At 41.2% G+C, this 44,775-nt stretch carries 37 protein-coding genes, 3 tRNA genes and 1 rRNA gene; 24 read left to right on the top strand and 17 right to left on the bottom strand.

Annotated features, from left to right (window positions below):
- Positions 1-225: 225 nt before the first annotated feature.
- A 5S ribosomal RNA gene (gene rrf, locus H5162_RS18400) occupies positions 226-340 on the top strand.
- Between the two features lie 343 nt (positions 341-683).
- Here the strand turns inward: rrf and H5162_RS18395 are convergent.
- From H5162_RS18395 to uvrD, 4 genes are all read right to left on the bottom strand, one after another.
- On the bottom strand, positions 684-1,532 hold the full coding sequence (locus H5162_RS18395; RefSeq protein WP_182779258.1) for a chemotaxis protein: 849 nt from the start codon (positions 1,530-1,532) through the stop codon (positions 684-686).
- A 66-nt stretch (positions 1,533-1,598) separates the two neighbouring features.
- The gene (locus H5162_RS18390; protein WP_259398276.1) at positions 1,599-2,603 is read right to left on the bottom strand and encodes an ABC transporter substrate-binding protein; all 1,005 of its coding nucleotides are present in this window, start codon (positions 2,601-2,603) and stop codon (positions 1,599-1,601) included.
- 73 nt (positions 2,604-2,676) lie between these two features.
- Entirely contained in the window at positions 2,677-4,770 is a 2,094-nt protein-coding gene (locus H5162_RS18385; protein ID WP_182760398.1) for a GNAT family N-acetyltransferase, read from the bottom strand.
- Positions 4,748-6,913 (bottom strand): DNA helicase II, encoded by a 2,166-nt coding sequence (gene uvrD, locus H5162_RS18380; protein ID WP_145242582.1) that lies wholly within the window; start codon positions 6,911-6,913, stop codon positions 4,748-4,750. The genes H5162_RS18385 and uvrD overlap by 23 nt, the downstream gene beginning before the upstream one ends.
- A 327-nt stretch (positions 6,914-7,240) precedes the next feature.
- On the opposite strand from uvrD, the gene H5162_RS18375 reads away from it, so the two are divergent.
- From H5162_RS18375 to H5162_RS18365, 3 genes are all read left to right on the top strand, one after another.
- The gene (locus tag H5162_RS18375) at positions 7,241-7,465 is read left to right on the top strand and encodes a hypothetical protein (RefSeq protein ID WP_145242571.1); all 225 of its coding nucleotides are present in this window, start codon (positions 7,241-7,243) and stop codon (positions 7,463-7,465) included.
- 111 nt (positions 7,466-7,576) lie between these two features.
- The gene (locus H5162_RS18370; RefSeq protein WP_145242569.1) at positions 7,577-7,945 is read left to right on the top strand and encodes a YacL family protein; all 369 of its coding nucleotides are present in this window, start codon (positions 7,577-7,579) and stop codon (positions 7,943-7,945) included.
- A 184-nt stretch (positions 7,946-8,129) separates the two neighbouring features.
- The gene (locus H5162_RS18365) at positions 8,130-8,753 is read left to right on the top strand and encodes a dUTP diphosphatase (RefSeq protein WP_182732324.1); all 624 of its coding nucleotides are present in this window, start codon (positions 8,130-8,132) and stop codon (positions 8,751-8,753) included.
- On the opposite strand, the gene yrfG is transcribed toward H5162_RS18365, so the two are convergent.
- Positions 8,750-9,400 carry a GMP/IMP nucleotidase gene (gene yrfG, locus H5162_RS18360; RefSeq protein WP_182779256.1) on the bottom strand — a complete coding sequence of 217 codons (651 nt, stop codon included), beginning with the start codon at positions 9,398-9,400 and terminating at the stop codon, positions 8,750-8,752. The two genes, H5162_RS18365 and yrfG, sit on opposite strands and share 4 nt — an antisense overlap.
- Positions 9,401-9,461: 61 nt before the next feature.
- On the opposite strand from yrfG, the gene nudE reads away from it, so the two are divergent.
- From nudE to H5162_RS18335, 5 genes are all read left to right on the top strand, one after another.
- On the top strand, positions 9,462-10,034 hold the full coding sequence (gene nudE, locus H5162_RS18355) for an ADP compounds hydrolase NudE (RefSeq protein WP_182779254.1): 573 nt from the start codon (positions 9,462-9,464) through the stop codon (positions 10,032-10,034).
- Positions 10,027-10,824, top strand: a complete 798-nt coding sequence (gene cysQ, locus H5162_RS18350) for a 3'(2'),5'-bisphosphate nucleotidase CysQ (protein ID WP_145242561.1) — start codon at positions 10,027-10,029, stop codon at positions 10,822-10,824. The genes nudE and cysQ overlap by 8 nt, the downstream gene beginning before the upstream one ends.
- Before the next feature lie 142 nt (positions 10,825-10,966).
- Positions 10,967-11,043: transfer RNA gene (locus H5162_RS18345), tRNA-Met, on the top strand.
- Positions 11,044-11,121: 78 nt separating this feature from the next.
- Positions 11,122-11,198: transfer RNA gene (locus H5162_RS18340), tRNA-Met, on the top strand.
- Positions 11,199-11,258: 60 nt separating this feature from the next.
- Positions 11,259-11,335 (top strand) — tRNA-Met (locus H5162_RS18335).
- Between the two features lie 1,045 nt (positions 11,336-12,380).
- Here the strand turns inward: H5162_RS18335 and H5162_RS18330 are convergent.
- Positions 12,381-12,653, bottom strand: a complete 273-nt coding sequence (locus H5162_RS18330) for a hypothetical protein (protein ID WP_145242551.1) — start codon at positions 12,651-12,653, stop codon at positions 12,381-12,383.
- A 12-nt stretch (positions 12,654-12,665) separates the two neighbouring features.
- Entirely contained in the window at positions 12,666-13,241 is a 576-nt protein-coding gene (gene nfuA / locus H5162_RS18325; protein WP_145242549.1) for a Fe-S biogenesis protein NfuA, read from the bottom strand.
- Positions 13,242-13,386: 145 nt separating this feature from the next.
- On the opposite strand from nfuA, the gene H5162_RS18320 reads away from it, so the two are divergent.
- Entirely contained in the window at positions 13,387-15,939 is a 2,553-nt protein-coding gene (locus H5162_RS18320; RefSeq protein WP_182779252.1) for a M14 metallopeptidase family protein, read from the top strand.
- Positions 15,940-15,955: 16 nt separating this feature from the next.
- On the opposite strand, the gene H5162_RS18315 is transcribed toward H5162_RS18320, so the two are convergent.
- Positions 15,956-16,657 carry a ComF family protein gene (locus tag H5162_RS18315; RefSeq protein WP_182735700.1) on the bottom strand — a complete coding sequence of 234 codons (702 nt, stop codon included), beginning with the start codon at positions 16,655-16,657 and terminating at the stop codon, positions 15,956-15,958.
- Between the two features lie 58 nt (positions 16,658-16,715).
- Here H5162_RS18315 and bioH point away from each other — a divergent pair, with 58 nt between their 5' ends.
- From bioH to H5162_RS18295, 4 genes are all read left to right on the top strand, one after another.
- Positions 16,716-17,453, top strand: coding sequence for a pimeloyl-ACP methyl ester esterase BioH (gene bioH, locus H5162_RS18310; RefSeq protein WP_145242543.1), 738 nt, complete (start codon positions 16,716-16,718; stop codon positions 17,451-17,453).
- A gap of 100 nt (positions 17,454-17,553) precedes the next feature.
- The gene (locus tag H5162_RS18305; RefSeq protein ID WP_145242541.1) at positions 17,554-17,862 is read left to right on the top strand and encodes a hypothetical protein; all 309 of its coding nucleotides are present in this window, start codon (positions 17,554-17,556) and stop codon (positions 17,860-17,862) included.
- Between the two features lie 6 nt (positions 17,863-17,868).
- The gene (locus H5162_RS18300; protein ID WP_182779250.1) at positions 17,869-18,747 is read left to right on the top strand and encodes a putative metalloprotease CJM1_0395 family protein; all 879 of its coding nucleotides are present in this window, start codon (positions 17,869-17,871) and stop codon (positions 18,745-18,747) included.
- Between the two features lie 160 nt (positions 18,748-18,907).
- Positions 18,908-19,636, top strand: a complete 729-nt coding sequence (locus H5162_RS18295; protein WP_182779248.1) for a hypothetical protein — start codon at positions 18,908-18,910, stop codon at positions 19,634-19,636.
- 64 nt (positions 19,637-19,700) lie between these two features.
- On the opposite strand, the gene H5162_RS18290 is transcribed toward H5162_RS18295, so the two are convergent.
- From H5162_RS18290 to greB, 4 genes are all read right to left on the bottom strand, one after another.
- Positions 19,701-22,034 carry a Tex family protein gene (locus tag H5162_RS18290; protein WP_182779246.1) on the bottom strand — a complete coding sequence of 778 codons (2,334 nt, stop codon included), beginning with the start codon at positions 22,032-22,034 and terminating at the stop codon, positions 19,701-19,703.
- Positions 22,035-22,197: 163 nt separating this feature from the next.
- The gene (locus H5162_RS18285) at positions 22,198-22,779 is read right to left on the bottom strand and encodes a CBS domain-containing protein (RefSeq protein ID WP_145242533.1); all 582 of its coding nucleotides are present in this window, start codon (positions 22,777-22,779) and stop codon (positions 22,198-22,200) included.
- A 50-nt stretch (positions 22,780-22,829) separates the two neighbouring features.
- Positions 22,830-23,138, bottom strand: a complete 309-nt coding sequence (locus tag H5162_RS18280; protein ID WP_145242531.1) for a hypothetical protein — start codon at positions 23,136-23,138, stop codon at positions 22,830-22,832.
- A 144-nt stretch (positions 23,139-23,282) separates the two neighbouring features.
- A complete protein-coding gene (gene greB, locus H5162_RS18275; protein ID WP_149983060.1) occupies positions 23,283-23,762 on the bottom strand; it encodes a transcription elongation factor GreB in 480 nt (159 codons plus the stop codon).
- Positions 23,763-23,958: 196 nt separating this feature from the next.
- Here greB and ompR point away from each other — a divergent pair, with 196 nt between their 5' ends.
- Together ompR and envZ are read left to right on the top strand one after the other, a co-directional pair.
- Positions 23,959-24,678 (top strand): two-component system response regulator OmpR, encoded by a 720-nt coding sequence (ompR, locus tag H5162_RS18270; protein ID WP_145242004.1) that lies wholly within the window; start codon positions 23,959-23,961, stop codon positions 24,676-24,678.
- A 5-nt stretch (positions 24,679-24,683) separates the two neighbouring features.
- Positions 24,684-25,988, top strand: a complete 1,305-nt coding sequence (gene envZ / locus H5162_RS18265; protein WP_145242002.1) for a two-component system sensor histidine kinase EnvZ — start codon at positions 24,684-24,686, stop codon at positions 25,986-25,988.
- Here envZ and H5162_RS18260 read toward each other — a convergent pair.
- From H5162_RS18260 to H5162_RS18250, 3 genes are all read right to left on the bottom strand, one after another.
- Positions 25,985-27,160 (bottom strand): tryptophan 7-halogenase, encoded by a 1,176-nt coding sequence (locus H5162_RS18260; RefSeq protein WP_182768063.1) that lies wholly within the window; start codon positions 27,158-27,160, stop codon positions 25,985-25,987. The two genes, envZ and H5162_RS18260, sit on opposite strands and share 4 nt — an antisense overlap.
- A gap of 4 nt (positions 27,161-27,164) precedes the next feature.
- Entirely contained in the window at positions 27,165-30,173 is a 3,009-nt protein-coding gene (locus H5162_RS18255; RefSeq protein WP_182779244.1) for a LodA/GoxA family CTQ-dependent oxidase, read from the bottom strand.
- Positions 30,174-30,678: 505 nt separating this feature from the next.
- Positions 30,679-32,721 carry a glycoside hydrolase family 97 protein gene (locus tag H5162_RS18250; protein WP_182779236.1) on the bottom strand — a complete coding sequence of 681 codons (2,043 nt, stop codon included), beginning with the start codon at positions 32,719-32,721 and terminating at the stop codon, positions 30,679-30,681.
- Positions 32,722-32,931: 210 nt separating this feature from the next.
- Between H5162_RS18250 and H5162_RS18245 the strand changes: the two genes are divergently transcribed.
- The 3 genes from H5162_RS18245 to H5162_RS18235 all read left to right on the top strand — a co-directional run bounded on the left by H5162_RS18245 (position 32,932) and on the right by H5162_RS18235 (position 36,446).
- A complete protein-coding gene (locus tag H5162_RS18245) occupies positions 32,932-33,561 on the top strand; it encodes a methylamine utilization protein (RefSeq protein ID WP_145241994.1) in 630 nt (209 codons plus the stop codon).
- Positions 33,554-34,777: a hypothetical protein gene (locus H5162_RS18240; protein ID WP_182779260.1), complete on the top strand. Its 1,224-nt coding sequence runs from the start codon at positions 33,554-33,556 to the stop codon at positions 34,775-34,777. Before H5162_RS18245 ends, H5162_RS18240 begins: the two co-directional genes overlap by 8 nt.
- A 67-nt stretch (positions 34,778-34,844) precedes the next feature.
- Positions 34,845-36,446, top strand: coding sequence for a methyl-accepting chemotaxis protein (locus tag H5162_RS18235; RefSeq protein ID WP_182732332.1), 1,602 nt, complete (start codon positions 34,845-34,847; stop codon positions 36,444-36,446).
- A gap of 229 nt (positions 36,447-36,675) precedes the next feature.
- Here the strand turns inward: H5162_RS18235 and speE are convergent, their stop codons facing one another.
- Complete coding sequence (gene speE / locus H5162_RS18230) at positions 36,676-37,539, bottom strand: polyamine aminopropyltransferase (RefSeq protein WP_145241990.1); 864 nt, start codon at positions 37,537-37,539, stop codon at positions 36,676-36,678.
- A gap of 203 nt (positions 37,540-37,742) precedes the next feature.
- Here speE and speA point away from each other — a divergent pair, with 203 nt between their 5' ends.
- The 3 genes from speA to H5162_RS18215 all read left to right on the top strand — a co-directional run bounded on the left by speA (position 37,743) and on the right by H5162_RS18215 (position 41,966).
- Positions 37,743-39,620, top strand: coding sequence for a biosynthetic arginine decarboxylase (speA, locus tag H5162_RS18225; protein WP_182719102.1), 1,878 nt, complete (start codon positions 37,743-37,745; stop codon positions 39,618-39,620).
- Positions 39,621-39,684: 64 nt separating this feature from the next.
- Positions 39,685-40,566, top strand: a complete 882-nt coding sequence (locus tag H5162_RS18220) for an acyltransferase (RefSeq protein ID WP_182779234.1) — start codon at positions 39,685-39,687, stop codon at positions 40,564-40,566.
- Positions 40,567-40,706: 140 nt separating this feature from the next.
- Positions 40,707-41,966 (top strand): mechanosensitive ion channel family protein, encoded by a 1,260-nt coding sequence (locus H5162_RS18215; protein ID WP_145241985.1) that lies wholly within the window; start codon positions 40,707-40,709, stop codon positions 41,964-41,966.
- Here the strand turns inward: H5162_RS18215 and chrA are convergent.
- Complete coding sequence (chrA, locus tag H5162_RS18210; protein ID WP_149983071.1) at positions 41,929-43,077, bottom strand: chromate efflux transporter; 1,149 nt, start codon at positions 43,075-43,077, stop codon at positions 41,929-41,931. The genes H5162_RS18215 and chrA overlap by 38 nt on opposite strands.
- Before the next feature lie 122 nt (positions 43,078-43,199).
- Between chrA and H5162_RS18205 the strand changes: the two genes are divergently transcribed.
- Together H5162_RS18205 and H5162_RS18200 are read left to right on the top strand one after the other, a co-directional pair.
- On the top strand, positions 43,200-43,994 hold the full coding sequence (locus H5162_RS18205) for an ABC transporter substrate-binding protein (protein ID WP_149983072.1): 795 nt from the start codon (positions 43,200-43,202) through the stop codon (positions 43,992-43,994).
- 77 nt (positions 43,995-44,071) lie between these two features.
- Positions 44,072-44,704 carry an OmpA family protein gene (locus H5162_RS18200; RefSeq protein ID WP_149983073.1) on the top strand — a complete coding sequence of 211 codons (633 nt, stop codon included), beginning with the start codon at positions 44,072-44,074 and terminating at the stop codon, positions 44,702-44,704.
- Positions 44,705-44,775 lie beyond the last annotated feature (71 nt).

Below are 44,775 nucleotides of genomic sequence, written 5' to 3'. Positions count from 1 at the left end.
GTACTAATTACCCGTGAGGCTTAACCATACAACGCCAAACGCGTTTTATGTGATAGTTGATAGCGCAAGAAGTTAATAGACTAAAGTAGATTTACTGAAAACTTTATTATCAGAATTCCAAATTTATAAGGTGACTCTTAGCGCGTAGCGTTAAAGTTGAGGCACCTTGCGCAAAGGAAATGTAAGCACTACGTGCTTTGTCATTACTCCTTTGCACCCTATTTGCTTGGTGACAATAGCGTTTTGGACCCACCTGACCCCATGCCGAACTCAGTAGTGAAACGAAACAGCGCCGATGATAGTGTAGCATTTGCTATGTGAAAGTAGGACATTGCCAGGCTCCAAATTGAGAAAGCCCGACTAGCAATAGTCGGGCTTTTTTACGTCTGGAATAAAGTAAAAAGAAGGTTCGAGGTTAAAGGCAATAGGTTTTAGGTAAAAAAGAATAAGAGCCTAAAGCCTACTCTATACATTTGCTATGTGACTTTTTATCGCTGTAGGCACCACGACATTGCTAGGCTCCAAATTGAGAAAGCCGCTTCAGAAATGAAGCGGCTTTTTTACGTCTGTAGGAAAGCTAATGGCTTCGAGCCGTCAGTGTTAACCTTTGACATGTGTGCGCCATTTTTAATCTTGAGAAACTAGCGCCCTTTAAAAGGAACTGCTATCTAGAAAATGCACTTCTAAAACAACCCATATTCTGCTGTTTCTTCAGCATGTTGATGCATTAAGTGATCAGGTCTAAAGATTGCACTTGGGTCTATGAGTACGCTATGTTTATGCTCAAGTTTTATTAATCCTCGCATCATATTTTTGGTCTGCGGGTCAATGTCAAAACCTACATCTGTTAGCTTATCTAAAGGCTTGATATCTTCTTTTTTATAACTGATATTATCCTCGACTTTATCAACAAGTAGTCCTATATGTGGGTTTCTACCATCTTTAGTTGTGAAAATGATGATTGGTTTATAATCTAAAATAATTTGTTCTTTGGCTGATTCGAACAGTCTAATTAATTGCATAAAATTGCTGTTTCGCTCAATATTTAGGTCAATAAGAGCTTGCTTTGGATTGCCTTTTTTTACTAGTTCAATTAGCTTATTAGCACGACTATACAAGCGTGCATGAGGGATCTTAAATCGTTCTATAATTGCTTTAAGATCTTCATTTTCGGTTTTAAAGCTGCTGTACCATTTTGCAAAGTTAGATTGCTGAATGTCAGTGTTGTGGTTAAAAGGTTGATTTTGGTTAATGCTATTTTCAAGTGCGAAAAACCATTCGTGTTGTTTTTGTTCCCACTCACTAAATAAATTCACTAATGATAAGTTGGTAGCTTGTGTTGATTGTTTGTTGAGAATAATACCTAGATCAAATATTGGAGTGGGGGTTTCCATATAGTCTTTAACACCAATAAAACTTTTATTGTCGTTAGGTAATGAGGTTAAATTATCTTCAAAGCGTTCAGTTAAAAGTATGTCGAGAATTTTTAATGAAATTGTTTTCTGGCCTACTCTAAAATTAATTAAGTCCATAGTGTCCTCACCTCCTAAATATATAGCTTAATAATAGAACATTATTTAGAAAGCGCAGCTATTTTGTTAAAACACAGAGCGATAGACAGTATGCTTATTCTTATCAGTTTTATTGACGAATAACGCGTTTATTTGTTTATCTTCACTAAAAATAATATTTAGGCGCTGCATTAAACAATTATGTTGCAGTGGTTGCGGGCAGCGTTGTGCTGCGGCGCTAAACACCATTGCATTGAGATAGCCTTCAAAGTGCAGACGACTAGGTGTGCTAACTTGCGCTGCAGCCATATCTTTGAAGAATTCAGTGCACCAATAAGCGTTACATTTATTAGGGTTAGGAATTACTTCGGTCGCCATAAGTTTACTGGGGTATTTTAGGCGAGCAAATAAGTCATTGCTTGAGGCAAAAGATATACTGGTGTAGTCAGGCATAAACTGTTGTTCATATGCGCTATTTATAAATTCAGATAATGGTTTGTATGTGCCGACTAAGCAAATGGCAGTAGCACCGCTGGCTTTTAGTGCTTTGAGAGCACCCTTAATATCATTACTATTTCGTTGATAGCGAGCGACTTTAACTGGCTTTAGATTGTGTTTGGCGAGCGATTCTCGCAATCCAGATTCTACTACAAGACCAAATTCATCTGCTTGAATTAAAAACCCAATACGTGTGTGATTGTTTTCTTCGACTAGGTATTTTATTTGCTCGTCAGCTTCATCATCGTAGCTAGCTCTTATGTTGAATACATTAATTGTTGGCTGATAATGCAAAAATTTAGCGCCGCTGTAAGGCATTAAATATGGAATTTGCAGTTGTTCAAGGATTGGTAAAACAGCAAAGCTTGTTGGAGTTCCCATTGCACCGAATAGCGCATCTACTTTGTCTTGATAAATAAAGCGACGAGTATTACTTACTGCGCGTTTTGGTTCATAACCATCGTCGGCGACTATTAATTCTACGTGTGCTCCGTTGATACCTCCGTTTTTATTTAGCTTGTTAAAATAGATATTACTACCTAGGTAAAGTTGTTCACCAATTTGTTTGGCAGGTCCTGTTAACGCGGTAGACATGCCTAATTTTATCGCTGGCTTGTTCTCGGCATAGGCGAAATTGCTATGTGAAAATGAAAAGAAGAAAAGAACGCTAAGGTAATTTTTTAAGTAAGTATTGTTCATACCAATTAGTAACAGCCTGTTTGAATAGTTTATCGAGTGATTTTTTACCACGGATCTGTAAAACTATTTGTGCCTTTTGTGATGACCAGTTTTGTAATATTAGTCTAATAAAAAGACATTTGGTATTTTCATCGCAATTAGATAAGCTGCTTGGTGTGCACCAAAGTGTCCGCCACAATAAAGGTTTGATGGTAAAAATTTGGTAATCTGTTGTTAGTAATGCAGCTAGACGTGTATCTTGGATGTTATCAGCGTTATGTTGAGCACAGTCACGCAGTACTTGTTCGACTAATTGTTGATCTAACTGATTGAAATGATCAAGTAGTTGCAATGCAAAGTCTGATTGAAAATCAGTTTTCAGATTTTTAATTAGCGAGCTGCGATCAGTTAAACTTTTAGCCACAAGAGCTGCATGTTCTGCAGTCGCTTTATCTTGCATAAAGCCTAGTTTAACTAAACTAAACCCCGCCATTTGCCAAAACTTGAGTAGGCTCGCATTAGCGCCAAAACTGGCTCCAAACCAGTCACAGCTTGATGCTAGTTGCTGTTCACAATGAGCAATAAGTTGTGAACCAATACATTTACTATGCTGTGATGGAGCTACAGCAATGCGCACAACACGAGCACACAACCTTGTTAGTACGTCAGCATTAGCACTTAACTGTGCTAATGTTTGCGCCATCAAATGCCCCTGTGGGCGACGTTGACCACTAACAACCTGTTGACTCAAGTCTGCGGTTAAACCGCCTTCAATCGCAATTAGGCATACTGCAATAATAACGCCTTGTTGCTGACATACAAAGATGCGTTGCTCTGTCGCGTCGAGTAAGTGGCGCAAGTCATTCACGCTAGTTTGATAATGCGCTAATGCTAATAGCCCAATGACTTGACGCAGTAGTGCTTCATTTTCAGCAAGGTGTTGGGGAGTCAGTTCAGAATAGAGCAGAGCGCTGGTGTCTAGCGTAATATCTTGATAATCGGCGTCAAGTGCTAACAAATTACAAATATGCTGTTCTAGCGGATCATTCGCTGCGAAGCGAATTGGTTGCTCTAGAGTAACACTATGCATATTTTTATAATGTTGCTCTAGGTAACGTTTGAATTTTAAAGTATACCCGCGGCCATTCCCTTCATAACCTACCATAGTGCTGGCAAATATAATGCGGGGATAATGCGTGAGCATTTTAATTAATAATGGTACTGGGATCGCAGCAGCTTCATCAACCAACAATACATCACAGTCAGGTAGTTCATTTAGTAATTGATCGGGTGCAATATAATGCAAGTTGGCGAGTTGTTTATCCCGAGTTTGATAGCTTAATCCTCGTGCTGCGGCAAAGTGTTTAAAACAGCTGTGTAGGGCGTTAAACTGCTGTGCACAAATGAGTATTTTTTTATCGTTAAGTGTTGCAGCAGCAAGCCCTAAAGCCGCCGATTTTCCGCGGCCACGATCTGCGCTGATCAATAAAGGGCGATTGGCTCTACCGTTGGCAGTTCTAATGATTTGCTCGATGCAAAATTGCTGTTCAGTTAGGTTTATTTTACCTGCTAGCTGGCTTGTTTCTGGTAACGTTTGCCAGCCTGATTGTTGGCTGAGGTGCAGATACAAATTACTCTGGAGTAAGCGTGCAAAGCGTTGGTTAAAATAACTCTGCTGTTGTTGTTGAGCAAATGATTGAAAGGCGGTCAGTGCTGGGTCACACCAATAGTGTAAATCATCAAGTTCTGGCAACAATACAATAAATAAACCGCCAGCCTGAACAGTGCCACTAAGAGCAGCAAATTTGTCTGGCACTAAGCCACTAAAACCGTCATAAATAACATGCTGAAATTCTTGGCCAAGAATTTGATGAGTATGTTCAGGCCAGCTACTGTCAGTGAGTTCGCCACTAGTTGATAATACCTTAACAAGCGGATGGCAAAGTTGCTTGAGTAACTCATTAGCCTGTTGATAACACCAGTTTTGTTCGCCAGTAATGAGTAGCAATTGCCTATGTTTAGCATAGGCAATTTGCGGTAGGATATTACTTATTAACGAGTTAAATGGCTTGTAGTCGTGCATAAACAGTTACTAACCACTTACTACCAAAGTCATCAAAATTCACTTGTACGCGAGATTGAGCGCCACTGCCTTCGTAATTAATAACCGTTCCCATACCAAATTTTGCATGTAATACGTGTTGTCCTAAGCTAAAGCCACTTTCTTCAAATACGGCATGACTAACTGATGAGCTAAATCGTCCTGCTGCGGGTGGTCGCGATACTTGAGTTTTAATACGAATTTCTTCAATACAATCTTCAGGCATTTCACGTAAAAAGCGTGATGGACTGTGGTACTTTTCTTGACCATAAAGACGGCGGCTCTCGGCATGGCTAATATAGAGTTTTTCCATCGCACGAGTCATCCCGACATAACAAAGACGACGCTCTTCTTCTAACCGACCTGATTCTTCATTACTTTGTTGAGATGGGAACATGCCTTCTTCAACACCAACCATAAATACGAGTGGAAACTCTAAGCCTTTCGCTGAGTGCAACGTCATCATTTGCACTGCATCTTCATGTTCTTCAGCTTGACCATCACCGGATTCCAGTGAGGTATAAGCCAAGAATCCTTGCAGTGGTGAGCTAAACTCTTCATCTTCCGGGAGTTCGTATTGGCCACAGGCGCTGATCAGCTCTTCTAAGTTTTCTACCCGGGCGCGGCCCTTTTCGCCTTTTTCTGCTTGATACATCGCCATTAAACCAGATGTTTGAATAGCGTATTTCGCTTGCTCTTCTAAAGTGAGATCACCAATTTTATCTTCAATATGTTCTACCAGTTCAACAAACTTAGTAACAACCGTCGCCGCACGTCCTGATAAATGTTGTTGTTCTACGATGGCTTTGGCGGCGTACCATAATGGCAATGATTCGCTACGCGCACAATCGCGAATATGGCTTAAGGTTTTATCGCCAATGCCACGAGCAGGAGTGTTAATCACTCGCTCAAATGCAGCATCATCCTGACGATTACCTACGAGCCGTAAATATGCCAGCGCATCTTTAATTTCCTGACGTTCAAAGAAGCGCATACCGCCGTAAATGCGGTACTTCAAGCCTTCTTGTAACATGGCTTCTTCAAGTACCCGCGATTGCGCGTTACTACGATATAAAATCGCCGCATCTTGTAGGGCATTACCAGCGTTTAACCAGCTGCGTAATTTGCTGCTTACAAAGCGCGCTTCGTCTAATTCGTTAAAAGCGGCATAAACAGAAATAGGTTCACCATCATTGCCATCAGTCCAGAGGCTTTTACCCATTCGGTCTGAGTTATTTTGAATAAGTGCATTAGACGCTTTTAGAATAGTGGCAGTAGAGCGATAGTTTTGTTCAAGGCGAATAGTTTCGGCTTTAAAATCGGTCAAAAAGCGCTTAATGTTTTCAATTTTAGCACCACGCCAACCGTAAATACTTTGGTCATCATCACCTACGATCATGATGCTGTTGGTATCGCCGGCTAATAATTTAAGCCATGCATATTGAATGGTGTTGGTATCTTGAAACTCGTCTACTAGCATATGGGCAAAACGTTGCTGGTAGTGACGTAGTAAGGTTGGATTATTTTTTAGTACTTCAAAACTACGTAATAAGATTTCGGCAAAATCAACTAATCCTGCTCGATCACATGCTTCTTGATAAGCGGTGTAAACTTTAAGCATCATTTGTTCGTTGATGTCGTAAGCTTGGATATCTTTGGGGCGCAGACCTTCATCTTTCTTGGCGCTGATATACCAGCCAAACTGTTTTGCAGGCCATTTTTTGTCATCAATATTCATGGCTTTTAATAAGCGTTTGATCATTCTAAGTTGATCATCAGAGTCTAAAATTTGAAACGCTTCTGGTAAGTTTGCTTCGCGATGGTGGGCGCGCAATATACGGTGTGATAAGCCATGGAAAGTACCAATCCACATACCACCTACTGGTGCTTGAAGGGCTTGTTCAACGCGCGTGCGCATTTCTTTAGCTGCTTTATTGGTAAAGGTTACTGCAAAAATACTATAAGCGGAGGCTTGCTCAACCTGCATTAACCATGCGATACGATGAACGAGTACTCGAGTTTTCCCAGAGCCTGCGCCAGCAAGCACCAGCATATTTTGGAGTGGGGCTGCAACTGCATCCCGTTGTTTATCATTTAAACCGTCGAGTAATTCTGAAACGTCCATCATCACGCCTTTTCAATCAATATTAAAAGCAGTATAACAGGTGTTTTTGTTAGGCTAAATAAAATACTGTTTTTATAACCAGTTAATTTAATACATAGTCTAAAGGCTTTAAAAACTTAATGATTCATTTATAGTCATTTTTTAGCTAAGCTAGATCAATGGTGTGAAGTGATATCGCCAATTTGACTTATATTTAGTAAAAATCACGATTTTAGCTAGTTCTTCGTATTACCGTTGATTTTAACATATTGATTTTTAATAACTAAATAATTGGCATGAAGAATGTAAGTAGATAAGAATAAAATTAAATTAATAATTGAGGTTAACATGGCAGAGCAAGGTTCAGGCGGTAATGTTATCGCAGCGATTTGTAATATATTTTTCCCAGGTTTAGGGCAGTTAGTTCAAGGCCGGATCATGGCGGCAATTGGTTTCTTCCTAGCGTGGGTTATTAGTGGCGCGCTTATTTATGTTGCGATTGGTTTTATATTACTGCCGATCGTCTATATTTGGGCAATCATTGATGCCGCGCGGTTTAGATCTTATCGGTAGCTGTATCACTTCAAAGAATAGCGCTTTTTAGCGCTATTTTTGTCACTGGCTTTATTTATTCAGCACTGACTAGGGTATAATCCCGATCATTAGTTGTATTTAGGTAAAGTTATGGAATACCAATTTATACGCGATCCAATAAGTGGCCTGCGGATTAAAATTAGCAGTGAACATGCGGTTATTGGCCGTTGGTTAAATGAAGAGATCGGCAAAGACAAAATTGCTATGGTACAAGCTTTAATAGCCTCAGTATCAAGTAGTTTTGAGCCGTTAACGCTACAGGGCCAAGAAATTGATTTGATCTTAAATAAAGATGAAGCCATTTTTGAAGCCCATGCCTTGCACCAAGACTCTGAAGATTTATTTGCTTATCAAGATGATGAGCTTATGCTCGAGGAAAATGGTTTAAGTAGTGGCTGTGGTTTTGAAGATTTTGTTGATCTGATTAATTCATGGCAAGAATTTACTACAGGTAGGTAGCCGTCAGTTTTCAGTTAGCAAAATATCCTCGGGTGCCGCGTAATGAAATGCCCTTAGCTATATTGGCAATATTTGTGTTAGCGACCTCTGCGTATTAACCACAATCAGCACGTAGAATCGATTTCATCGAAGAGTATTTATCTGTATTATTAACTACAATTAAAAAATAGTAACCGGAAGAGATATGTCTGCCAATTTAAATAAACTAGTGGTGATGCTAGAAATGCAAAATGCCATGAACACCAAAGTTCATGATCAATGGTTTAGCCAAGGCTTTGAATGGTATCGCGCTATTTGGGTTGAATGCGCTGAAATGCTTGATCATTACGGTTGGAAATGGTGGAAAAAGCAAACTCCAGATACCGAGCAAGTTATTTTAGAATTGGTTGATATTTTTCACTTCGGTTTATCGTTACGCATTGATGGTGAGACCAGTTATTTAGATCTTGCTAAGCAGTTGGAACAACAGTTAAGTGCACCGCAACAAGCTGATGATTTCAAACAAACGTTAGAAATTCTCGCCGCGTCAGCCGTCGCTGAGAAAACCTTTAACGCCGCAGCCTTCGCTGGATGTATGGCGCAAATAGGTATGGATATTGATGATTTATATCGAGGCTATGTAGGTAAAAATACGCTTAATTTTTTCCGCCAAGATCATGGTTATAAAGATGGTAGCTACATTAAAGAATGGCATGGCAAAGAAGATAACGAGCATTTAGTTGAGGTCGTTAAAAGCCTGAATACGGAACATGCTGATTTTGCAAAGCTTGTATATCAAGGCTTAGAGGCTCGCTACCCTAAAAATTAAGGCAGCATGTCACGAAAATCAGTGACGCTCAAATAGTCACTGATTTCATTGTACGGTTGTTTACTATCTGGGTTTGCAACCGCCAATAAATGGCCAATACCATATTCTTTTGCGGCGTTTAGTACCGCTAAACTGTCGTCAACGAACAGCGTACGCTGCTTATCAAAACCTAAATCGAGTTGTACTTGCTGCCATAAGCTTTGCTGCTCTTTACTCACACCATATTGATGAGTCGACACCACACCATCTAAATAGTTATCAATATTGGTTTTTTCAAACTTGAGCATGACACTTTCCGGGTGTGCGTTGGTAAGTAAAATCAACTCTTTACCCGCTTTTCGCAACGATGTTAAAAATGCAGGTACATCCTCACGCATTTTAATGAGGTGCTGATGCTGATATTTTAGCTCCATAATAGGTAAATTAAGTTGTTGTTCCCAGTAATCTAAGCAATACCATTGGATTTGACCGCTAACGGCTTGATAGCGTTTTAATATATCCGCTTGGGCTTGTGCCAAACTAATATTCTTTGCGATAGCGAGTTGCTCAGGGATCACTGTCAGCCAAAAGTGATTATCAAAATGGAGATCGAGCAAAGTGCCATCCATATCTAGCAGCACAGTATCGATTTTTGACCAATTTAACATAGGAATTTCATCTTATAGGGTTTATTATTGAACTAACTGCCATGATAGCAAATTAATGCCAATGACACAGAAAAAGCACCCAACACCACCACAAATTCTTCGCATCGAAGTTGTTGCTAAAAGCCGATTATTTACGGTGGAATCACTTGAATTAAAATTTTCAAATGACGAACAGCGTCAATACGAACGGATCCGCGGCGGTGGCCGAGGGGCTGTAATGATAGTGCCATTAACAGCTGATAATGAATTACTGTTAGTACGAGAATATTGTGCTGGCACTAATGATTATCAACTAGGCTTCCCAAAAGGCTTAATTGATCCTGGTGAAACACCAGAACAAGCAGCAAACCGAGAATTAAAAGAAGAAGTTGGCTTTGGTGCTGAGCAACTTCAGCCACTTAAAGTGGTTTCAATGGCACCCAGTTACTTTAATGCGACTATGCACATATTGTTTGCGCAACAACTTTATCCGCAAACTTTAGTTGGGGACGAGCCAGAACCATTAGTGGTTGTTAAGTGGCCATTAACCGATTGGCAGTCATTATTACAACAATCAGACTTCACCGAAGCACGAAGCGTTGCAGCTTTGCTATTATTAACTAAGCATTTAGAATCAGGAGCTGCGAATGATTGAATTACTTGAGCCATGTATTGAGCTTGCGCAAAGCGCTGGTGCTGCGATTATGGCTATTTACAAGAAAGATGATATTGGCCAGCAAGAAAAGTCAGATCACACACCTGTCACTAAAGCCGATTTAGCCGCTAACGATGTGTTAGTTGCTGGATTAAAAGCACTAGCGCCAGATATTCCTATTATGTCAGAAGAAACACCAATCCCTGCTTTAGCGGATAGGCAAGATTGGCAGCGCTATTGGTTACTCGATCCAATGGACGGTACCGGTGAGTTTATTTTAGAAAGCGGCGACTTTGCGGTAAATATCGCTTTGATTGAAAACAATCGCCCAGTGCTTGGGGTGATTTATTGGCCAGCGAAAGAGACAACTTACTTTGCCAGTTATCAAAATGGTGCATTTAAGCGTGTCGATGGCGTAGAGCAGCAGATCAATGTTGCCACTCCAGATAACTTAACTTTGGCTGTTAGTCGTCGTCAAAAAATTGAAGCTGTTAGTCAATACTTGAACGCGCAGTTTACAACAGTTGCTGTAGGTTCATGCTCTTTAAAAGCATGTATTGTTGCTGAGGGTAAAGCTGACTGTTTTTTACGGATAGGGCCAACAGGTGAGTGGGATACGGGAGCATCGCAAATAATTGTTGAAGAAGCAGGTGGCTGTATTACTGATGCTGAATTTAATCCATTAACCTACAATCAGCGTGAGAGTACAGAGAACCCTGACTTTATAGTGATGGGTCACCCTGATTGGGAGTGGCAAAAAATGATCAGTCCACACCAAAGAGCGCTTTAATTACTCTGTTTGTTTGCTTTTTGTTCGGTTGAACAGCTTTAAGCAGTTTAACTGTTGCATTATAATATGATTCCTATACTATAGCGCTCTCTTCGAAACAGGCTCGCAAATAACGCGAAACCGTTGAAAAAGAAATTACAGGCGCGGGATGGAGCAGCCTGGTAGCTCGTCGGGCTCATAACCCGAAGGTCGTCGGTTCAAATCCGGCTCCCGCAACCAATTCTTTTTAAGAAGCGGTTACTGTAAACTCTAGGTGAGAGTTAAAAATCACTAGTCGATAGACTTAAAATATACAGGCGCGGGATGGAGCAGCCTGGTAGCTCGTCGGGCTCATAACCCGAAGGTCGTCGGTTCAAATCCGGCTCCCGCAACCAATTTTTATTGGAAGCCAAGTTGTCATGTATAGCAACTATAAATAAATCTGCAATTTCAGGCGCGGGATGGAGCAGCCTGGTAGCTCGTCGGGCTCATAACCCGAAGGTCGTCGGTTCAAATCCGGCTCCCGCAACCACTGAAATCAAGTAATAATGAATCGACACTCTATATGAGTGTTTTTTTATGTCTAAAATTCAGTGAAGATCTTGATGTTGCTATATAACCCGAAAGTCGTCGGTTCGCTCTCCATAAACTCAGGCTCCCGCAACCATTGAAATAACAAATTCTATTAAATCGACACGCCTAAAGCGTGTTTTTTTATGTCTAAAATTCAGTGAGTGCAAAGATTGGGCTACTCATAACCCGAAGGTCGTCGGTTCGTTCTTCATAAATTCTGGCTCCCGCAACCACTGAAATCAAGTAATAATGAATCGACACTCTTAATGAGTGTTTTTTTATGTCTAAAATTCAGTGAGTGCAAAGATTGGGCTACTCATAACCCGAAGGTTGTCGATTCGTTCTTCATAAATTCTGGCTCCCGCAACCATTGAAATCAAGTAATAATGAATCGACACTCTTAATGAGTGTTTTTTTATGTCTAAAATTCAGTGAAATAAATAGCTCGTCGGTCTCAGCTCTACATTAGCCAGCAAAGGCCATCTATTTAAATCCGGCTCCCGCAACCACTGAAATCAAGTAATAATGAATCGACACTCTTAATGAGTGTTTTTTATGTCTAAAATTCAGTGAGTGCAAAGATTGGGCTACTCATAACCCGAAGGTCGTCGATTCGTTCTTCATAAATTCTGGCTCCCGCAACCATTGAAATAAAGTAATAATGAATCGACACTCTTAATGAGTGTTTTTTTTGTCTGAAATTTAGTAACACGCATAAGTTGGGTTACTCATAACCCGAAGGTCATCGATTCGTTCTTCATAAATACTGGCTCCCGCAACCATTGAAATAACAAGTTCTATTAAATCGAAACGCCTAAAGCGTGTTTTTTATGTCTAAAATTCAGTGAGTGCAAAGATTGGGCTACTCATAACCCGAAGGTCGTCGGTTCGCTCTCCATAAACTCAGGCTCCCGCAACAACTGAAATAAAGTAAGACAAATTAAATAGGTATTGTTGATGAGTGCTTTTTCATGGCAGTATTTTCAGAGAACCTAGAGCTTTGACTATTTCCAAAGATCAGGATCTTCTTCTGGACGGGAATCTTTTCTGTCTAATACCTGCGAAAAGCGATTAGCAAAGATACCTAAGTAGCCCCAAGCGGCGAAGAATAGTGCGATGGCTAAAATTACTAAGCCGATGATTTGTAAGCTGTAGTGGCTATAATAGCCGAGGGTGATTAATATCACGGCTAGCACAAACAGTGCTAAGCCGCGTAAAAAGCGCTTTAAACTGAGCTTAGGCTCTGAACCTAAGCGATATATCAGCGGCTTTAGCATGACTGCCTACTATTAATAGTAAGAATGATCGCCAGCTTTGTGATCAGTAATATCAGCAACACCGGTGATTTCATCGAACTTAGCAATCATTTCTTTTTCAATGCCTTCTTTTAGTGTGACATCGATCATAGAACAACCATTACAGCCACCGCCAAATTGAAGAACAGCAATACCTTCAGCAGTTACTTCTACAAGGCTTACTTGGCCGCCATGGTTAGCAAGCTGAGGGTTAACCTCTGTTTCTAACATGTGTTGAATACGTTCGTTAAGTCCTGCGTCATCACCGATTTTACGGGCTTTAGCATTGGGGGCTTTAAGTGTTAACTGAGTGCCCATTTTGTCGGTAACGAAGTCAATTTCAGCTTCTTCTAAAAATGGCGCGCTTTCTGTGTCAACTACAGCATCAAAGCCGTTAAAAGGAAGACGAATATCGGTGGCTTCTACTGCATCTTCAGGGCAGTAAGATACACCACATTCCGCTTGTGATGTGCCAGGGTTAACAACAAATACGCGAATATTTGTTTTTTCAGCTTGGTCAGCTAATAATTTTGCAAAATGCGATTGTGCGGTTTCGGAAATAGAAATCATAAAACAACTATACTTGACTAAATTACTCGGATACTGGTTATCATACTCCGCTCATCGCGTTGTCGCCAGTGTTGAGCGTAAAAATTTGGCATCTATTTTAAGCAATGGTAGCGTGCAAACATTGATCATTTACTGAGTGTTTTCTATGCGTTTGATAATAACAATCTTTACACTATTGCTAAGCTTTTCTTGTTTAGCACAACCGCTTTCATATTATTTCAATGATGATGTGAAATTTGATCCAACTATTCCCACTCCAGAGCAGGTTTTAGGCTATGAAGTCGGGCAGTGGCACGTACGTCATGATCAACTCGTTCGTTATATGGAAATATTGGCACAAAAAAGTGACCGTATTAATTTTGAAGTCATTGGTCGTACCCATGAGCAGCGCCCGCTCGTTATGCTAACTATCACCGCAGCTGATAAGTTGGCGAATGTGGAGCAAACACGTAAGGCGCACTTGGCGCGTTTAGCCGATCCAGAAAAAGCCAAAGAAACCGATCAGCCAGCGGTCGTTTGGATGGGTTATAGCGTTCATGGCAATGAATCTTCTGGTAGTAATTCAGCCTTGCTAGTGGCTTATTATTTAGCTGCGGCGCAAGGTAAAGAAATTGATACGCTATTAAATAACACGGTTATTTTACTCGATCCTTCATTAAACCCCGATGGTTTAGCACGCTTTGCGAATTGGGCGAATAGTAATCGCGGTATGAACTTATCGTCTGATCCACAAACTCGGGAGCATATTGAAAGCTGGCCAAGTAGCCGTACTAACCATTACTGGTTTGATTTAAATCGTGATTGGTTGCTGCTACAACACCCTGAATCTCGTGCTCGTATTGCTAAGTTTCATTACTGGAAACCCAATATTCTTACTGATTTCCATGAAATGGGTCCCAATAGCACTTTTTTCTTTCAGCCAGGTATTCCATCACGTAAGCACCCGATCACCCCTGATGAAAATGTCAGTCTCACGAAGGCAATAGGTAACTATCATGCTAAAACATTGGATGAACACAACGCGTTATATTTTACCGAAGAAAGCTTTGATGATTTTTACTATGGCAAAGGTTCAACTTATCCAGATGTAAATGGTGGTGTGGGTATTTTATTTGAGCAAGCAAGTTCTCGTGGTCATCTGCAAGAAACCATAAATGGACCGCTGAGTTTTGCATTTACGATTAAAAACCAGCTGCTTACGAGCCTATCTACATTTCAGGCTGCGATAGATAATCGCCAAGCATTACTCGATTACCAAGCTAGTTTTTACAATAATGCTATAGAGCTTGCTAATGATGAAGATTATAAAGGTTATGTAGTGCAAGGCGGTGCAGATACAACACGTAGCGCACTTTTTTTAGATTTATTGAAACAGCATCAGATCAAAGCTTATCCACTTAATAAAGCAGTAAAAGCGGATGGTAAGAATTTTTCTGCGAAAAGTTATTTTGTGCCATTAGCCCAGCCGCAATATCGCTTAGTTAAAGCCATTTTTAGTGAGCAAAAGCGTTTTGTTGATAACACTTTTTATGATGTATCCGGCTGGACGTTAGCCCATGCTTTTAACTTGGAGTTTGCAGCAATTAAAAGTGGCTGGGGCTTAGACGTTAGTAAAAATGCATGGCAACAGCCTGAAAAACCACAATTTGCTGCGTTAGATGCACAGTATGCGTTTGGCTTTAAATGGGATAATTATTTAGCTCCGAAAATGCTTAATAAATTATTACAGCAAGGTGTGCAAGCTCGTGTGGCGCTCAGCCCGTTATCAGCTAAATCGCTTGCAAGTACACAGGAATTTGCTGCGGGTAGTATTATTATTCCTGCTGGGATTCAAAAAAATCCGCAATGGGTGTCGTTATTAAATAGTGCACAAAATGAGTTTGGTATTGCAATTACGCCTATTACTTCTGGCTTAACGGCAAAGGGTGTCGATTTAGGCTCGCGGACGTTAGCGGTAGTTAAAGCGCCTAAAGTATTACTCGTTGGTGGCCAAGGGACTAGTCAATATGAAGTAGGTGAAGTGTGGTATTACTTAGATCGCTTTGTTGGTGTGGCACCTACCATTGTGGAAATGGAACGTTTTGGTGATCTTGAACTTAGTGATTACAGCCACATTGTTTTGGCTCATGGAAATTACAATAAGCTTTCAGATGCTGACAAAATAGCAATTAAAACTTGGGTACGTAAAGGTGGAGTTATTTGGGGCCACAAAGGTGGGGCTAAGTTTTTAGTCGATCAACAACTATTAAAAACCAGTTATTTATCACGCCGAGATGTTGCCAGCGCCTTCAAAACGGATGGCTTAAACTATGGTGATAAAGATCATTTAGCTGGGCGTCAACGTATTGCTGGAGCGATATTTAATACTAAAGCCGATTTAACGCACCCACTTACTTTTTCATTACAGCGTGACACCTTACCAGTATTTAAAAATAGTACTTGGTTACTTGAAATGTCAGCTGCACCATTTGTAAATGTGTTGCAGTATACGCAAAAGCCATTACTAGCGGGCTTTACCGATGATGTGAATGTTGAGCAAGTAGCGGGAGCGGCTGGTTTAGTGGCACATTCGTATGGTCGTGGCAGTGTGATTGGTATGACAGATGATCCGGTATTTAGGGGCTATTGGTACGGTACCAGTCGTTTATTGAGCAATGCATTGTTTTTTGGTCACACATTTAGAGCGAATGCCGATTAATTAATTAGCTTAAGTATTAATGTCCTAATGGTGTTAAGCAGGTTACAAATGCCCAAACTTGCTTAGCACCAGCCTTTTTAAGGGCGATGGTAGCTGCATTAAGAGTTGCTCCTGTTGTCATCACATCATCAATTATAGCAACTGTTTTTCCGCTCATATCGGTATTACATATAAATGCGCCATGTAAGTTTTTTACTCGTTTAGCTTTGCTAAGTGATGACTGTGCTTGGGTTTTCTTTGTACGCTGTAAACTCTGAGAATCAATATTTTCATTTACTAAACATGGCAACCAGCATTGTGATACTTGGTTAAAGCCTCGCTTTAAAAAACGCTGCTGATGTAGAGGTAAAATAATAAATAAATCTGGCCATATTTCGCTATTTTTTTTACTAACAGTCAGTTGTTGGCTAATAATTAACGACAATGCGTTTTTATAATGAATCTGGTTACTAAATTTAAGTTGCGTGAGCCAACCATCAAAAGGGGGACGATACCACGCGCAAGCGAACAGGTAATCGAATTGGCAATCAGGAAATAACTCAACCACATCTGGGCGATACAGTAAATTAGCATGTGTGGTTATATCTAATAGCGGCAAATCAGCTAAACAATGTTCGCATAAACTATGTTTGGTACGGATAATACTTTGGCATTGCACACAAAAAGAAGGAAAAAACCAATCGCCCAGCTGTTGAAAACATTGATGAAAAGCAGTCATTGCATTCATTCCCTCAAACGCTATTATGAGCGCTAAGTTTGGAGCAAGGTTATAAAAAATGCAAAATGAGCTGGTGTTATTACATGGTTGGGGGATGAATCAAGGCGTATGGCAGTTGATCTTGCCGGAGCTTCAATTTATGCATAACGATACAGTACGCAGTGTTGATTTACCCGGTTACGGTAATAATCAAACATCGCCAAAGCCGTATACTTTGCATGCCGCTGCATTACAATTAAGCAATCAATTACAGCCAAACACTACCTTAATGGGCTGGTCTTTAGGTGGTTTATTTGCTCTTTATATTGCAAAGCACTGGCCTGAAAAAGTCGCGAAAGTGATATTAGTTGCTGCAACTCCATTATTTGCTGAAGGCGATGATTGGCCAGGAATAAAAGCAAATGTATTAGCTGCATTTAAAGAGCAGTTAGTCACTCATCGCGAGAAAACCATCGATCGCTTTTTGGCAATACAGGCGATGGGCAGTGAAAATGCCCGAGATGATATTAAACAACTTAAACAGTTACTCAATGAATTTCCGGCTCCACAAGAGTGCGCATTAACTGCTGGTTTGGATATTTTACAGCAAGATGATTTACGCGATGCTTTTGCCTGTTGTCCAGTGCCAATCCGTGCTGTATTTGGCCGTTTAGATGCATTGGTACCGTATCGCGCAGTAACCAAAATGAAAGTTTTAAAACACGATTTTGAGTATGAAGTGATCGATAAGGCGTCACACGCACCTTTTATATCCCATAAAAAAGAGTTTTTATCTGCCGTCAAATCAATGCTTTGAAAAGTAACTTTACGGTGGTTTGAAAAACTCTGCAGTAAAGCTTTATTTTGACTGTTTTATGAGCGATAATTAACCAATATATCATTGGTGGAGGTGTTGTATGCCAATCGGATCTGTGTTTAATAACGGTGTTGAAGGTTTTAATCGTGCCAGTCAGGGTATAGAGAAAGCCAGCGCAGAAATAAATCGCGCCAGCATTGAGCAACAAGACGACGCTCAGCTTGCCCAACAGCGCCAGCTGCAAGCTGCTCGTCCGGAAGAAGCGGTAACCGCTCCTGTGTCACAACCACCACGTATTGATGAAGCCTTGGTCAATTTAAAGGTCGAAGAGTTTAATGCCAAAGCCAATACGCAATCAATTCAAACCGCGGACGAAGTACTGGGGACTTTGATTGATATTCGTGTTTAATTTGCCATGAACATTGTCACGCCATTTCCAAATATTAATATAAACACCGCAAATGTTTATACGGAAACCGCTCGGCGTGACAACCAACTTCGGGAAGTTATCCCGCCACCTGCAGCTACAAAACCGACTAATGCTGAAAACAAAGCGCTCGGTGATAATGAAAAAACTAAACAACCCGGTACAACTGATACCGGCACTTATGATGCCAAGGGTAAACTTGCCGACGAAAAAGTAATTCAAGAGCGTCAGCAGGGAGATGCAGAGCAAAATCCAGAGCAAAATGAACAGCAACAACAAGATAAAGAGAAAGAGGCAAAGCAAAAAGAGCAAGTAGCTCAGCAAGAGCAACAAGACGCTGAGCAAATTAAAGAGTTAAAAGCGCGTGATACTGAAGTACGTATTCATGAGCAAGCTCATTCATCAGTTGGTGGTCAACACGCAGGTTCGCCAAGTTATGAGTACCAACGTGGACCTGATGGTACCAATTACGCTGTTGGCGGCGAAGTACAAATTGACGTTGCTGAAATAGCAGGTGACCCGCGAGCTACAATAGAGAAAATGCAAACGGTACGTGCTGCAGCTTTAGCGCCGGCAGAGCCTTCTGGTGCTGATCGTTCGATTGCTGCTGATGCCACTCAAAAGCTCGCTGCAGCGCAAGCAGAGCTTAGTAATATAGACAGTGATGATGAAAGCAGTACGCAATCAGCATCGTTCAAAGTAGATAACGAATTAACAAAGGATGAGAAAGCTGCAACTACTGCTGAATCAGAAACCGCAACGGCTAAGCGCGATATTGAAGTTGAGCAGCGTGCAGGTCGCATTGCGCAGTTTTATCAAGCCGCCACCTCGCCTTATGGACAGTCTGGCTTTTCTGCAACCATATAGTTGCTCCCTCGTAATATGTGTTTCCTCAATTTAAATCCAAATAAATCATTTTTTAAGTGTGGTTATTCACATTTATTTACCTAAAGATGTATGCAATTAATTGTGAAATATTACTGTAACTGCTATTTTCCCTACGATTTTTATTATGGAAGACAATTAAATGAAATATGCAGTAATCGCAGGTGCTTTATCACTTTTTTCAATAACAGCGGTGGCGAATGAAACGGCTGGCTTAAGTTATGACTATGTCGAAGTTGGCTATGCAAAAATGGACGTAGATGACTTGGATGAACTTAGCTTTGATGGTTATGCAGTTAAGCTTAGCAAGCAAGTAAGTAGTAATTGGTATCTAACCGGTTTATATGCAAGCACATCAGATGATCTGTCAAATAGTGTCTCTGAGGATTATCGTGATATCTTTCAAAACGGTGAGTATGTAGGAACGTCACAGTTATACACTGAAGGAAAGCTAGACGCTGAATTTACTAGATTAGAGCTCAGTGCGGGTTATATTCAACGTTTATCTGCAGTTACCAATTTAGATTACAGTATCAGTCTAGGTAGACTGAAGTACAGCACTGACTTCATAAACCTAGTCGAAGAAAGGTTTAATGGCCAAGTATTCTCATCGTCAGAATCAGCTTACTCGGACTCAGATAGTGCTGATATCCTCTCTGCTAATGTGCAAGTTAGGCATTTAGTCACGGATAAATTCGAAGTAAATGCAGGCTTAGGCTACGAGCGTTTACATGATGAAGAAAGTGACAATAACGTTGTTTTAAAAGCGGGTTTTAATTACACCTTGACTGAAAAAGCAATTTTAGGTGCTTCATACCGTTACGTTGATGAGTATGCTGATATTGCAGCGACCTTACGTTATTACTTTTAAATCAGATTTAAATAGCAGAATTGCAAACGCCACAAACTGAGTTTGTGGCGTTTTTGCTTAAGCGTTATTTTTTCACTTTTGCATTTGCGAAGGCATCTGCAAATGCATTACCCATTATCGCATTACCGGTATCGCGTGTTGGTTTTGCAGCGCGAGGTTGCTGAGCATTGTTACGATTATTAGCTTGCGGCTTTTGACTGACTGATGGAGCAGGTTTATTGCTGGTATCAATGTCATCGTCTAAACGCATGGTAAAACTAATACGTTTACGGGCAGCGTCAACTTCCACTACTTTTACTTTTACAATATCACCTGCTTTAACTACTTCACGCGGATCAGAGATAAACTTATTAGTAATCGCTGAAATATGTACTAAACCATCTTGGTGCACACCCACATCAACAAAAGCACCAAAGTTAGCTACGTTTGAAACCACGCCTTCTAAAATCATCCCTGGCTTTAAGTCACTGATTTTTTCAACACCTGCTTTAAACTCTGCTGTTTTAAAATCAGGACGAGGGTCGCGTCCAGGTTTATCAAGTTCACTGATGATGTCGGTAACCGTTGGTAAGCCAAATTTATCATCAATGTAGTCATTGGCAACTAACTTATTCAGCAGCTCTGAGTTACCAATTAGGTTATTTACATCGAGACTATTTTGTTCACAAATGCGTTTAACGATAGGGTAAGCTTCCGGGTGAACTGATGATTTATCAAGTGGGTCGCTGCCATTACTAATTTTTAAGAAACCGGCGGCTTGTTCAAATGCTTTTGGCCCTAAACGCTCTACTTTCTTTAGCTCTGAGCGTTTAGTGAATGAACCGTTAGCATCGCGATAATTAACAATATTTTGCGCTAAGGTTTTATTTAACCCTGAAACACGCGCAAGCAATGGCACTGAGGCCATATTTAAATCTACACCTACCGAGTTCACACAATCTTCAACAACAGAAGTCAGAGTTTGCCCTAGTTGGCTTTGTGATACATCGTGCTGATATTGACCTACACCAATTGACTTAGGCTCCACTTTCACAAGTTCAGCAAGTGGATCTTGTAAGCGACGCGCAATTGAAACCGCACCACGTAACGACACATCTAAATCAGGAAACTCATTAGCAGCAAATTCTGATGCTGAATACACCGATGCGCCAGCTTCACTGACCATAATTTTATTGAGTTTTAGCTCGCTATTTGCTTTGATTAATTCAGCAACCAGTTTGTCTGATTCGCGTGAAGCGGTGCCGTTACCAATAGCGATTAGTTCGACTTTATGTTGGCGGCATAACTGCTCTAGCGTTCGTACTGATTTATCCCAATGATTTTGTGGTGCATGTGGGAAGATAGTTTGTGTGGCTAATAACTTACCAGTGCTATCAACAACGGCAATTTTACAGCCAGTGCGCAGACCAGGATCTAGGCCCAATGTTATGCGAGGCCCAGCAGGGGCAGCCATAAGTAAGTCTTTTAAGTTTTTAGCGAACACATCGATAGCGCCTGTTTCGGCTTTTTCACGCATGGCTGCTAAAAATTCGTTTTCTAAATGTAAGCCTAGCTTAATTTTCCAGGCCCACTGCACGACAGTGAGTAACCAAGGGCTGGCTACTTGGTTGTTAATATCAAGGCGGTAATGATCGGCAATCATCACGGCACACATATGGGCCGGGTTTTCTGAACTTGGCTCAGGGTTGATTGTTAACTGTAGAATACCCTCGTTGCGCGCGCGCAACATAGCTAAAGCGCGGTGCGAAGGCACTTTTTTAAGCGCTTCTTGATGCTCAAAATAATCGCGGTATTTAGCGCCAGCTTGTTCTTGGCCTTTGATTAAGCTTGCTTCGATTTGACCGTGCTGACTGATGTGACTACGAAATTTGGCGAGCAGCTTGGCATCTTCAGCAAAGCGTTCCATTAAAATAAATTTAGCGCCATCCAGAACTGCTTTTTCATCAGCAAAGCCGGCTTCTGCATTTAGGTAGCCAGCGGCTTGTTGCTCAGGATCTAAAGAAGCATCATTAAATAAAGCATTCGCTAACGGCTCAAGACCAGCTTCAATAGCAATTTGTCCCTTAGTGCGGCGCTTAGCTTTGTAAGGTAAATATAAATCTTCAAGTTCAGTCTTGCTGTCCGCATTATTAATATCGGCAGCTAAGCTGGTGGTGAGTTTATCTTGCGCTTTAATCGTCGAAAGAATGAAGGCTCTACGTTCTTCCAGCTCTCTTAAATACGATAAACGCTGCTCTAACAATCGTAATTGGGTATCGTCTAAACCACCCGTTACTTCTTTACGATAGCGGGCAATAAAAGGCACTGTTGAACCTTCATCGAGTAATTTTGTAGCAGCTATAACTTGTTGCTCTTGAGCATTCAGCTCAGTGGCTAAACGTGCAGAGATATTGCTCATGCAAAAACCTTATTAAACAATTTGAAGACCAGAACGATAGTTTTGGCGTAATTAATTGCTTGAATAATATCACAGCAGGGCTTAATAAAAAGGCCTTAAAGTATGCTATTTATATACTTTAAGGCCTTTTAAATAGTTGGTTCAATTAAACATGTATCAGTGCTTAATGAGGGTGTTCAATATGTTGCATTACTTCACTAAAACTGTGCGCGATAGGTGTGATATGTAACGGAATTTGTAATGTTTTAGCAATTTCTCGAGCTGAAATTAAACCACAAATTTCATTATGTGCGGTAGTAACCAGTAAAAACATAATACCGTTTTGTTCCATTGTTTGTAGTGCATCACCAATACAAGCATAGCTTAAGCTTTGCATACTTACGCCAGTTAAGTGGCTAAGTGGTGTCATTACATGAAGTAAGTTAACTTCGTTGCGAGGTACATTTAAGCGCTGTGCTAAAATCATAATTTTTGAGCTTTGTAGATCCGCACTAGATGCTATACCAAGTAATTTTTCTTTGTCATCTACTACTAAAATAAAGTCTGTATGTTGGCTAGTGATCTGTTTTAATGCATCAACAATGCTGGTTTCAAAATGAGCACGTAGCGGGTCTTTTTGAGTAAAATTATTGACCATTTTCAAAGCCGGAGACGTTAAATCAATTAACGGCTGAGTGTCACGGTAAGTGTGAGATAAAACGCCTTTAGAAATGTCTTGAGTACGAAGTTCTTTAAAGTTAGCCATAGTAATCACCAATTATGTTATTAAATTTAATCAAGTTTTTAAGCGATAAATTAAATAAAATAAGCCGGTGGTCCACGCTGATACGCATAGCTAAAAGGTTGTACGAAAGTGGTACTCACATAAAGTGATAAAATGTTTTCAGGGAGTGGTTGAAGCACCCTGATAGAGATCCCGTCAACGTGTGTGTCTAAGTCAACGTCAAGATTAGCTTGGTCAGGAATGTCACAAGCAACATAGTTTGCGGTTGGGGATAAATGGTCGTGGTCGTCAAAACCTTGAGCAATTACAGTCAAACTCACACTCATTAAAAGTGTAAATAACACGGCATTACTTACTATGCGATGTATTACGTTTGACATAACTACTACCTTCTAATATTCAACTCAAGCGCGAAATGCTTTACTTGAGTACTTATATTTATAGTCTACAAATTCACTTTAGACAATCAATAATTAACCTTATCTGAATAATGAGAAGCGAGGATCTATCGTTTTACTGAGGATTTATGAAGCCCCAGGGTAACTGATACTGTTAACGTACCACTCTTTTTTGCCCTGCGGAGTTGTAACATAAAACTCATCATCCACTTGTTTTTTCAATAATGCGCGCGCCATCGGCGAATCAATCGAGATATAATCTTTGCGGTCATAAATCTCATCAGGGCCAACAATGCGAAACTTCAGCACTTCACCTTGTTCATTTTCTATTTCGACCCATGCACCAAAAAACACTTTACCAGCTTGCTGCGGCGAGTAATCAATTATTTTTAGATCTGGCATGCGTTTGCGTAAATACCGCACGCGACGATCTATTTGTCTTAACAAACGTTTATTGTACTGGTAATCAGCATTTTCTGAACGGTCACCAAGGCTAGCAGCCCAGCTCACTATTTTTGTGACTTCAGGGCGTTTAACATTCCATAAGTGGTCGTGTTCTTGTTGCAGCTGTAAATACCCTTCGCGGGTGATTAAATTAGTTTTCACGTTTAAATTATTACCTTGAGAAACACCTAGGCAAGGTATAAAAATCTTGTTGGCTTGTCGAGCTGATTTTTGTTCTCGCCAGCATTTTTGTGGGCTTGAAATGTTCAGTAACAATCTAGTGACCTAATTAGTTTTTTATTATCATGTTTTTCATTTATATTAATCATAACAGTACAGAAAAATAAGAATGAAAGTAATGGGACATGAAACCACAAAAGTATTAGTCGTTGATGATGATATGCGTTTACGCAGCTTGTTAGAGCGCTACTTGGTAGAACAAGGATTTATTGTGCGTACAGCTGCTAATTCAGAACAAATGGATCGGCTGTTAGAACGTGAAAACTTTCACTTGATGGTACTTGATTTAATGCTACCCGGTGAAGATGGCTTATCTATCTGTCAGCGGTTACGCCAAAAAGAAAATGAAATTCCAATTGTCATGTTAACGGCTAAAGGTGATGAGGTTGATCGTATTATCGGTTTAGAGCTTGGTGCTGATGATTACATCCCGAAACCATTTAACCCGCGTGAATTATTAGCGCGTATTAAAGCTATTTTGCGTCGTCGTTCAAAAGAAGTGCCAGGTGCACCGTCAGCAGAAGAAAATCATATTTCGTTTGGTGAGTTTTCGCTTAATTTAGCCACCCGTGAAATGAGCCAAGGCGACAAAACCATGTCGTTGACCAGTGGTGAGTTTGCGGTATTGAAAGCGCTTGTTACACATCCACGAGAGCCGCTTAGTCGTGATAAGTTAATGAACTTAGCGCGTGGTCGAGATTACAGTGCATTAGAGCGTAGTATCGATGTACAAGTCTCACGTTTGCGTCGCATGATCGAAGTCGATGCCGCTAATCCACGTTATATTCAAACTGTATGGGGCTTAGGTTACGTATTTGTTCCAGATGGTGAAAAATAGCCATAATGAGTATGTTTCCCAAAAGTGCATTTGGACAAACGGTGTTTTTAGTTGCGGCACTATTGTTGATCAACCAAGTAGTGTCTTACATCACGGTTAGCCTTTACGTAGTTAAGCCTACTATTGAGCAAGTTAACCTTATTCTCGCAAAACAAATCAAAACCGTGTTTATAGACTGGGAAGATGGCGTTGAAATAAGTGATGAGGTGTCTGAAAAGTTTTTTGAAATAACCGGTATCGAAGTTATGACCCAGCGCCAAGCGATGAGCGAAGGTTTGGCGCAAACTCGTGAATATTCGATGTTGTCGCGTAGTATGTCTGAGCAACTGCATGGTTCAGCCCGAGTGCGTATTAGCCAAACAGATCCGCTTGTTTATTGGGTAGAAGCGCCGCAAGCACCGGGTTACTGGGTTAAAGTACCGCTAACTGGTTTTAAAGAAAATAATCTCGAATTTCTAACCTTTTATTTATCTAGTATCGGCTTTTTAAGTGTACTCGGTGGTTGGCTGTTCGCACGTCATTTGAATCGACCTTTAAAAGCGCTGCAACAAGCGGCGGTAAAAGTAGGGGTTGGAGATTTTTCTACAAAATTAGAGGAACACGGCTCAACTGAAGTCATCGAAGTAACCCGCGCATTTAATCAAATGTCACGTGGTATAGCAGCGCTTGAGAACGACCGCCGTCTACTTATGGCTGGGGTGTCTCATGATTTACGTACGCCGCTGACGCGCATTCGCCTTGCTACCGAAATGATGTCGGATGAAGAAGATTATCTGCGTGAAGGGATCATCTACGATATTGAAGACATGAATGCCATTATTGATCAGTTTATTGAGTATTTGCGTCATCACAAACGTGAGGAGTTAGCGCTTGAAGATCTCAACGCGATAGTGTCAGAAGTGGTGCATTCAGAACAAAAACATCAACGCACTATCACTTTTAGCGAAAATCCTAGTATTAGTAATATTCCTTTAAGTATGGTGGCAATCAAGCGAGTTATTACCAACATGATTGAAAATGCGATCCGTTATTCGGATGGTGATATTGATGTTGAAACTGCGCTAAGTCGTGATAAAAAATACGCTATGGTGATTGTAAAAGATCATGGCCCAGGTATTCCTGAAAGTGAACTTGAAACGGTATTTGAACCTTTTAAACAAGGCGATGCTGCGCGAGGCAGTGAAGGTAGTGGGTTAGGGCTTGCGATCATTAAGCGCATAGTTGATATGCATGGTGGTAAAGTAAAACTGGTTAATCGCCCTGAAGGCGGTTTAAATGCTGAGGTTTATTTACCAGTCAAAGTGAGTTAGCCGTATATACTATTATATACTTTTATACTACTCGGCTGCTGTCTGCGCTGCCAAAAAGGACTGTTTGACCAGCGTTGCTCTTGAGCGTAAAAATAGCGTTTGTGATCTAAATAACGATGCCAAATCTGTTCTATTTGTTGCTGGTATAGTTTTTTAAATTGTAGCTGGCTATCGTGTTCTATTTTATTGACTATCTCGAGTTTTTTCATCAGATCGGCAAGTTGCATCGCACTTGCCATAGCATTAAAAATTCCTTGCGATGAGATTGGATCAAAGCTCAGTGCTGCATCACCTAAAGCGGCCCATTGTTGGCCTGCAAAACACTCTAAGCGAGTGGAGTTCGCGCTGACGATACCGTGCAGTGTTATTGGCTGTTGGCATACATCGAGAATCTTCGCTTGATTGGCATAACATTGCGCATGTTGAGTAAATAACTTTGTATCACGTTGTAAGCCTTTGGTCAGCAAATCCGGATCCGTTTGAAATGCTAAAACACGACGTTGGTTTGGTAATGGTGCACTGTACCACCAGCCGTTTTGCGTGGCACAAATGCTGCCTAGTTGATTTTCAATAGTATTAGCCACGGTTGCCCAGCAAGATATTAGACGGTCATGTTGTTTGCGAGCGGTGTATTTTTTTGCAAAATGAGCCTCTCGGCCAGTGGCATCAATTACGAATTGACTCGCAATGTTGATTGTTTGCTCTTGTTGTAACTGTGTTAGTGTTATTTGCCAGCGTTGCCCTTGGTATTCGCTGTGTGCTAATTTGGCAGGCCAAATACAGCGGACACCCCGTTGCAGCGCTTTTTCGCGTAAAAAGCTCTCAAATACTTGACGATCCAAGCGCCAACCTAAACCATCCGGGTTACTGAGATTATCAGTAACATAGGGTGTTGATTGGCCCCAACTTATTTGCAATCCTGCATTGTGTAAATGCTGTGGGGTAAGTACGTTGGCCACCAGTTGGTTTTCAAATTCAGTTAACAAATCTAACTGTTGTAAAATACGCCGTGCGGCAGGTGCTAAGCATTCACCAATTCGCTCTTCGGGCATCTCAGACTTATCAATCAAAGTAACTTGATATGAATCACATAAAGCAAGTGCGGCGATACAGCCTGCCACACCTGCACCAATGATCACAACATCCGTTTGTAATTCGGTCTCTTGCAGCATTGCTTTAGCGTCCTTTGTTGCGATGAAAGCGGCTCGCTTTTTCAGTAACACCTAAGTTGGTTTGACTACGATGTGAAGCATGCTCAGCCGAGAGAGTCGCTTTTGTATGCTTTATCGCTTTACTCGCTAAGTTAACTTGTGCCTCATCTTGTGGATTGTTGGGCAATATACCAACCTGCATTGCGCTAGGAAATTGTGCATCGCCTATTACGCCGATATGCGGTTGTACAATCGCAAGTTCAGCAAAGTTGTCTATCATACTATTGATTTGGTTTGTATATGTGGCAGGATTACCGTGCAGAGGTAAATCATCAAGCCAATCAGTACGATAAGCAAAAGCCTGTTGACGAGTACTGTCAGGTAATGAGGTATCAAGCACTTGTTGATAGCGGAACTGATTCATTATTTGATTTGGCACTCGAGCAGGCCAAAATGTCGGTAAAAATGGATCGTACTCAGAGCTGTAGCCATCTCTACAGCTCGCGGTATCAGTTTGCCAAGGAATAGCCATCCAGCGTGTTATCCCGCCTGCTACTTGACCACCAAATAAAGGTCCTTGCGCGAGGGTATAAACGTCGCTATTCATCACAGGACCATAATAGTAACGGTCACTTTGTAAGTCCGCTTGGGCGTGTTTGAGTCGAAATGCCGACATATACATGCCTGCAGTTCGCATTGGCCAAGTCATTTCACAGCCCGGGTGAAATGCATCAGCAAGGCAAAACTCCATCGCGCCGCGAGTAAGTAGTTCTGGCTGCTCAGCAATTGGATAATCATCTAACGCGGTTACATTTGCATGTGCCGGACAAGCTGATTGAGGGGTGTAATCATTAATAAAATCACCTTTCACCCATTGCTCTAAAAAGCTCAACTGCAAATTTGATAGCGTTGCATGCTGGCGCACTGAGCCCGTGGGAGGAATGCTAATCGCATCGCCATACAGCCAAGGCCATAGTTGTGGAGCTTGCGCACCGGGAACATCAAAACGACGAAAGTTATTAGACAGTGTACGGCGTAATTCCTGATAGGCAGGAGATGGATCGCTAAGCTTTTCTAGCCATTCATTCGTGGTGTAATTAAACTGACCCCCCCAGCCAAATGCGCCAGCAAATCCGTCATTAACCCATTGTAAATCCGTCATTCGGGCAAATATGGGTTGAATGTCGTTAGTAAAAGAAGGTCGCTGTGGTCTTGCCAGCATACCAGCATCTACAGCAACGTCGCGCATTAAATCCCACATGGTGCGTACTGATTTTTGCATCGGTGCATAATCCGGTGGCGCGCAAATAACCCAAGCGGGTTCTACTCTTAGCGATATCCCCTGATATACAACCTCTGCTGTAATTGGGCCATCTGAGGTGTCATCATACCAGCCTTCATTATTTGCAAAGGTAATGGCTATATCGCCGTTTACGTTGCGTGACACGCCATGACCACCGAGCATTAGTAAGCGACCGTATTGATCACTGCGCATTTCGCCTAAGTACACATCCTGATCCATAAATTGGCCAATAAACTCATGCTTAGATTTTACGTTTTTGCCGCTTATACTGTGTTTGCCCCCTTTGATTAACAGCTTGCTACGATCGGCTACATTGTTATTACGCAGTAACGATGGCGGCGCATCTGCGGCTTCTGGAATATCTAAAGCAATTTGAAATTCGTACCAGCAGGCTTTTTGATTTGCTAATTCAGCATGCCAAGTAATGTCTGCATTATCGAGGGTTAGTTCTTTTATCGCTTTACCAGCGGCATTAAAACCGTAAATTCTAAACTCAGCTGCTTGGCGCTTTAATGCACCTGTTTTATCTCGGTAACTGTATTCATCAGTATGAGCTATGGGCTGCGGTTGTTGCGGGCCAATAAAGTAGCCTTTTTTACTATTACCCACGCGCATTACACCAATAGGCGGATAAATACCGGCATAAACAATACACTCAGAGTCAGTATCTTGATCTTGCTGTGGCTTAAATTCACTTAACTGTTTAGGCTCTTGTAGCTGCTGACCGTTGGCTGTATGTCGGGCATGAGCACTGGCCGCATAGGCTGACTTTCGAGCCAATGCAATGCTACCTAGAGGCTCATGGGCGGCTAAAGTACGCCAAATATTAAACGCTAAGTTATTACCAAGCTCAGCTTGACCAATCGCGGTAATATTTTGTTGTGCTAAATGCAGCCGTGCAATACATACGTATGGGCTTTCTTCACAGCTCCACACGGCTTGTGCATTATCAAGTGGCATTGTTTTTGGGTTTGTTCTTAATTGTACTTCAAAGCGAAATGTTGCACTGCCTTGACGTAAACGTCGCTGCAAATCTAAAGCGAGGTAATTATTATCGACACTGGGTGCGCCAAGTTCACTGCCTTCAGGCACTAAGCGATATTTTACAATCTGTTGTTCGCCTAATTTGAACGGTAATATTGCCCAATAATTAGCGCTTAAACAGCTTGCTTCAACTTTTTGCATAGCCTGTAAAATATTGGCTGTTTGTATGTGTTTTGGATTATTTAAATAGGCATCATAGTTTTTATCGATCACGCCTGCAGTGGTGAATTGGCACATCTGTTGCGCATTTTTGGTGAAAAATCGATCCATGTTTTGAAAAATAAAATCTGCGGTATCACCTTCGCCAATCAGCTTTGGCCCATCTACTCCAAAGAGCTTCACTGCCAATCCTAATGTGCTGTGTAAATCTGGTGATGATGGTAACGTATCACTTGAAAAGCGCACTGCACATTCGTATTCTTTGCCTGCAAAAATGCCAATTTTAAATTGTGGGTCTATATCTGGATTGATAATAAAGTGGCCGTAAGCGATGCCATGTTGCTTTCTAAATACAGCTCGTTGTGCTGGCTGTTGACCTTTGTCTATACGCGGCACTTGACCAAGGCCAACAAACATTTCAGTTAACCGCTGGCAGGCTAGTTCAACATCTTTGTCATTTGACCAACATGGCACATTGTTAGCAGTTGCTAGCGTTTTAATACTGAGATTTTTGGGTTTCTTAGCCATTATTATATTCCTTATAGTATTGAAGCGGCTCTAGAGGTATTAGCTCTAAAAGTCCTTTTAAGCAAGTTCACTATTATTGAGCTGACTGCACATTTAGTTGTTTATTAGTGCTGCGTAATTTTTCAAAATTATTAAATATATGGCTCACAGCCATGCTTGGTATTCCTACTGTTACTAATTAACTAACTTTTTAATCTGTAAAAGTAGAGCAATAATGGAAATAAAACTATTACACGGTATTTCACGTGCTATTTATAGGATGTGTTAGGTATTTTCAGGGGGTGATACAACAGAGCCATCAATATAAGCATAGTTGCTTTTGGTTGCAGTAATGATGATGCCAACAGTTTAATGAAGTCATGAACTGTAGCATTGAACAATTATTTTAAGGGTTAACTCATACGTTAACAGTATAAATTGGAAGCTCTTTATTTGCCGGTTGTTTATTAAAAAGAAGACGCGAGAGAAACTCACGCCTCCTATTTTCACTATCGACTTCGCGCTATTATAAAGCTTTAAATCTAATTGCTGTGCCGCCGCTGGTGGCAAGTTTAAGCGTTAACTTATCAGCAGCTGTGACTATGCGCTTTTCGATTTTTAAATCGTATGGGTTGTTTTTCCATTCAGCATTATTACCATCACGATAAATTTGTGCCTCAAACTTTTTACCTTGCTCTAAGAAGTCGAGTTTTATCTCTATGCTGCGAGCTTGCTCATCGGTTACTGCTCCTAAAAACCAGTCGTTACCAGAGTAGTTATCACGCTTACGCTCTTTGCGAGCAAACACCACGTAATCGCCAACCTCACCCGCTAGTGCGATACTTTGTTGCCAATCTGTTGGTACGTCTTGAATAAATTTAAATGCGTCCGGTTTGGCTAAATAGTTACGCGGAAGATCAGCGGCCATTTGGATTGGACTATACATTACGACATATAACGCGAGTTGTTTCGCAAGTGTGGTTTGTGGACGATTTGTATCACCACCTAATCCATTAAAACTCATATCAAAAATGCCCGGTGTAAAGTCCATTGGCCCAGCTAACATACGGGTAAAGGCGAGCATTGGAATATGCTCTGGTGGATTTGGCGGTGTGCCCCATGCATTAAACTCTTGGCCGCGAGCACCTTCGCGGGCTATCCAGTTCGGATAAGTACGGCGCAGACCTGTGTCTTTTATCGGTTCATGGGTGTTAATACTGATTTTATGTTTTGCAGCCAGTTGCACGCTGTGTAGGTATTCATTAACCATAAATTGGCCATCGTGCCACTCATGGCGAGCAATGCCGTTTTCATCAATGCGTTTGATGTTGCCGCCATCTGCTACGTAACCTGTTTTTACTTGGCTAACGTTAGATTTTTCGTACAGTGCGTAGGCGTCTTCCATCTGGTTGCGGTAGTTGGTTACGTTGCCAGACGTTTCGTGGTGGCCAATCAGCTGTACGCCTTTTTCTTTGCCATAGCGAGTTAGCTCTGCAATATCAAAGTCAGCGTAAGGTTTGGTAAAACTAAAAACATCACCATTGAAGAACCAGTCGCCATCCCAGCCAATATTCCAGCCCTCGACAAGTACCCCATCAAAACCGTATTTAGCTGCAAAATCCATGTAACGCTTGGTTTCTTTGGTGGTCGCACCGTGCTTTTCACCGCTGCCCCAAGTGTTCTCATTGATATGCATGCCCCACCAAATACCGACATATTTACCTGGTTTAACCCACGATACATCACCGAGTTTATTTGGTTCGTTGAGGTTTAAAATAATATCTGAGTTGATCAAATCAACGGCTTTGTCACCAATTTGAATGGTGCGCCACGGAGTATTAAATGCGCCGTTTTTTTTAACCGCAACACCATCAGACCAAGGCGTTAAGTCGGCTTGTAAAGTCCCTGGACGACGTTGATTGAGCACCATCCCTGCATAATCAACTAATGCAGCTTCGTGAATGCTCACATGGACGCCATCAGCGTTTTTAAAGGTAAATGGAGTATGCGCAAGAGCAGCTTGTTGCAGTGGAGTGGTGTTATAAACATATTCATAACGGTTCCAACCACGAGCTGGGATCCACCATGCGGTGGCTTTATCCGCACCACTAATTGCAAATTCGGTTAGCTCCTTAGTGATTTCAATATTTTCAAATCCAGCTTGTTTAGGTACTTCGTAACGAAAACCGACGCCATCATTAAAAGCTCGAAAACGAACCGTGTAAGTGCCGCCTTGTGGCGCTGGCTTTTTAAACGTAACCGCGAGCTCATTATGTTTATCTATAATAGTTTGGCGTTCACCCCAAGGTTGCTGCCATTGGCTGTTATGTTGGGAGTTGTTGACGTCGGTTATTGTAAAACCTTCAGCAAAGGCGGCTTGTTGTTTAAATTCGAAGCCAAGAGCTGAATTTTCAATAACATCTTTGCCGTTAAAGCTGATTTTATAACTTGGTGTAGCTTGCTGATCCGAAATGGTTATTGTTATATTTCCGTTTGGGGATTGAATCGTCGCGTCTTTAGCAAAACAAGCACTTGAAAGTCCAAGCAGAAGTAGCAAAGGTAATCGCATAGCTGTTCCTTGAGGTGTAACCTAATTGAAGCATTTAGCATAAAGCGCAAGGGCCTAGATTACGAGATGACTGCATACGTATTCAGCTCATTAGTTAGCTTAGGTTAAATATTGAAAAATAATTAACGAGATATTTTTAACAGAATATAATTAACAAAAGATTAATCTAATTGGTTTATAATGAATGAAGTTAAATAAGAAGATATTAAAATGTTAAAGCAGACCTTCATTCTTTCATTGTGTTTAATGGTTTTTAATAGTTACGCTGGTACTATCACCATTAATGATCAACAGCAAAAACCGCTCGCTAATGCCGTCGTCTGGTTAACGCCTGCGGATAAAAGTGTTGAATTCCCCGCGCCAACTACACCCTTTATAATGACTCAAAAAGACCGGCAGTTTATTCCCCATGTGTTGGTGGTACCGCAAAATGCTCAAGTTGAGTTTCCAAATGCAGATTCAATCATGCACCACGTGTATTCGTTTTCCAAAGCTAAATCGTTTGAGCTAAAGCTATACCGAGAGCAACCACAGGATCCGATCAGTTTTGAGCAAACGGGCGTAGTTGAATTAGGCTGTAATATTCATGATTGGATGTTGGGGTATATTGTGGTGGTTGATAGTCCGTATTACGCAATGACCAATGACAAAGGACAAATTGAGCTGACGCTTGAGGCCGGAGATTTTACACTCAATATTTGGCACTCCGAATTTAGTGACATCAGCAAAACTGAAAGCAAAGCCATTTCACTAACTAGTGCGCCGGTTGTTTATCAAATAAAACAGGCGATTATTTCTCGTGTTGCGGTGGGCGTTGATGAATTTGACGATTATGAATAAAGCTTGCTTTTACCTAGGTGTAGTGGGGCTAACATTAACGTGCAATGCTTTTGCACAAGTAAAGGGCTTAGTGCAACTAAGTGCAGTTCAGGGTGATCAATACGTAAGTTGGCAACAAGGTGGCGTAGGGCTATACCGGTACGATAGTGACAATGATGGCATTGTTCTCTCTCAGGGAGTCGTTGATTTTAGAACTGATTTAACCACTGCTTGGTCAGCACATGGGGTTATTAATGCTTATCAAGATCCGCAGCCGACTTTAGGTTTTAGCCAAGCATATTTGCAATATAAGCCGCTAACAGCGAGTAACTATAAATGGCATCTGCGGGTAGGTGGTTTTTACCCGTTATTATCATTAGAAAATCCAGATATGGGCTGGCTTTCACCATATAATTACACTAACTCAGCAATAAACTCATGGATAGGTGAAGAGGTACGTACCGTTGGGGTTGAGGCCACTATCAAGCGGCCAGGGCGCAGCTTTAACAGTACCCATAGCTTTGCATTGGTTGGCGCGACATTTAAAGGTAATGATCCTGCAGGAACATTATTAGCTTGGCGTGGCTTTGCAATGCATGACCGCCAAACGACCTTTAATGAAAGTATTGCGTTTGCACCAATCGCTTCATTTAATACCACCGCACTTCAGTATCAGGCAAATCAGGTCTTGCCCTTTGAAGAGGTTGATGGGCGCTTTGGTTATTATGCAGGAATTCACTGGGATTATTTAAAAAAATCACAATTTCGTTTTTATTATTACGATAATAATGGCGATCCTGCAGCACTAAATAGAAGTACTGGGCAATATGCATGGGATACTCGTTTTAGCAGCGTCGCGTGGCTATATAAATTTACTGCGAATACGCGCTTAATTGCGCAAATGATGTCGGGCACTACCGCTATGGGTGCTAAACGCGGTGTAAATAATAGCTTCTATAGTCACTTTGTATTAGTAAGTCATAAAATGGCCAAGCATCGTATTTCAATGCGTTATGATTATTTTGAGGTAACCGATCATGACGACTGGCAATTTGATCCTAATGCCAGTGAAGGTGAAGGTATAACCGCGACCTGGCGTTATCAATTAACGCCGCAGTGGCAACTAGGGATTGAAGGTTCTGCATTACACAGCCAAGCAGATAATCGCATGGCGATGAATAATCCCAAAAACCTATCACAGCAACAAATTAGCTTAAATGTTCAGTGGCGCTTTTAATGGTAATTCAGATAGTTTGAACTATATTAAGGTGTGGCTGATGTTGTATTTTATGCAAAGGTGAAAAATGAACTTACAGAGTATTCGAATCAAGAGCTCACTCCCAATTGTGTTACTTGGGATTGCGATAATAGTACTGATAGCAGGCTACACGCACTTAATTAACTTACAAAAAGATGCGTTAGAAGCACAATCTGAGCGATTTTTAAATGCTATTTCAGTAGTGGTTAATAGTGATCGTGATCTCTACCAAGCTAAGGTAGCTGAATTACACTTAGTAACCAATAAGATAGGTAATGCCGAAGAACTGCAAGATCATCAAGAAAACGCACAGCAAGTGACCGATCGTTTTAATCAATATTTACATTTCTTATCAGCCTACCCGCAAGTAACGACGCAGTTTACTGGCTTTGATAGTGCCTTTGAAAAATGGTTATCAGCATCAAACGCGTTTATCAACGACCCGCAAAACAAGCAAAAAAATCAGCAGGCCAATACAGAGTTTGCAGCGCTGCGCGATATTTTAGATAAAGCAGGTGAACAAGCTGAGTTGACGTCGAAACAAGAAAAACAAAAATTGCTTGAGAAGATAACTACAACGAAATTGTTTTTACTGACTATGGTGGTGGTGCTGTTAGCCATTTCAGCTTGGTTCAGTTATGTGATCCCACGTCAGTTAACGAAGCAAATGCATTACGTGACTGCGAGAATTAATGATATTGCCTCTGGTGATGGTAATTTAACAGGACGTATAGCGATAGAAAGCCAAGATGAATTTGCCGAGCTGGCAACGGCATTTAATCGTTTTTTAGATAATTTGCAGCAACTGATCCGTGATATTTTAGGCCAAGCTAATGAGCTTAACCATTTAGGTACTGATTTAAGTCAGTTCGCAAATCAAAATAATCAGATCACTCAAAAACTCAGCCAAGCATCAGAATCAATTGTCAGTGCGGTTCATCAAATGAGTGTTGCTAGTCGCGAAGTGGCTAATGTGGCGCAGCAGTCTTCAAAAGAAGCTGATAACTCACAGCAACTGGCTAAGCAAGGTTTAACGGCTGTGGCTAATTCGAGTGATAAAATAGTCGCGCTATCTGAAAATATGGAACATGCCAGTAACAAATCAACCGAACTGCAACAAAGCTCTGATAATATAGCTAAAGTGCTGGAAGTGATCCGCGCGATTGCAGAGCAAACTAATCTACTTGCGTTAAATGCTGCTATCGAAGCGGCGCGTGCTGGCGAACAAGGGCGGGGGTTTGCGGTGGTCGCCGATGAAGTACGCACCTTGGCAACGCGCACTCAAGAAAGTACCAACGATATTCAAAAAATGGTTGAGCAGTTTGCCAATAGTGTCGAGCAGTCTTTAACGGCAATTAATGGTGGCAAACGCTTTGCAGATGAAGCCGTAGCCTCGTTTACGCAAACCAATGATGTACTTAATGCGATGCAAGAGTCATCAGTAAAAGTGAATGATATGGCTATGCAAACAGCCCAAGCTACCGATGAGCAAACAGCAGTAGCTGAAGAAATCAGTCATAATTTATCATCATTGAACGATCAAACCATGCAAGGTGGCGAGTTGGCACGTTCAACTGAAGAAGTTGCGGTAAGAATGAACCAATTAACCGATGAATTAAGCCGCCTAGTGCAGCGCTTTAAAGTTTAATTGTTTGCTGTAGGCAATAAAAAAGGGTTCGAGAGAACCCTTTTTTGCGTTGTTAGTATCTAATACCAATCGACTTAAATATTTAACCATTCTAGCGCGCTAAATAAAGCGCTAACTGCGTTAGTAATTTTTCATGTAGAACAACTACATGTCAAAATATCTGCCTTGTTACCACTGTATTTTTCTGTCGCTATAAATGGTCAGTAACTTAAAACGATTGGTATAACGTTTACTTTTTTTCGAAAGCGCGCTTCATAAAGTTCGGTGTTGCTAATGCGCCATGGTGAATACCATTATTGTAATACTCTGTAGTTTGCGCAAGCTCTGCTGCTGCGTCTTCTCTAAAACCAGCGAATGCTTCATCTTTACGAGCAAGTGTTACTGACCATAAGCCACTTGGGTAAATAGGTTGTGGGAATGGCAGTGTTTGTAAGTCGTTAAAGCCTACATCAGTCATCGCATCGCGCATTTCAACCAGTAATGGCATATGCATAAGCGGTGATTCACTTTGTTGTACCATAATGCCGCCAGGGCGTAGTGCATTTAAACAGCTCGTGTAAAAGGCATGGTTAAACAAACCTTCACCTGGACCGACTGGATCAGTGCCATCAACAATCACGATATCGATTGATTCTGCTGCAGCTTCACGCATGTATTTAATACCGTCGTCAAACATTACTGTAGCGCGAGGATCTTGGTTTGCTTCACATAACTCAGGGAAGTATTTAAGTGACATTTGCGTCACTACTTCATCGATATCGATTTGTGTAACAGACTCAACGCCCGGGTGCTTGAGTACCTCACGTAAAGTGCCGCAGTCACCACCACCAATAATAACTACATTTTTTGGGTTTGGGTGTGCAAGTAGTGCAGGGTGGCTGATCATTTCATGGTAAAAAAAGTTTTCACGGCTAGTTACCATAGTACAACCGTCAATAATCATTAGATTACCGAAGTCTGTTGTCTCGTACATTTCGACTTTTTGAAAAGGCGATTGCTGTTCTTCTAGCTTTTTGTTGATGCGCATAGAAAACGCACTGCCGTCACGTTCACTGATTTCTGTAAACCATTTACTTTGATCTAAATTTGCCATGTCGCTAGTTACACTTTTGAGTTGAGTATGAAAAAGGGGCAATTCTGCCAGTGCTTGGCGTTTTGCTCAATGAAATTTTATCAGTATAGCGAATATATTTTATCTTAGCTTTGGCTTAAAGGTCATTTTTTGTTAGCGTAGAGGGTTATGACGTACTAAAATGCGTGATTCCGCGAAACTTGTTAACTATAGAAGAATTTGCCATGACTTGGGGTTTAGATACAGCACGCTCTACATATAACGTTGCTCATTGGAGCGATGGTTACTTTGATATTAATAGCCAAGGTGAGCTGGTTGCTTTCCCAGATGGCGATCAAACGAAAGCCGCTATTTCATTAACCGAGTTAACGGAACAATTTAAAAAGCAGGGTTTAACGTTACCAGTATTAGTACGCTTTACCGATATCTTGCAAAATCGTGTAGATACTATGACCAGCGCATTTAGTAGCGCGCGCAATGCCCGTGCCTACCAAGGTCAATATACTTGCGTATATCCGATCAAAGTAAATCAGCAGCGTTCAGTAGTAAGTAAGTTATTGGCGCACCCAAGTGGCTTAGTCGGTTTAGAAGCCGGTTCAAAACCTGAGTTAATGGCGATTTTAGGTGTGGCAAAACAACCGATCACTATTGTTTGTAATGGATACAAAGACAGTGAGTTTTTACGTTTAGCATGTATTGGCCAAGCGATGGGCCATAAAGTTAAAATCGTAGTTGAAAAGCTATCTGAGTTAACAACGTTATTAGCCGAGATTGAAGAGCTAGGCATCGAGCCTGCCATTGGTATTCGCATCCGTTTAAACTCAGTGGGTAAAGGGAAGTGGCAAAATACCGGTGGCGAAAAAGGTAAATTTGGCTTAACAGCTGGGCAAGTATTAACGGCCGTCGAAGTACTCAAAAAACACAATAAGTTGCATTTAATGCAAATGGTACATTTTCATATAGGCTCACAAATTGCCAATATTCGCGATATTCATCGTGCTTTACGTGAATGTTCACGCCACTTTGCAGAATTAAGCCAGCTAGGTGTGCCGTTAAATACCGTTGATGTAGGTGGTGGTTTAGGCGTTGATTACGAAGGTTCTGGCTCGCGCAGTGCCTGTTCCATGAACTACACAGTCGAAGAATATGCTCGTAATGTGGTGAATGCGTTTGCTGAAGTGTGCGAACAGCATGACTTAGCGCATCCGGCTATTATTACTGAATCAGGCCGTGCGTTAACTGCTCACCACGCAGTGTTGATCACCGATGTGATTGATGTTGAGCAAGCACCAAATCACAGCAACCCTAGTGCACCTGAGCCAAATAGTGCGTTAGTGTTAGATGAAATGTGGCAATGTTTACAGCGTTTAAACCCGCGTATGGCATTGGAAATCTACCATGATGCAATGCACTTGTTTAGCGAAGCGCACGACCAATACGTACATGGTTTAGTAAGTATGTTGGAGTGGGCGAAAATAGAGCAGCTGTATTTTACTATTTTGCATCGCGTGCGAGCGTCATTAAGCAATGCGCGTGCTCACCGTGAAGTACTGGATGATTTAAACGAAAAATTAGCCGACAAATTATTTGTGAATTTTTCATTGTTTCAGTCATTGCCTGATGTCTGGGGGATCCAGCAATTATTCCCGGTAATGCCGATTGAAAACCTTGATAAGCCGTTAACACAACGCGCTATCATTCAAGACATTACCTGTGACTCAGATGGGCAAATTCGTGAATATGTTGAGGGAGCAGGGATCGAAACAAGCTTACCTATTCCACAATATGTACCTGGGCAACAATACCACATTGCGATGTTTATGGTGGGAGCTTACCAGGAGATTTTAGGTGATCTGCATAACTTATTTGGTGATACTGATTCAGTCCATGTAGAGCTCACGGAACAAGGTTATCAACTAACCAATGCGATTAAGGGTGATAGCGTTAAGGATGTATTAAAGTTTGTTGATTATGATAGCGATATTTTCTCGGATAACTTTGCTACCACAGTACAACAACTCGACATTAGTGACTCTATTAAGCAGCAGTATTTAGCTGAGCTAAATGCGGGCCTTGAAGGGTATACATATTTTGAAGATTAATTGCGATACTCTTGTATTGCATTCTAAATTGCCGAACAGTTTTAATGAAAGGAATTAAGTAGTAATGTCTTGGATCCGTTGTGTTTTTAGTATTTTCTTTTACACCATAAATACACTAATTTGGTTTGTTCCCATTTTTATTTGTGGCCTAATTAAACTTATCCCTATCAAACCGTTACAAAAGTTAATGAGTTGGACAGCTAAGCAATGCGCCTCTATTTGGGTTACGTTTAATACGTTAAATCAAAAGTTATTAACACCAACCAAGCTAAGTGTTACCGGCCTTGAAGAGCTCAAACTAAAAGACTGGTACTTAGTGATTGCCAATCATCAGAGCTGGGTGGACATTTTAGTTTTACAGCGTGTGTTTAATCGTAAAATTCCATTTTTAAACTTCTTTTTGAAAAAAGAATTGATATACGTTCCTGTTCTGGGGCTATGTTGGTGGGCGCTCGACTTCCCTTTTATGACTCGTACCAGCAAAAGCCAATTAAAAAAGAATCCTAAATTACGTGGTAAAGATTTAGAAACAACCCGTAAAGCCTGTGAAAAGTTCAAAGAAATGCCGGTGAGTGTGGTTAACTTCGTTGAAGGAACTCGCTTTACAGCGCAAAAACATTCGCGTCAAAATAGCCCGTTTCCTCATTTACTCAAACCTAAAGCGGGTGGGGTGGCGTTTGTGATGCAAGCTATGGGTGAGCAAATCTCTAAAGTGGTAAATGTCACTATTCAGTATCCTGAGGGCATTCCTACGTTTATGGATTTTGCCAGTGGACGAGTAAAACAAATTAATATTCATGTAAAAGTGATGCCGGTAAGCCAAGAGTTGATAGGTGATTACACGGGAGATTCTGAATTTAGAGTACGTTTTCAATCAGAATTAAATCGCTTATGGCAAGAGAAAGAACAACAGCTTAGCGAGTTTGAGCAAAAACTTAAGTCATAGTCGCAAATGCTAATAGGTAACGGCCCAAATCAGTACTGTTAAGCTTGTATTGGTTTTGGGTTTGTTACAGTGTTAAGCAACAATCAATATAGCTAAAATGACTGTTATTGAGCCTCCCGCAGCAAGGAATTAGAATTATCATGACGACTCCAACTCATTTACAGCAATTTGTGCAGCCTTGGTTTCAGGGTATGCCTGACACAGTATTATTCAGTTCTCTTACAGCCACTGCAATTGGAGTGTTCTCGCTGTTAGTGGTGTATTTATTTACCCGCCGTTTAATGCTACCAGGTATTCAAAAGGTGGTGACTAAACTTTCTCCTGAGCGAATTGGGCTATTGGCGCCTATGCTGACAAAACTTAATCGTCGTTTTGCCGGGATGTTGTGCTGTGTATTATTCTTAGCAACATTTGATAGTGTTTATCCAGTTACTGAATTTGCTGCTGAAGTGCTGAAGACGATTGGCCAAACTTTATTAATTATTCATGTTGGCTTTATCATCAGCAGCATAGTAAGTATTGCAGGTGGCATTTATAACCAACTAGAGTTTGCTCGCGAAGTGCCGATTCAAGGGCTGATCCAAGTAGTAAAACTTATTACCTTTATGATTTGTGTGATTTTGATTGTCAGTATCGTACTGGAAAAATCGCCAACCTATATTCTTTCAGGCTTCGGGGCAATTGCTGCGGTGACCTTGTTAGTATTCAAAGACACTATATTAGGTTTTGTAGCCAGCATTCAAATTGCAGCAAATCGTTTAGTAACCTATGGTGATTGGATCCAAGTAGATAACTATGGTGCTGACGGCGAAGTAATTGACCTTGGGTTAAATACCGTAAAAGTACGAAACTGGGATAACACTATCACCACTATCCCCACTTATATGCTGGTGGCCGGCTCATTTAAAAACTGGCGTGGTATGCAAGAATCTGGAGGTCGTCGGATCAAGCGCTCACTCAATATAGATATGAATAGCATTCGTTTAGCTGATGACGAGCTGACTAAAACGATTTCTCAAACTATCGCGTTAAAAGAATATATTAAGATGAATACCTTACCTGATCCGGTATCAAATTTAGGGTTATTTCGTCGTTATGCTGAAGGATATTTAAAGCAGCACAGTAAAATAAACACGTCACTGACATTAATGGTGCGGGAGTTACAACCGTTAAATCATGGCTTACCGATAGAGTTTTATTGTTTTAGTGAAGATAAGCGCTGGATATCGTACGAGCATCTGCAAGCAGAGATCATGGATCATCTACTTGCGGTATTACCTATTTTTGACCTACGCGCTTATCAAAGTGTCTCGGGGCAATTTAGTCCTGCAGCAATCACCCCAACCGCTATTAAACCTACCATTAAAGTGGCAAATAATACTGAAGTAGGCCAAGGCTAACAAATACGATTAATAGCCACCAAATAGGTGGCTTTGCTAACCTTAGCCATGCAAAAGCTGCAACAACAATCACAATATGCCAAATGTTGTGAACTGCGGATGTCCAAATTGGTGAATACAATGCAGCCGCTAAAAAACCCACCACAGCGGCATTAAGCGCGGCAATGCAGCTGGCAAAGCGGGGGCGTTCAGATAATTGCAGCCAGCTTTTTTGAAATGCTAACATTAATAAAAAACCAGGAGTAAAAATCAGTAAGGTTGCAATCACCGCACCAACAAGCGGCTGCTCGCTATTAAGCTCTGCGCCTAAATAACTAGCAATGGTGAACATTGGCCCAGGCACCGCTTGTGCGCTGGCGTAAGCTGATAAAAATTGCTCAGTGTTTAAACTTGGTAAGCCAGCTTGAAGTATCGGCAATACCACATGACCGCCGCCAAAAACCATAGCCCCAGCTTGATAAAAGGGTGCAAAATCTGCAAATTGAGAACCTAGTGGGACAAAGCTCACTAGCAATAATAGTGCAAATAGAATGAGTGCAGGCCAGTTAACTGTGCGCTGCTTAGTTGCTGTTTGATTACTTTGAGCTAGATTAAGCAATGGCCATATTGCGCCAATAGCAGCGGCTGCTAATAGAACCAATATTTGACTGCTCAGGCTCGGTAATAAGATCAGCACTAAGGTACTTAACATAGCAAGCGCTTTGAGTACCCAGCTAGTACAAAAGCTTTTTGCCATACTCAGCGTAGCATCGGCCACAATTACTACGGCAAATAGTTTTAAACCGGCAACTATTGCAAAGTAAATAGCATCAAATTGGTGGGCGCTAATCGCTAATAAAGCCATGATCAAAAAGGAAGGTAAGGTAAAGCCAACAAAAGCAGCAATACCGCCTAATACGCCTGCTCGCTCCACACCAATAGCAAAACCCACTTGGCTAGACCCAGGTCCAGGCAGAGCCTGACTAAGACTGATTAGTTGTGCATAACGTTGAGCATTGAGCCATTGCAAGTTATCAACAAAATGACGTTTAAAATAACCTAAATGTGCAGCTGGCCCGCCAAAGCTCATGCAACCAAGTAAAAAAAACTGCTTAAAAATAGCTAGTAACATGAATTCTCTCGTTTCTTATTGCCGTAACAGCTTAGTATGACAAAATTTCGTGACAATTTTATGGTTTTTAATCTTTGTACCTGTCTACAATGTAAAAAAGGCTTTGTTAAAGTTAAGTAGTTATGCGATTTATTGTTTATATTTTTATAATTTTTGCCTTTATAAACTATGCCTATGCTGCAAATGAACCTAATGCGGCTGTGCAAAAAATATCGTTAGCCGTGGATCATGCACCACCGTATAGCCAAATTAATCAAAATGGTGAAGTATCAGGCGCGATTGTTGATATTTTTCGAGAGATGAAAAAGCAACTTCCTTTTAAGTTAGAGCTGGTTGGTTGCCCATTTTCACGCTGTGTAAGAATGTTAGAGCAAGGCGAAGTTAATGCGATGGGAGGTTTGATCCTCACACCTATGCGTCAGCAAGTAATGCAATTTGTAACCCCACCTTATATGGTTTTAACCTCGTCATTTGTATTTTATGCACGCGAAGATAGCCAATTACAAATCAACAACTATGACGATTTATATGGTAAAAAAATTGCGATTATGCGAGGTGCCGTACATTTTAAACGTTTTGATGAAGACGATGAACTGACTAAAATAGCTGTTTTAACAGAAAGCACAGCTATTAACCTATTATTGAAAGGGCGTGCAGATTTAGTTATTGCCGTTGAAGATACCGCGGATCATGCTATGAGTGTGCTGAATCAGCCAGCCAATAAACTAGTTAAAATGCAGTATCGTTTTAATGACATAATCTATGGTTATCTCGCTTTAAGTAAACAGTTTTCAGTAACCCCATTAGCGCAGCAGGTTGATGCGCTAATGAAAACAATGGCTGCCACTGGTCAGCTAAATACATTAATTGCTCCCTATGAACTTCCTCCTCTTAACGAGCAAGCGCTGAGCTTTTAACATCTTCTTCATATTTCGTTCATTACAATGTTTGCATACTAGCTGTTAATGAAAGAATTAATAACCAAGGAAATACCATGACTTTAACCAAACCATTACTAACAGCGACTATTGTTGGATTATTATTAACGGGTTGTGAGACCACCAACACAGGAATGGGAGCTGGTATTGGTGCAGCTACAGGCGCAGTACTTGGTAAGGCAACCGGAGATCATGATGATAAACGTATCTTCATTGGTGCCGCTATTGGCGCACTAGCCGGCGCTGCGGTTGGTGACTATATGGATAAACAAGAAGCGGCTTTTCGTGATGAGTTAGCCGGCTCCGGTGTTGAAGTTGTGCGTGAAGGCGATAACTTACGTTTAGTGATGCCAGCTAATATAACTTTTGCCACCGACCAATCGTATATTTCATCTGGCTTTCATAACACCCTTGATGCTATTGCTAAAGTGATGAATAAGTACGAAAAAACTTATTTAAGTATTGAAGGCCATACCGATAGCACAGGTAAAGATAGCTACAACATGACGTTATCGCAACAGCGTGCGCAGAGTGTGAAAGGTTACTTAGTGAATCAGCAAATTCTAGCTGGGCGTATTAGTACACGTGGTTACGGCGAAACTCGCCCAATTGCCAGCAATGACAGCGCCAACGGCCGCGCGCAAAACCGCCGCGTGGAAGTTCAAATTGTACCAAATACTAAAGGTTAATGTTTTATCTCAATCATTTGCTACCTAAGCAAATGATTGAGATTATTTACCGCTTACCGCTTACCGCTTAC

The sequence above is a fragment of the Pseudoalteromonas sp. SR41-8 genome, from assembly GCF_014163915.1.
In the GTDB taxonomy this organism is placed as follows: domain Bacteria; phylum Pseudomonadota; class Gammaproteobacteria; order Enterobacterales; family Alteromonadaceae; genus Pseudoalteromonas; species Pseudoalteromonas rhizosphaerae.
Note: the sequence above shows the minus strand (reverse complement) of the source record. Positions and strands in the feature narration are given on the sequence as shown.

Coding starts and splice junctions, on each gene's coding strand:
- H5162_RS18250 (WP_182779236.1), bottom strand. CDS start 32,721: ATGCGATTACCTTTGCTACTTCTGCTTGGACTTTCAAGTGCTTGTTTT.
- bioH (WP_145242543.1), top strand. CDS start 16,716: ATGCAAAATGAGCTGGTGTTATTACATGGTTGGGGGATGAATCAAGGC.
- H5162_RS18320 (WP_182779252.1), top strand. CDS start 13,387: ATGCGTTTGATAATAACAATCTTTACACTATTGCTAAGCTTTTCTTGT.
- H5162_RS18385 (WP_182760398.1), bottom strand. CDS start 4,770: ATGCACGACTACAAGCCATTTAACTCGTTAATAAGTAATATCCTACCG.
- H5162_RS18370 (WP_145242569.1), top strand. CDS start 7,577: ATGGAATACCAATTTATACGCGATCCAATAAGTGGCCTGCGGATTAAA.
- H5162_RS18255 (WP_182779244.1), bottom strand. CDS start 30,173: ATGGCTAAGAAACCCAAAAATCTCAGTATTAAAACGCTAGCAACTGCT.
- envZ (WP_145242002.1), top strand. CDS start 24,684: ATGAGTATGTTTCCCAAAAGTGCATTTGGACAAACGGTGTTTTTAGTT.
- H5162_RS18315 (WP_182735700.1), bottom strand. CDS start 16,657: ATGACTGCTTTTCATCAATGTTTTCAACAGCTGGGCGATTGGTTTTTT.
- H5162_RS18305 (WP_145242541.1), top strand. CDS start 17,554: ATGCCAATCGGATCTGTGTTTAATAACGGTGTTGAAGGTTTTAATCGT.
- H5162_RS18375 (WP_145242571.1), top strand. CDS start 7,241: ATGGCAGAGCAAGGTTCAGGCGGTAATGTTATCGCAGCGATTTGTAAT.
- speA (WP_182719102.1), top strand. CDS start 37,743: ATGACTTGGGGTTTAGATACAGCACGCTCTACATATAACGTTGCTCAT.
- uvrD (WP_145242582.1), bottom strand. CDS start 6,913: ATGGACGTTTCAGAATTACTCGACGGTTTAAATGATAAACAACGGGAT.
- H5162_RS18300 (WP_182779250.1), top strand. CDS start 17,869: ATGAACATTGTCACGCCATTTCCAAATATTAATATAAACACCGCAAAT.
- H5162_RS18260 (WP_182768063.1), bottom strand. CDS start 27,160: ATGCTGCAAGAGACCGAATTACAAACGGATGTTGTGATCATTGGTGCA.
- H5162_RS18290 (WP_182779246.1), bottom strand. CDS start 22,034: ATGAGCAATATCTCTGCACGTTTAGCCACTGAGCTGAATGCTCAAGAG.
- chrA (WP_149983071.1), bottom strand. CDS start 43,077: ATGTTACTAGCTATTTTTAAGCAGTTTTTTTTACTTGGTTGCATGAGC.
- H5162_RS18245 (WP_145241994.1), top strand. CDS start 32,932: ATGTTAAAGCAGACCTTCATTCTTTCATTGTGTTTAATGGTTTTTAAT.
- H5162_RS18285 (WP_145242533.1), bottom strand. CDS start 22,779: ATGGCTAACTTTAAAGAACTTCGTACTCAAGACATTTCTAAAGGCGTT.
- ompR (WP_145242004.1), top strand. CDS start 23,959: ATGGGACATGAAACCACAAAAGTATTAGTCGTTGATGATGATATGCGT.
- H5162_RS18365 (WP_182732324.1), top strand. CDS start 8,130: ATGTCTGCCAATTTAAATAAACTAGTGGTGATGCTAGAAATGCAAAAT.
- H5162_RS18200 (WP_149983073.1), top strand. CDS start 44,072: ATGACTTTAACCAAACCATTACTAACAGCGACTATTGTTGGATTATTA.
- H5162_RS18235 (WP_182732332.1), top strand. CDS start 34,845: ATGAACTTACAGAGTATTCGAATCAAGAGCTCACTCCCAATTGTGTTA.
- H5162_RS18330 (WP_145242551.1), bottom strand. CDS start 12,653: ATGCTAAAGCCGCTGATATATCGCTTAGGTTCAGAGCCTAAGCTCAGT.
- H5162_RS18220 (WP_182779234.1), top strand. CDS start 39,685: ATGTCTTGGATCCGTTGTGTTTTTAGTATTTTCTTTTACACCATAAAT.
- H5162_RS18295 (WP_182779248.1), top strand. CDS start 18,908: ATGAAATATGCAGTAATCGCAGGTGCTTTATCACTTTTTTCAATAACA.
- nudE (WP_182779254.1), top strand. CDS start 9,462: ATGACACAGAAAAAGCACCCAACACCACCACAAATTCTTCGCATCGAA.
- H5162_RS18205 (WP_149983072.1), top strand. CDS start 43,200: ATGCGATTTATTGTTTATATTTTTATAATTTTTGCCTTTATAAACTAT.
- speE (WP_145241990.1), bottom strand. CDS start 37,539: ATGGCAAATTTAGATCAAAGTAAATGGTTTACAGAAATCAGTGAACGT.
- yrfG (WP_182779256.1), bottom strand. CDS start 9,400: ATGTTAAATTGGTCAAAAATCGATACTGTGCTGCTAGATATGGATGGC.
- H5162_RS18390 (WP_259398276.1), bottom strand. CDS start 2,603: ATGTCTACCGCGTTAACAGGACCTGCCAAACAAATTGGTGAACAACTT.
- nfuA (WP_145242549.1), bottom strand. CDS start 13,241: ATGATTTCTATTTCCGAAACCGCACAATCGCATTTTGCAAAATTATTA.
- cysQ (WP_145242561.1), top strand. CDS start 10,027: ATGATTGAATTACTTGAGCCATGTATTGAGCTTGCGCAAAGCGCTGGT.
- H5162_RS18215 (WP_145241985.1), top strand. CDS start 40,707: ATGACGACTCCAACTCATTTACAGCAATTTGTGCAGCCTTGGTTTCAG.
- H5162_RS18280 (WP_145242531.1), bottom strand. CDS start 23,138: ATGTCAAACGTAATACATCGCATAGTAAGTAATGCCGTGTTATTTACA.
- H5162_RS18395 (WP_182779258.1), bottom strand. CDS start 1,532: ATGGACTTAATTAATTTTAGAGTAGGCCAGAAAACAATTTCATTAAAA.
- H5162_RS18240 (WP_182779260.1), top strand. CDS start 33,554: ATGAATAAAGCTTGCTTTTACCTAGGTGTAGTGGGGCTAACATTAACG.